The 57,671-nt window shown below is 65.1% G+C and carries 45 protein-coding genes (2 of these 45 cut by a window edge); 25 read left to right on the top strand and 20 right to left on the bottom strand.

Annotated elements, in window-relative coordinates:
* A protein-coding gene (locus AC1RUR_RS19770) for a dioxygenase family protein (RefSeq protein ID WP_492846956.1) crosses the window boundary here: on the bottom strand, nt 1-256 show its start. Its footprint begins 638 nt before the window's first position; 256 of the gene's 894 nt are visible here — the first part of the coding sequence; it begins with the start codon at nt 254-256; its stop codon lies off the left edge, out of view.
* A gap of 55 nt (nt 257-311) precedes the next feature.
* A complete protein-coding gene (gene pcaF, locus AC1RUR_RS19765; protein ID WP_492846954.1) occupies nt 312-1,520 on the bottom strand; it encodes a 3-oxoadipyl-CoA thiolase in 1,209 nt (402 codons plus the stop codon).
* A 216-nt stretch (nt 1,521-1,736) separates the two neighbouring features.
* Between pcaF and mutS the strand changes: the two genes are divergently transcribed.
* Nucleotides 1,737-4,475, top strand: coding sequence for a DNA mismatch repair protein MutS (gene mutS / locus AC1RUR_RS19760; RefSeq protein ID WP_492846952.1), 2,739 nt, complete (start codon nt 1,737-1,739; stop codon nt 4,473-4,475).
* A gap of 148 nt (nt 4,476-4,623) precedes the next feature.
* On the opposite strand, the gene AC1RUR_RS19755 is transcribed toward mutS, so the two are convergent.
* The 6 genes from AC1RUR_RS19755 to AC1RUR_RS19730 all read right to left on the bottom strand — a co-directional run bounded on the left by AC1RUR_RS19755 (nt 4,624) and on the right by AC1RUR_RS19730 (nt 10,957).
* The gene (locus AC1RUR_RS19755; protein ID WP_492846950.1) at nt 4,624-6,300 is read right to left on the bottom strand and encodes a methyl-accepting chemotaxis protein; all 1,677 of its coding nucleotides are present in this window, start codon (nt 6,298-6,300) and stop codon (nt 4,624-4,626) included.
* Nucleotides 6,301-6,690: 390 nt separating this feature from the next.
* Complete coding sequence (locus AC1RUR_RS19750; RefSeq protein ID WP_492846948.1) at nt 6,691-7,518, bottom strand: hypothetical protein; 828 nt, start codon at nt 7,516-7,518, stop codon at nt 6,691-6,693.
* A 176-nt stretch (nt 7,519-7,694) separates the two neighbouring features.
* Nucleotides 7,695-8,204, bottom strand: a complete 510-nt coding sequence (locus AC1RUR_RS19745) for an OsmC family protein (protein WP_027542149.1) — start codon at nt 8,202-8,204, stop codon at nt 7,695-7,697.
* Between the two features lie 55 nt (nt 8,205-8,259).
* Complete coding sequence (locus AC1RUR_RS19740) at nt 8,260-9,045, bottom strand: ABC transporter ATP-binding protein (protein ID WP_492846946.1); 786 nt, start codon at nt 9,043-9,045, stop codon at nt 8,260-8,262.
* Nucleotides 9,046-9,062: 17 nt separating this feature from the next.
* Entirely contained in the window at nt 9,063-9,908 is an 846-nt protein-coding gene (locus AC1RUR_RS19735; protein ID WP_492846944.1) for an ABC transporter permease, read from the bottom strand.
* 77 nt (nt 9,909-9,985) lie between these two features.
* On the bottom strand, nt 9,986-10,957 hold the full coding sequence (locus AC1RUR_RS19730; protein WP_492846942.1) for an aliphatic sulfonate ABC transporter substrate-binding protein: 972 nt from the start codon (nt 10,955-10,957) through the stop codon (nt 9,986-9,988).
* A 188-nt stretch (nt 10,958-11,145) separates the two neighbouring features.
* Here AC1RUR_RS19730 and AC1RUR_RS19725 point away from each other — a divergent pair, with 188 nt between their 5' ends.
* Nucleotides 11,146-13,935: a [protein-PII] uridylyltransferase gene (locus tag AC1RUR_RS19725; protein WP_492846940.1), complete on the top strand. Its 2,790-nt coding sequence runs from the start codon at nt 11,146-11,148 to the stop codon at nt 13,933-13,935.
* Nucleotides 13,936-13,954: 19 nt separating this feature from the next.
* Here the strand turns inward: AC1RUR_RS19725 and AC1RUR_RS19720 are convergent, their stop codons facing one another.
* On the bottom strand, nt 13,955-14,485 hold the full coding sequence (locus AC1RUR_RS19720; RefSeq protein WP_492846938.1) for a methylated-DNA--[protein]-cysteine S-methyltransferase: 531 nt from the start codon (nt 14,483-14,485) through the stop codon (nt 13,955-13,957).
* Nucleotides 14,486-14,526: 41 nt separating this feature from the next.
* Between AC1RUR_RS19720 and AC1RUR_RS19715 the strand changes: the two genes are divergently transcribed.
* The 3 genes from AC1RUR_RS19715 to AC1RUR_RS19705 all read left to right on the top strand — a co-directional run bounded on the left by AC1RUR_RS19715 (nt 14,527) and on the right by AC1RUR_RS19705 (nt 17,558).
* A complete protein-coding gene (locus tag AC1RUR_RS19715; protein ID WP_492846972.1) occupies nt 14,527-14,940 on the top strand; it encodes a DUF1304 domain-containing protein in 414 nt (137 codons plus the stop codon).
* Nucleotides 14,941-15,100: 160 nt separating this feature from the next.
* Nucleotides 15,101-16,327, top strand: coding sequence for an ABC transporter substrate-binding protein (locus AC1RUR_RS19710; protein WP_492846935.1), 1,227 nt, complete (start codon nt 15,101-15,103; stop codon nt 16,325-16,327).
* Nucleotides 16,328-16,409: 82 nt separating this feature from the next.
* Entirely contained in the window at nt 16,410-17,558 is a 1,149-nt protein-coding gene (locus AC1RUR_RS19705; protein WP_492846933.1) for an IS110 family RNA-guided transposase, read from the top strand.
* 441 nt (nt 17,559-17,999) lie between these two features.
* Here the strand turns inward: AC1RUR_RS19705 and AC1RUR_RS19700 are convergent, their stop codons facing one another.
* Nucleotides 18,000-18,425 (bottom strand): DUF1330 domain-containing protein, encoded by a 426-nt coding sequence (locus tag AC1RUR_RS19700; RefSeq protein WP_492846931.1) that lies wholly within the window; start codon nt 18,423-18,425, stop codon nt 18,000-18,002.
* A 168-nt stretch (nt 18,426-18,593) separates the two neighbouring features.
* Between AC1RUR_RS19700 and AC1RUR_RS19695 the strand changes: the two genes are divergently transcribed.
* Both AC1RUR_RS19695 and AC1RUR_RS19690 read left to right on the top strand, forming a co-directional pair.
* Nucleotides 18,594-20,816, top strand: a complete 2,223-nt coding sequence (locus AC1RUR_RS19695) for a transglycosylase domain-containing protein (protein WP_492846929.1) — start codon at nt 18,594-18,596, stop codon at nt 20,814-20,816.
* Nucleotides 20,817-21,286: 470 nt separating this feature from the next.
* Nucleotides 21,287-21,940, top strand: a complete 654-nt coding sequence (locus AC1RUR_RS19690; protein WP_492846927.1) for a hypothetical protein — start codon at nt 21,287-21,289, stop codon at nt 21,938-21,940.
* Between the two features lie 162 nt (nt 21,941-22,102).
* Here the strand turns inward: AC1RUR_RS19690 and AC1RUR_RS19685 are convergent, their stop codons facing one another.
* The 4 genes from AC1RUR_RS19685 to AC1RUR_RS19670 form a co-directional block, all read right to left on the bottom strand.
* Nucleotides 22,103-22,942 (bottom strand): M48 family metallopeptidase, encoded by an 840-nt coding sequence (locus AC1RUR_RS19685; protein ID WP_492846925.1) that lies wholly within the window; start codon nt 22,940-22,942, stop codon nt 22,103-22,105.
* A 217-nt stretch (nt 22,943-23,159) separates the two neighbouring features.
* On the bottom strand, nt 23,160-24,488 hold the full coding sequence (locus AC1RUR_RS19680; protein WP_492846923.1) for a polyhydroxyalkanoate depolymerase: 1,329 nt from the start codon (nt 24,486-24,488) through the stop codon (nt 23,160-23,162).
* A gap of 121 nt (nt 24,489-24,609) precedes the next feature.
* Nucleotides 24,610-25,428: an ABC transporter permease gene (locus tag AC1RUR_RS19675; protein ID WP_492846921.1), complete on the bottom strand. Its 819-nt coding sequence runs from the start codon at nt 25,426-25,428 to the stop codon at nt 24,610-24,612.
* Between the two features lie 298 nt (nt 25,429-25,726).
* Entirely contained in the window at nt 25,727-26,530 is an 804-nt protein-coding gene (locus AC1RUR_RS19670; protein WP_492846919.1) for an ABC transporter ATP-binding protein, read from the bottom strand.
* A 106-nt stretch (nt 26,531-26,636) separates the two neighbouring features.
* On the opposite strand from AC1RUR_RS19670, the gene AC1RUR_RS19665 reads away from it, so the two are divergent.
* Nucleotides 26,637-27,959, top strand: a complete 1,323-nt coding sequence (locus AC1RUR_RS19665; RefSeq protein ID WP_492846917.1) for an ActS/PrrB/RegB family redox-sensitive histidine kinase — start codon at nt 26,637-26,639, stop codon at nt 27,957-27,959.
* A 102-nt stretch (nt 27,960-28,061) separates the two neighbouring features.
* Nucleotides 28,062-28,616 (top strand): ActR/PrrA/RegA family redox response regulator transcription factor, encoded by a 555-nt coding sequence (locus AC1RUR_RS19660; RefSeq protein ID WP_164934823.1) that lies wholly within the window; start codon nt 28,062-28,064, stop codon nt 28,614-28,616.
* Between the two features lie 291 nt (nt 28,617-28,907).
* Here AC1RUR_RS19660 and AC1RUR_RS19655 read toward each other — a convergent pair whose 3' ends face one another.
* Nucleotides 28,908-29,396 (bottom strand): MmcB family DNA repair protein, encoded by a 489-nt coding sequence (locus AC1RUR_RS19655; RefSeq protein WP_492846915.1) that lies wholly within the window; start codon nt 29,394-29,396, stop codon nt 28,908-28,910.
* A 238-nt stretch (nt 29,397-29,634) separates the two neighbouring features.
* The gene (locus AC1RUR_RS19650; protein ID WP_492846913.1) at nt 29,635-31,230 is read right to left on the bottom strand and encodes an alpha-amylase family glycosyl hydrolase; all 1,596 of its coding nucleotides are present in this window, start codon (nt 31,228-31,230) and stop codon (nt 29,635-29,637) included.
* A 174-nt stretch (nt 31,231-31,404) separates the two neighbouring features.
* On the opposite strand from AC1RUR_RS19650, the gene AC1RUR_RS19645 reads away from it, so the two are divergent.
* Nucleotides 31,405-32,085, top strand: a complete 681-nt coding sequence (locus AC1RUR_RS19645) for an MBL fold metallo-hydrolase (protein ID WP_492846911.1) — start codon at nt 31,405-31,407, stop codon at nt 32,083-32,085.
* A gap of 4 nt (nt 32,086-32,089) precedes the next feature.
* On the opposite strand, the gene AC1RUR_RS19640 is transcribed toward AC1RUR_RS19645, so the two are convergent.
* Nucleotides 32,090-32,458 (bottom strand): winged helix-turn-helix transcriptional regulator, encoded by a 369-nt coding sequence (locus AC1RUR_RS19640; protein WP_492846909.1) that lies wholly within the window; start codon nt 32,456-32,458, stop codon nt 32,090-32,092.
* 130 nt (nt 32,459-32,588) lie between these two features.
* On the opposite strand from AC1RUR_RS19640, the gene AC1RUR_RS19635 reads away from it, so the two are divergent.
* A complete protein-coding gene (locus AC1RUR_RS19635) occupies nt 32,589-32,891 on the top strand; it encodes a hypothetical protein (RefSeq protein WP_492846907.1) in 303 nt (100 codons plus the stop codon).
* A gap of 1 nt (nt 32,892) precedes the next feature.
* Here the strand turns inward: AC1RUR_RS19635 and AC1RUR_RS19630 are convergent, their stop codons facing one another.
* Together AC1RUR_RS19630 and AC1RUR_RS19625 are read right to left on the bottom strand one after the other, a co-directional pair.
* Complete coding sequence (locus AC1RUR_RS19630; RefSeq protein ID WP_492846905.1) at nt 32,893-34,065, bottom strand: extracellular catalytic domain type 1 short-chain-length polyhydroxyalkanoate depolymerase; 1,173 nt, start codon at nt 34,063-34,065, stop codon at nt 32,893-32,895.
* A gap of 140 nt (nt 34,066-34,205) precedes the next feature.
* On the bottom strand, nt 34,206-35,618 hold the full coding sequence (locus tag AC1RUR_RS19625) for an MFS transporter (protein ID WP_492846903.1): 1,413 nt from the start codon (nt 35,616-35,618) through the stop codon (nt 34,206-34,208).
* 172 nt (nt 35,619-35,790) lie between these two features.
* On the opposite strand from AC1RUR_RS19625, the gene sthA reads away from it, so the two are divergent.
* From sthA to AC1RUR_RS19610, 3 genes are all read left to right on the top strand, one after another.
* A complete protein-coding gene (sthA, locus tag AC1RUR_RS19620) occupies nt 35,791-37,182 on the top strand; it encodes a Si-specific NAD(P)(+) transhydrogenase (RefSeq protein WP_492846901.1) in 1,392 nt (463 codons plus the stop codon).
* Between the two features lie 245 nt (nt 37,183-37,427).
* Nucleotides 37,428-38,663, top strand: a complete 1,236-nt coding sequence (locus AC1RUR_RS19615; protein ID WP_492846899.1) for an LLM class flavin-dependent oxidoreductase — start codon at nt 37,428-37,430, stop codon at nt 38,661-38,663.
* Nucleotides 38,664-38,766: 103 nt separating this feature from the next.
* The gene (locus AC1RUR_RS19610) at nt 38,767-40,143 is read left to right on the top strand and encodes a cytochrome P450 (protein WP_492846896.1); all 1,377 of its coding nucleotides are present in this window, start codon (nt 38,767-38,769) and stop codon (nt 40,141-40,143) included.
* 116 nt (nt 40,144-40,259) lie between these two features.
* Here the strand turns inward: AC1RUR_RS19610 and AC1RUR_RS19605 are convergent, their stop codons facing one another.
* Nucleotides 40,260-41,099, bottom strand: a complete 840-nt coding sequence (locus AC1RUR_RS19605) for an SDR family NAD(P)-dependent oxidoreductase (protein WP_492846894.1) — start codon at nt 41,097-41,099, stop codon at nt 40,260-40,262.
* A gap of 164 nt (nt 41,100-41,263) precedes the next feature.
* Between AC1RUR_RS19605 and AC1RUR_RS19600 the strand changes: the two genes are divergently transcribed.
* The 11 genes from AC1RUR_RS19600 to AC1RUR_RS19550 all read left to right on the top strand — a co-directional run.
* Nucleotides 41,264-42,229 (top strand): sensor histidine kinase, encoded by a 966-nt coding sequence (locus AC1RUR_RS19600; protein WP_492846892.1) that lies wholly within the window; start codon nt 41,264-41,266, stop codon nt 42,227-42,229.
* Between the two features lie 373 nt (nt 42,230-42,602).
* Entirely contained in the window at nt 42,603-44,339 is a 1,737-nt protein-coding gene (locus AC1RUR_RS19595; protein ID WP_492846890.1) for a putative bifunctional diguanylate cyclase/phosphodiesterase, read from the top strand.
* A gap of 235 nt (nt 44,340-44,574) precedes the next feature.
* Nucleotides 44,575-46,017: a sigma-54 interaction domain-containing protein gene (locus AC1RUR_RS19590; RefSeq protein WP_492846888.1), complete on the top strand. Its 1,443-nt coding sequence runs from the start codon at nt 44,575-44,577 to the stop codon at nt 46,015-46,017.
* A gap of 194 nt (nt 46,018-46,211) precedes the next feature.
* A complete protein-coding gene (locus tag AC1RUR_RS19585; RefSeq protein WP_492846886.1) occupies nt 46,212-47,522 on the top strand; it encodes an MFS transporter in 1,311 nt (436 codons plus the stop codon).
* A 113-nt stretch (nt 47,523-47,635) separates the two neighbouring features.
* Nucleotides 47,636-49,684, top strand: coding sequence for an acyl CoA:acetate/3-ketoacid CoA transferase (locus AC1RUR_RS19580; protein ID WP_492846884.1), 2,049 nt, complete (start codon nt 47,636-47,638; stop codon nt 49,682-49,684).
* Between the two features lie 111 nt (nt 49,685-49,795).
* Nucleotides 49,796-50,980 carry a substrate-binding domain-containing protein gene (locus AC1RUR_RS19575; RefSeq protein WP_492846881.1) on the top strand — a complete coding sequence of 395 codons (1,185 nt, stop codon included), beginning with the start codon at nt 49,796-49,798 and terminating at the stop codon, nt 50,978-50,980.
* A gap of 168 nt (nt 50,981-51,148) precedes the next feature.
* On the top strand, nt 51,149-51,913 hold the full coding sequence (locus tag AC1RUR_RS19570; protein ID WP_492846879.1) for an ABC transporter ATP-binding protein: 765 nt from the start codon (nt 51,149-51,151) through the stop codon (nt 51,911-51,913).
* A complete protein-coding gene (locus AC1RUR_RS19565; RefSeq protein WP_492846877.1) occupies nt 51,910-52,632 on the top strand; it encodes a branched-chain amino acid ABC transporter ATP-binding protein in 723 nt (240 codons plus the stop codon). The genes AC1RUR_RS19570 and AC1RUR_RS19565 overlap by 4 nt, the downstream gene beginning before the upstream one ends.
* Nucleotides 52,629-53,639: a branched-chain amino acid ABC transporter permease gene (locus tag AC1RUR_RS19560; RefSeq protein ID WP_492846875.1), complete on the top strand. Its 1,011-nt coding sequence runs from the start codon at nt 52,629-52,631 to the stop codon at nt 53,637-53,639. The genes AC1RUR_RS19565 and AC1RUR_RS19560 overlap by 4 nt, the downstream gene beginning before the upstream one ends.
* On the top strand, nt 53,636-54,721 hold the full coding sequence (locus AC1RUR_RS19555) for a branched-chain amino acid ABC transporter permease (RefSeq protein ID WP_492846873.1): 1,086 nt from the start codon (nt 53,636-53,638) through the stop codon (nt 54,719-54,721). The genes AC1RUR_RS19560 and AC1RUR_RS19555 overlap by 4 nt, the downstream gene beginning before the upstream one ends.
* A gap of 166 nt (nt 54,722-54,887) precedes the next feature.
* Nucleotides 54,888-57,671: the 5' portion of a bifunctional diguanylate cyclase/phosphodiesterase gene (locus AC1RUR_RS19550; protein WP_492846871.1), read on the top strand. Its footprint extends 339 nt past the window's final position; 2,784 of the gene's 3,123 nt are visible here — the first part of the coding sequence; its start codon is at nt 54,888-54,890; its stop codon lies off the right edge, out of view.

The raw sequence follows: 57,671 nt of genomic DNA, 5'->3' as shown, positions 1-57,671 counted from the left end.
GGCACACCAGCGGCGAGACGCCGAGCGAGCCCGCCATCAGCACGACCTCGTTGTGCGTGTCGGTCGTCAGCTTGCCGAGCTCGGCCACGATCGCGGTGGCGTCGCGGAATTCCTTTTCGGTCAAGCGGACATCGCGGACGAAGGCATGCAGGTGCTTGACCAGGGAGACCATGATCTGGCGCAGCCGCGGATCGGATGTCCGCTCCATCACCGCCAATGCCGCGGCCGTGACGTCCTGCTCGCGCTCGATGATCATGGAACGACCCTTGAAGGCCCTCTCCCCGCGAGCGGGGAGAGGAAGAGGAGAGAGCTCAGTTCAGCTTCTCGATCGCAACGGCGACGCCCTGACCGACGCCGACGCACATGGTGGCGAGCGCGAGCTTGCCACCGCGCTTCTCCATGCCGTGCACGGCGGTGAGCGCGAGGCGCGCACCGCTCATGCCGAGAGGATGGCCGAGCGCGATGGCGCCGCCATGCGGATTGACGAAATCGGCATCGTCGGCGACGCCGAGCTGGCGCATGCAGGCGATGCCCTGCGAGGCGAAGGCCTCATTGAGCTCGATCAGGTCGAAATCGCTGATCTTCTTGCCGAGCCGCTCCATCAGCTTGCGGGTCGCAGGCACCGGGCCGATGCCCATGATGCGCGGCGGCACGCCGGCCGAGGCAAGGCCGAGGATGCGCGCGCGCGGCGTCAGGCCGTGCTTCTTCACGGCGGCTTCAGACGCCAGGATCATCGCGGCGGCGCCGTCGTTGACGCCGGAGGCGTTGCCGGCGGTGACCGTGCCGGGATTGCGCACGATCGGCTTCAGCTTGGCGAGGCCCTCCAGCGTGGTCTCGGGGCGCGGATGCTCGTCCTTGTCGACAATGATGGGGCCGGCCTTGCCGCCGGGAATGGTGATCGGCGTGATTTCTTCGGCGAAATAGCCGGCCGCAATCGCGGCGCCGGCGCGCTGCTGCGAGCGGATCGCGAAGGCATCCTGATCGGCGCGCGAGACCTGGAATTCCTCGGCGACGTTCTCGCCAGTCTCCGGCATCGCGTCGACGCCGTACTGCGCCTTGAGCAGCGGATTGATGAAGCGCCAGCCGATGGTGGTGTCGAAGATCTCGGCCGAGCGGGAGAAGGCTTCCTGCGCCTTGCCCATCACGAAGGGCGCGCGGGTCATGGATTCGACGCCGCCGGCAATGGCGAGCTCGATCTCGCCGGAACGGATGGCGCGGCCCGCGGCACCGACCGCGTCGAGGCCGGACGCGCAGAGCCGGTTCAGCGTCTGGCCGGGAACCGAGTCCGGGAGGCCCGCGAGCAACAGCGCCATGCGCGCGACGTTGCGGTTGTCCTCGCCGGCCTGGTTGGCGCAGCCGAAGAAGACTTCATCCACCTGCGCCCAGTCGAGATTGGGGTGTTTTGCCATCAACGCCTTGATCGGGGCTGCGGCCAGATCGTCGGCACGCACCTTGGCGAGCGCACCGCCAAAACGGCCGATCGGGGTCCGCACGGCATCGCAGATAAAGACGTCACGCATCGTTGTTCTCCCTGAATGCCGCGATCCGGCCCAAATTCTTCAATGTCGGCGGAGTTTTAGGAGGGCGCCCGCGGCAGGTCAATTGACGGTTTCGCGTGCGATTTGCAGAGGCCTGCCGTCCGCCACGCATGCCGCGCTGCGGACAACGTGGAAAACCTCCCCTCGCCGGCCAAAGCGATAGGAGCAAGGGATGAAATTTTGTAGGTTGCGGCGCCCATGACGATGCAACAGCCGATACCCGTACCGCCCCCTGACGAAGCGCCCGCGCCGCAGGCGGAAGCCGCCGCCCGCGTCACGCCGATGATGGAACAGTACCTTGAGATCAAGGCGGCGCATCAGGGCCTGCTGCTGTTCTACCGGATGGGCGACTTTTACGAGCTGTTCTTCGAGGACGCCGAGATCGCCTCCAGGACGCTCGGCATCGTGCTGACCAAGCGCGGCAAGCATCAGGGCGCCGACATCCCGATGTGCGGCGTCCCGGTCGAGCGCTCCGAGGACTATCTCCACCGCCTGATCAGCGCCGGCCACCGAGTGGCCGTGTGCGAGCAGACCGAGGATCCCGCCGCGGCGAAAGCGCGCGGCAACAAGAGCGTGGTGCGGCGCGGCGTGGTGCGGCTGGTCACGCCGGGCACGCTCACCGAGGACACGCTGCTCGATGCGCGCGCCAACAATTATCTGCTGGCGATCGCGCGCGCCCGCTCGTCCGGCGGCGGCGACCGGTTTGGCCTCGCCTGGATCGACATCTCGACTGCCGAATTCACCGTGCTGGAATGCTCCGGCGGCGAGCTTGCGGCGACGCTGGCGCGCATCAACCCGAACGAAGCCATCGTCACCGACGCGCTCTACAGCGACAATGAACTGAGCCAGACCTTGCGCGAACTGCCGGCGGTGACACCGGTGACCCGCGACGTCTTCGACGGTGCCACCGCCGAGAAGCGGCTGTGCGATTATTTCGCGGTCGCGACCATGGACGGGTTGGCGCAGCTGACCCGACTCGAAGCCACCGCTGCGGCCGCCGCCGTCACCTATGTCGACCGCACCCAGGTCGGCAAGCATCCGCCGCTGTCGCCGCCCGCGCGCGAAGCATCGGGCGCGACCATGGCGATCGATCCGGCCACCCGGGCCAATCTCGAGCTGACGCGGACGCTCGCGGGAGAGCGACGTGGCTCGCTGCTCGATGCGATCGACTGCACCGTGACTTCGGCGGGCTCTCGCCTGCTGGCGCAGCGTCTGGCGGCGCCGCTGACGGATGCGCCGGCGATCGCCCGGCGGCTCGACGCGGTCAGCGCCTTCGTTGCCGATTCTGCCGCGCGCGAAGACATCCGCAGCATCCTGCGCGGCGCGCCTGACATGTCGCGCGCTTTGGCCCGTCTCTCAGTCGGCCGTGGCGGACCGCGCGACCTCGCCGGCCTGCGCGACGGCATCATCGCCGCCGACCAGGTGCTGGCGCGGCTCGGCGAGCTCGACCAGCCGCCGCAGGAAATCTCCGCCGTGATGGCGGCGCTGAAGCGTCCGTCGCGCGAGCTCGCTGCCGAGTTCGCGACGGCACTCGACGAGCAATTGCCGCTGATCAAGCGCGACGGTGGATTCGTCCGCCAGGGCTACGAGCCTGCGCTGGACGAAACGCGAAGCCTGCGCGACGCCTCGCGTCTCGTCGTCGCCTCGATGCAGGCCCGCTACGCCGACGACACCGGCGTGAAGGGCCTCAAGATCCGCCACAACAACGTGCTCGGCTATTTCGTCGAGGTCACCGCGCAGCACGGCGACAAGCTGATGTCGGCGCCGCTGAACGCGACCTTCATCCACCGCCAGACGCTGGCGGGCCAGGTGCGCTTCACCACGTCCGAGCTCGGCGAGATCGAAGCCAAGATCGCCAATGCCGGCGACCGCGCGCTCGGACTCGAGCTCGAGATCTTCGAGCGGCTCTGCGCCAGGGCGCTCGAGATCAGCGACGATTTGCGCGGCGCGGCGCAGGGTTTTGCGCTGCTCGATGTTGCGACGTCGCTGGCAGAGCTCGCCGTCGACGAGAACTACGTGCGGCCGGAGGTGGATTCGTCGCTCGGCTTCGCCATCGAGGCAGGCCGTCACCCCGTGGTCGAGCAGGCCTTGAAGCGCAACGGCGAGCCGTTCATTGCGAATGCCTGCGACCTCTCGCCAGGCCCCGCGCAAAAGTCCGGCCAGCTCTGGCTGCTCACCGGCCCCAACATGGCCGGCAAGTCGACCTTCCTGCGCCAGAACGCGCTCATTGCATTGCTGGCTCAAATCGGCAGCTTCGTGCCGGCGACGCGCGCGCGGATCGGCATCATCGACCGCCTGTTCTCGCGCGTCGGCGCTGCCGACGATCTTGCCCGCGGCCGTTCGACGTTCATGGTGGAGATGGTCGAGACTGCGGCGATCCTGAACCAGGCCGGCGAGCGCGCGCTCGTGATCCTCGACGAGATCGGCCGTGGCACGGCCACCTTCGACGGCCTCTCGATCGCCTGGGCCGCGATCGAGCACCTGCATGAAAGCAACCGCTGCCGCACGCTGTTCGCCACGCATTATCACGAGCTCACCGCACTCTCGGCCAAGCTGCCGCGGATGTTCAACGCCACGGTGCGCGTGAAGGAATGGCAGGGCAATGTCGTGTTCCTGCACGAAGTGCTGCCCGGCTCGGCCGACCGCTCCTACGGCATCCAGGTCGCCAAGCTCGCCGGCCTGCCGCCGGCCGTGATCACGCGCGCCAAATCCGTACTCTCCAAGCTGGAGGCGCAAGACCGCGGCCAGACCGCACGGGCGCTGGTCGACGACCTGCCGCTGTTCGCCGTGCCCTCGCGCGCCGCCGCGGAGGCCGCGCCCCCGAGCGAGGCCGAACTGCTGATGGACGCCGTGAAGGCGCTGCACCCCGACGAGATGTCCCCGCGCGAGGCGCTCGATGCGCTGTATGCGTTGAAGGCCAGGCTGCCGAAGCAGTGACGGTCTGCAGGGTGGGCAAAGCGACTTGTCCGCCGTAGCTCGAAGAGCGAAGGCGGAAGCGTGCCCGCCCTGCAACGACAAATTCGCCGATGGATGGTAGGCACGGCGCGCGAGGTGCGCGCGCCTTTGGCCACCCTACGATTCTGCCCTACGCCCTTGCTGCGATCGCCGCCGCTTCCGCGGCCGCGCGCTGCATGCTGTTCGACATCTCGTTCGTCACCGTGCTCTGCTCCTCGACGGCGGCGGCGGTCGATGTCACGTATTCGCTGACGCTGTGGATCGCCTGCTTGATCGAGGCCAGGGCGGTAACGACGTCGCCGGAGATGCCGTTGAGGCTGCCGATCTCCGCACCGATCTTGTCGGTGGCCTGCTTGGCCTGGTTGGCCAGGCTCTTCACTTCGGAGGCGACCACCGCGAAGCCGCGGCCGGCTTCGCCGGCACGGGCGGATTCGATCGTGGCGTTGAGCGCCAGCAAATTGATCTGCCCGGTGATGCTGTTGATCATCTCGACGATGCCGCTCATCGCCTGCGCGGCCTCGGTGAGGCGCTGCGCCTGGGCGTCGGCGGCGGCGACCTGATCCACCGCGCTCATCGCGGTCTCGCGCGATTTGGTCATAGCCTCGGAAATCTCCCGCACCGAGGCATTCAACTCCTCCGAACCGGCAGCGACCGATTCCATCATGCCGCGGACGCGCTCGTTGCCCATGCGGACCAGCACCTGCCTGGTGACGTCGGTCGCATATTTCACGACCTTGAACGGCTTGCCGTTGAGATCGAGGATCGGATTGTAGGAAGCCTGAATGTAGACCTCCTTGCCGCCCTTGCCGATGCGCTTGTATTCGGCCGCCTGATACTGGCCGCGGTTGAGGGCCGCCCAGAACTCGCGATAGGCGGCGCCCTCGCGCTCCGACGGCTCGACGAACATGCTGTGATGATGGCCCTTGATCTCGGCCAGCCCGTAGCCGAGCGCGCCGAGGAAGTTGGCGTTCGCGGTGATGATCGTGCCGTCCATGTTGAACTCGATCACCGCCTGCGCCTTGTCGATCGCCGCGAGCTGGCCGGCGAGATCGGCGTTCTTCAGCTTCTGTGCGGTGATGTCGGTGGCGAACTTGGCAACGCCAAACGGCTTGCCGTTCTCGTCCAGCAGGGGATTATAGGAGGCGAGGATCCAGACCTCGCGGCCGCCCTTGCCGATGCGCTTGTATTCGCCGGCCTGGTATTCGCCGCGGTTGAGCGCGGCCCAGAACTCACGATAGGCCGTGCCGTCACGCTCGGACTGGGCCACGAACAGGCTGTGATGCTTGCCCTCGATCTCGGCCAGCGAATAGCCGAGCGCCTTGCAGAAATTCTCGTTGGCCGTGACGATGGTGCCGTCGAGCTTGAACTCGATCACGGCCTGGGCGCGGCTGATGGCGGCGATCTTGGACGCCTCGGTCATGCCGCGAATCTTCTTCGCGGTGATGTCGGTTGCGATCTTCACGACCTTGACCGGCTTGCCGGCACCGTCGAGCACCGGATTGTAGGACGCCTCGATCCAGACCTCGCGGCCGCCTTTCGCGATCCGCTTGAACTCGGCGGCCTGGGGCTCGCCGCGATTGAGCTGGGCCCAGAATGCCTTGTAGTCGGCACCGTCGCGCTGATCGGCCGGCACGAACATGGCGTGCTTCTTCCCCTTGATCTCGTCGAGGGAGTAGCCGAGCGCCTTCAGGAAGTTTTGGTTGGCCGCCAGAATCGTGCCATCCATCGCAAACTCGATCACGGCCTGCGAACGACCGATGGCGGCGAGCTGTGCGTCCGAGTCACTGCGGGAGTTGCGACCAAACATCAAAGAATCTCCATCTCGAAATAACACCGATGGGAACGCGCCCGTCGGAACAAGGGGATGTGATCGCACAGCAGCATGCCGCATTCCAATCGGCGGTTCCCGCAGGTCCGATCGCTTGGCGTCGGGCCCAAAACTGGGCGCAGACGGTATCGGAAGCGGGTGTGCAATTTAATTCGTAAGGGAAAAGCTCGAACAAAGTTCTAATAGAACTGTCGGAAAACTGCAGCATTCGCGCAATCCTTCCCGGCGTCGAAATTCGTCATTGGCGAGTGCGCGGCTTTAAATGATGCTTCTCATTCAAAGGCTTGAGAAGGCGCGGCGCTCGTCATCGGCCTGAAACGACACCTCGACAGATCTTTTTGCGACGCGATGTCGCGCTCGTCCGTAGTCTCACGGCATTTGGTCTCGCAGCTCCTGCCGTGCCGCCTTGTGCGTCGCACGCCGGCCGATCCCCCACAGCGTCAGGTTCCAGGTGACGCAGGTACCGAGTGCAAGGCTCAAGCCTATGGCGGAACCGAACTGCGTCACCCCGACGTGCATGACGGCAATCGCCATGCCGAATCCGAGCAGGCCCCAGGCGGAATTGGCCAGCAGGGCGGCCGTCGCCGGACCGCCGATGCGCGGATGCAGGATCACCATGATGCTGGAGAACACCACCGGATACAGCGCGATGATGCCGCTGATGCGGGGGCCGACCCAGCCAGAGGTCGAAACCACGATGGCGACGAGCATTGCGACCAGAGCGGCGCGCATCGGCACGTCATACCAGCGGCGCGTCACCAGCGGCATCTTGACGTGGCGATAGCCTGCCAGCAGCGGAATGCAGATGCCGAACGCGACCAAATTGGCGGCAAGCCCTGCGGTGAGCGACCAGTCGAACTGGCGGATGATGGAAGCCATCGCGATCCAGACCGCGAAGGCGCTGCCGCAACTGACCACGAGATTGTGCCGCTGCGACAGCACGACATAGGTGAGGCACATGAAGATGGTCGCGGCATTCACCGGCAGGCTCGCCAGCGTGCCCTGTGCGATGAAGGCGGCGTCATGGTCGAGCGCAAGGAAGGCGTAGGACGGGCCGGCCGACACCGGCAGGGTTGCGATCAGCGCGCCGATCACGGGGCCCGAGCGTTCGGTGATGATCGAGGCCGTCACGACGAACGCCGCCGCGATCGCCATGCGCAAGAGGAGGAAGAGGATGAAGTGCAGGTCGGGGGACATTTTTTCTTCTTACCCTCCCCTGGAGGGGGAGGGTCGGCTCTTATGGAGCGCAGCGAAATATGAGACGGGGTGGGGTGACAGTCTCTCCACGGAAACGCTGCCCGAGTGGAGAGATCACCCCACCCCGCTCGCGCTACGCGCGATCGACCCTCCCCCTCCAGGGGAGGGTAAGAGAGTCACATCCTTTGCATCGACACCGAAACCTTCGGGCCGTTCTTGATGGTCTGGTAGACCACGCAATAGCGCTCGGTGAGCTTGAGCAGGAGATCGAGCTTGTCCTGCGGCGCAGGCGTGTCGACCTCGAAGCGCAGACGGATCTCGGCGAAACCGACCGGGGTCTCCTTGTCGACGCCGAGCGTGCCGCGGAAGTCGAGGTCGCCCTCGGCATAGACGTTGCCGGTCTTGAGCGGCACCTCGATCGCGGTCGCGACCGATTTCAGCGTGACGCCCGCACAGGCGACCAGCGCCTCAAGCAGCATGTCGCCGGAGCAGAGTTCGAGGCCGGAGCCGCCGGTGGCCGGATGCAGGCCGGCAAGCGCGATGGCGCGGCCGGTCTCGACCTTGCAGGCGATGCCGTCGCTGTCGGTCGAGCCCTTCGCCTTCAACGTGATCAGCGCGGTCTTGGGATCGGTCTTGTAGCGTTCCTTGATCGGGGCCTGCATCTGGCGCAGTTGGGCAGCGTCCATCTTCGTTCTCTCCCGGAAAAATCGCCCTTCGATGTACCGGCTTGAGGAGAGATTGTCACCACCACATGGCCTGACCGGGACCCTGGGTTGCGTCACGGTCGGGCACGCTGCGATCGAGCGAACGGTCGAGTGACGTCAGCACACTGCGCTTGAAGTTCTCGAACAGCGGCGAATTGCGGTCGCGCGGCCGGCCGAGGTTGATCTCGATCTGGTCGAACAGCCGGCCGGGCCGCGGCCGCATCACCAGCACGCGGTCGGCCAGCACCACGGCCTCGTCGACGTCATGTGTGACGAGGATCAAGGTCGGGCGCGTGTCGGCCCAGAGATCGAGCAGATGATCCTGAAGGTCGCGGCGGGTGAAAGCATCGAGCGCGGAAAATGGCTCGTCGAGCAGCAGCACTTCGGGCTGCGGCACCAGCGCGCGTGCGATCGCGACGCGCTGCGCCTGCCCGCCGGAGAGCTCGCGCGGCCAGGCCTGTGCCTTGTCGGCGAGGCCGACGCGCGCGAGCGCGCGCGCCACCTTCTCGCACCGCTCGGCGGCGGGCAGATCGGCAAGGCCGAAGCCGATATTGTCGGCGACGCTGAGCCAGGGCAGAAGCCGCGGCTCCTGGAAGATGATGCCGATCTTGGCATGCGGCGAGGCGATCGCCTCGTCGTCGAGCGTCACCGTGCCGGCGCTGGCGCGGTCGAGGCCGGCGATGGCGCGCAGCAGCGTGGACTTGCCGCAGCCGGAGCCGCCGATGATGGCGATGATCTCACCCTGCCTGATCTCGGCCGAGAAACGCGCCAGCGCCTCAACGCCGTTGGGATAGGTCTTGCTGACCCGGTCGAGCGCCAGCATCGCGTTACGCTCCCTCGTCAAGTTTCTTTGGCGCGCCCGAAGGCGTCCTGCCAGCGCAGGAACGGCGCGGCCGCAACCTCGATCAGCCAGTCCGTGAGCTTGCCGAGGACGGCGAAGATCACGATGGCGGCGAGGATCTGCGCGGGCTTGCCGAGTTGCTGGCCGTCGAGCAGGAGATAGCCGAGGCCTTCGGAAGCGCCGATCAGTTCGGCCGCCACCACGAACATCCAGCCGAGACCCAGGCCAACGCGCAAGGAGACGACATAGGCCGGCAGCACCGCGGGCAGCAGGATGCGGCGGATCATCGCCGGGCCGGACAGGCGGAAGGTGCGGCCGACCTCGACGATCTTGCGATCGACGATGAGGATCGCGCCCATCACGCCGAGATAGACCGGGAAGAACACGCCGACCGCGATCAGCGCGATCTTCGACGTCTCGAAGATGCCGAGCCAGAGAATGAACAGCGGCACCCAGGCCAGCGAGGGGATCGCGCGCAGCGCCTGCACGGTCGGATCGAGCAGCCGCCGCGCCAGCGACCAATAGCCGGAGATGGCGCCGAGCAGCGTGCCCGCGACCACTCCGAACGCGAAGCCGAGGCCGACGCGCCATAGCGTCGCGGCGATGTGGCGGACCAGTTCGCCGGAACGGGCGAGATCCGCGATGGTGGCAAAGACCCGCGAAGGTGGCGGCACCAGCCGGCCGTTGGACCAGCCAGACCACACCACGAGCTCCCAGCCGAGCGCGAGGATCAGCGGCAGCAGCACACCCAGCAACGGCCGCGCGTAACACGCGATGCGCGAAGGCGCGGCGGCGACTTCGGCTGGTCCCGAAGATTGTTGCAGGGCTGGCGCGTCGGAGATCATGGCCGGCAGGAAGCGCGTCTTGTGTGAGATTGCAAGGGCACCTCTTACCCTCCCCTGGAGGGGGAGGGTAAGAGACCTTAATTCGTCGGCAGCGGAACCTGGTCGTCGATCAGGGCATCCAGCGTCGCCTTGACGTCGACCTTGGCGTCGACGACACCGGCCTGCTGCAACGCCAGACCGGCGGCGAGGATCGATTCGCGTTGCGGCGCGCCGATGCGGCTGTGGGTGAGCTCGGTGCGCTCCTTGAGCTGCTTGTCGACGACGGCCTCGGGCAGCTTCGTCACGGCAATGAAGGTCTTCTTGAGATCATCGTAATTCGCCAGCGAATATTTGCGCGCCTCCTCATACCCCGCGAGCACGCGGCGGGCCGCGTCCGGATAGTCCTTCAAGAACTGCTCGCGCACATTGAGGATGCCCCAGGTGTTGGCGTCGGCCTTGCGATAGAACAGTCTTGCGCCCTCCTCGACCTCGGCCTGCGCCATCATCGGATCGAGGCCGGCCCAGGCATCGACATCGCCGCGGACCAGCGCGGTCTTGCCGTCGGCATGCTGCAGCAGCACCGGCGTGATGTCCTTCTCAGTCAGGCCGGCACCAAGCAGCGCCCGCACCAGGAAGATGTGCGGATCGGTGCCGCGCGTCACCGCGACGCGCTTGCCCTTGAGGTCGGCAACGCTTGCGATCTTGGAATCCTTGCCCGTGACAAGCGCGGTCCACTCGGGACGCGAATAGACGTAGATCGACTTGATCGGGTTGCCGTTGATCTTCGCCACCAGCGCCGCCGAGCCCGCGGTCGAGCCGAAATCGATCGAGCCGGCATTGAGGAATTCGAGCGCCTTGTTGGAGCCGGCCGATTGCACCCAGGTGATGGTGATGCCGTCCTTGGCGAACTCCTTCTCCAGCAGCCCCTTCTGCTTCAGCACCAGCGACACCGGATTGTAGGTCGCCCAGTCGATGCGGATTTCCTTGAGCGGATCGGCCGCCCGTGCCGCGGGGGTCATGGCGAGCACCATCGCTCCCGCCAACAGAATGCGTCGTGTCATCTTGGTCATGCCCGGCCTCCTCAAAAACTTCATTGTTTTTCAATGAGTTATAACTAGAGGTCAACGAGAAAATCCCACCCTTGAAAGCGGGTCGCCCGAGAACAACTTTGCCCGATGCCGGGCTTTTCAAGCATGGAACGACTATTGCCAGCGAATGGCGGGTGACAGCGCCTGTCACCTCTTATATCCGGTGAGACATGGACAGCGTCACAACCGAGCAGAAGCCACAGGTGGACGATCGCTTCGACACCGCGCGGATCACCGCCGCGGTCGATGCGCTTGCCGAAAAGCACCAGGGACGCGAGGACGCGTTCCGCACGGCCATGGCGCAACTGCTCAAGGCCGAGCTGATCGCCGCGCGCGCCGCAGCGCAGGCAATCCTGCTGAAGGACCGTCACGGGCGGCGCTGCGCCGAGCGGCTGTGCCATGTGCAGGACGAGATCATCCGCATCCTCTATTCGGCGGCGACCCGCCATCTCTACCGCTCGCCGATCCCGAGCGGCGCCGAGCGCATGGCGGTGGTCGCGACCGGTGGCTACGGCCGCGGGCTGATGGCCCCCGAGTCCGACATCGATCTGCTCTTCATCCTGCCCTACAAGCAGACCGCCTGGGGCGAGCAGGTCGCTGAAGCGATCCTCTATTGCCTCTGGGACATGGGGCTGAAGGTCGGCCACGCCACGCGCTCGGTCGACGAATCGATCCGGCAGGCGCGCGGCGACATGACGATCCGAACCGCGATCCTGGAGACGCGCTTCCTCACCGGCGACAAACCGCTCTATGACGAACTGGTCGAACGCTTCGACAAGGAAGTGGTGCAAGGCACCGCCTCCGAATTCGTCACCGCAAAGCTTGCCGAGCGCGAGGAGCGGCACCGCCGCGGCGGCCAGTCGCGCTATCTGGTCGAGCCCAACGTCAAGGACGGCAAGGGCGCCTTGCGCGACCTCCATACGCTGTTCTGGATCGCCAAATACGTCTACCGCGTCCGCGACACCGACGAGCTGGTCGAGCGCGGCGTGTTCGACGCGCAGGAATACCGCACCTTCCGCCGCTGCGCCGACTTCCTCTGGTCGGTGCGCTGCAACCTGCACTTCTACTCCGGACGGCCGGAGGAGCGCCTCTCCTTCGACCTCCAGCGCGAGATCGCGATCCGGCTCGGCTACACCTCGCATCCCGGCATGCAGGACGTCGAGCGCTTCATGAAGCACTACTTCCTGGTTGCCAAGGAGGTCGGCAATCTCACCGCCATCCTCTGCGCCAAGCTCGAGGACCAGCAGGCCAAGCCCGCGCCGGTGCTGAGCCGGATGATGGCGCGGCTACGCCCCACCCCGGTGAAGCGGCGCGTGCCCGACAGCGACGACTTCATCGTCGACAACAACCGAATCAACGTTGCCGCACCCGACATCTTCAAGCACGACCCGGTCAATTTGATCCGCATCTTCCGCCTGGCGCAGAAGAACAACCTCGCTTTCCATCCGGACGCGATGCGCGACGTGACGCGCTCGCTCGGCCTGATCAACGCCCAGCTGCGCGAGAGCCCCGAAGCCAACCGGCTGTTCATGGAGATCCTGACCTCCGACAACGCGGAGATCGTGCTGCGGCGGATGAACGAGACCGGCGTGCTCGGCCATTTCATCCGCGCCTTCGGCAAGATCGTCTCGATGATGCAGTTCAACATGTATCATCACTACACCGTGGACGAGCACCTGATCCGCTGCATCGGCTTCCTCCAGGACATCGAGCGCGGCGGCATCGAGGAGTTCGCGCTGGCCAGCGACCTGATGCGCAAGACCCGGCCCGAGCACCGCTCCGTGATCTACATCGCCACGCTGCTGCACGACGTCGCCAAAGGCCGGCCCGAGGATCATTCGATCGCGGGCGCCAAGGTGGCGCGCCGGCTGTGCCCGCGGCTCGGCTTCAGCCCGGCCGACACCGAGCTCGTGGCGTGGCTGATCGAGGAGCATCTGACCATGTCCACGGTCGCACAGTCGCGCGACCTGTCGGACCGCAAGACGATCGAGAATTTCGCCGCCGTGGTGCAGTCGGTCGAGCAGATGAAGCTGCTGACGATCCTCACCACCGCCGACATCCGCGGCGTCGGTCCCGGCGTATGGAACGGCTGGAAGGCGCAGCTGCTGCGCTCGCTTTATTATGAGACCGAGCCGGTGCTGACCGGCGGCTTTTCGGAGGTCGACCGGGGAAAACGCCTCGTGGCCGCCCACGCCGAATTCCGCATGGCCTTCGCCGAATGGCCGGCGGACGAGCTCGATGCCTATATCGCCCGGCACTATCCGGCCTACTGGCTCAAGGTCGAGCTGCCGCGCAAGATCCGCCACGCCCGCTTCGTCCGCTCCAGCGAGCAGGCCGGCCACAAGCTCGCGATCAATGTCGGCTTCGACGAGGTCCGCGGCGTCACCGAGCTCACGATCTTCGCGGCCGACCATCCCTGGCTGCTGTCGATCATCGCGGGCGCCTGCGCCTCGGCCGGCGCCAACATCGTCGATGCCCAGATCTACACCACGACCGACGGCCGCGCGCTCGACACGATCTCGATCTCAAGGGAATATGACCGCGACGAGGACGAGGGACGGCGCGCCACCCGGATCGGCGAGATGATCGAGGACGTCCTCGAAGGCAAGCTGCGCCTGCCCGAGGTGGTGGCGCGGCGCACCGTGCGCAGCAAGGCGCGGCCTTTCGTGATCGAGCCGGAAGTGACCATCAACAACCAATGGTCCGACCGCTACACCGTGATCGAGGTGTCCGGCCTCGACCGCCCCGGCCTGCTCTACGAACTCACCACCGCGATCTCGAAGCTCAATCTCAACATCGCCTCCGCCCACGTCGCGACCTTCGGCGAGCGCGCCCGCGACGTGTTCTACGTCACCGACCTGCTCGGCGCACAGATCAACGCGCCGACCCGGCAATCCGCGATCAAGAGCGCGCTGACCCATGTAATGGCCGGCGACAAGTCGGTGCAGCCCGCGGCGTGACGGGCGGCGCGTTGCCTCGCTAGACCTCCACCCCCTCATGCCGCAGCAGCCAGCGCTTGCGCGCCAGCCCGCCGCCATACTTCACCAGTGAGCCGTCGGCGCCGATCAGGCGATGGCAGGGCAGCACCACGCTGATCGGGTTGGAGCCGTTGGCATGACCGACGGCACGAATGGCTTTGGGCATGTCGATCCTTGCCGCCAACGCGCCGTAACTCATCGTGGTGCCGGCAGGGATTTTGGCCAGCGCAGTCCAGACCTTCTGCTGGAACGGCGTCCCGGCGATGCGCCACGCGATGGCTGAGAGCTGGCCGAGATCGCCTTCGAAATAGCGCGACAGCGCGGTCCGCATCTCGGTCGGTGCGGGCCGGTCGCTGAGCTCGACCGTGCCGTAATGCAGGCGCAACAGCTCGCGCATGCGGTGCTCATAGTCGTCCCAGTCGAGCGCGCGCAGGGCACCCTCGGCATCGGTGACGAGCAGCGCGGTTCCGATCGGCGTTGTCAGGCGGTCAAGGCCGAAGCTTACAAGCGTCTTGATTGATCGAGCGGGCATTGCGACACCAGGCCATCGAAACACACACCATCGCACTTGCCATGCCGGCCGTGCTACCGTCCACCCGAAAGCTGACGCTGGGGGAGCTCAACTTGAATCTGATCGCCAATGTCCTGGTGGCGCTGGTCGCCGCACTGCACGCCTACTTCCTGATCCTGGAGATGTTTCTCTGGGACAAGCCGCTTGGCTTGAAGACATTCCGCAATACGCCGGAGAAGGCCGCGATCACGAAGGTGCTGGCGGCCAATCAGGGCCTCTATAACGGCTTCCTCGCCGCCGGCCTGATCTGGGGTCTCGTCCACGGCAATCCGGCCTTCGCATTCCAGATCAAGGCGTTCTTCCTGCTTTGCGTGATCGTGGCCGGCGCCTATGGCGCGGCGACCGTCAGCACGCGCATCCTGCTCGTGCAGGCGCTGCCGGCGGCAATCGCGCTGGCGGCATTGTTCCTGGCCTGAGCTCCTTGACCTAGATCCTTGGCCTGAGACGCGACGGCGCAGCACCACAATCCTTGCGCGCCGGCGAACGTTCCTCCACACTCTTCGGCAGCGATGGCGACCGTTGCAAGCAACGGAAAAGACCATCGGCCGAAAATTCCGTCAGGAGGAACAACCCAACATGAGCAATCGCAGAGTCTTCATGGCTGCCACGGCGGCGTTCGCCTTCGCGTTCTCCGCCAGCCAGGCCCTCGCACAGAAGAAATACGACACCGGCGCGAGCGACACCGAGATCAAGATCGGCCAGACCGTGCCGTTCTCCGGCGCCTACTCCGTCTATGCCAATATCGGCAAGACCCAGGCCGCCTACTTCAAGATGATCAACGATCAGGGCGGCATCAACGGCCGCAAGATCAACCTGATCCAGTATGACGACGCCTATTCGCCGCCGAAGACCGTCGAGCAGGTGCGCAAGCTGGTCGAAGGCGACGAGGTGCTCTTCACCTTCCAGCTGATCGGCACCGCGGCAAATGCCGCCGTGCAGAAATATCTCAACGGCAAGAAGGTGCCGCAGTTGCTGGCCTCGACCGGCGCGGCGCGTTTCAACGACCCGCAGAACTATCCCTGGACCATCGCCTACAATCCGAACTACGTGTCCGAGGGACGCATCTACGCAAAGTACATTCTCACCAATCACCCCAACGCCAAGATCGGCGTGCTCTACCAGAACGACGACATGGGCCGCGACTATCTGGCCGGGCTCAAGAGCGGCCTCGGCGACAAGGCCGCCGGCATGATCGTCGGCGAGGTGTCCTACGAAGTCACCGATCCGACCGTGGATTCGCAGGTGGTCAAGCTGAAGTCGATGGGCGCCGACCTGTTCTATGACGCCTCCACGCCGAAATTCGCCGCACAGGCGATCAAGAAGCTTGCCGACCTCGGCTGGAGCCCGGTGCACATCCTCGACATCAATGCGAGCCCGGTGTCGGCGACGCTGAAGCCGGCCGGCCTCGACATCTCCAAGGGCATCATCTCGACCAATTACGGCAAGGACCCCGGCGATCCCCAGTGGAAGGACGATCCGGGCGTGAAGGCCTTCTTCGCTTTCATGGACAAGTATTTCCCCGAAGGCGACAAGCTCAACACCGTCAACACCTATGCCTATTCGGTGGCGGAACTGCTGGTGCAGGTGCTGAAGCAATGCGGCGACGACCTGACGCGCGAGAACGTCATGAAGCAGGTCGCCGGCATCAAGGGCTACACGCCGAGCCTGGCGTTGCCCGGCATCAGGATCAACACCGGGCCGAACGACTACCGCGTCAACAAGCAGATGCAGATGATGAAGTTCAACGGCGAACGCTGGGAGCTGTTCGGACCGATCATCGAGGATGCGGGCCCGGCGGGTTAGTTACTGCGTAGATTCCATGGGGCGGTGAGCGGGCTCTTTCCGATAGGTTTGGGTTTCCACACTCGAACCATCGGAGCGTCTGATGCAAGCATCGACCAAGAGCACGCCCACCGTGGGGCATATTGGCACAATTTTCGTTGCGATCGAACTGAGTCAAAAGACCTGGCTGGTGACGCTGCACAGTCCGGATCGTGACCGGATATCACGCCACAAGATTGAGGGCGGCGATCACGCCGGGCTGCGGGCCTTGCTCGAGAAGATCAAGGCGCGAGCGGCCGAGAAGCTGGGATCACCGCCGCGAGTGGTGAGCTGCTACGAGGCCGGTTATGACGGCTTTTGGCTGCACCGGCTGCTGCAAGCGGCCGGGATCACCAACTTCGTGTTCGATCCGGCCAGCATTGCGGTGGAGCAGCGGTCGCGGCGGGCGAAGACGGACCGGATCGACGGCGAGCTCATGCTGCGGACCCTGATGGCCTATCTGCGGGGCGAGCCACGGGTGGTGCGGATCGTCCGCGTCCCGAGTGTGGCCGAAGAGGATGCCCGGCGCGGGAGCCGGGAGCGCGATCGTCTGGTCAAGGAGCAGACGGCCCATGGCAACCGGATCAAGGCGCTGCTGCGTCTGTTAGGCGTGGCGGTCGGCAACCCGCGCCGACGGGACTGGCTCAGCTTTCTGGAGCAGCAGTGCGATTGGCAGGGGCAGCCGCTGCCTCCCCATCTGTTGGCCGAGGTGAAGCGCGAGCACGCGCGGCTGACCATGGTCCGCGAGCAGCTTGCGGCACTGGAACAGGCCCAGGCTGCGCAGACCTGTCCCATTCCAGCGCCGATGGCGGAGCGGCGATCGAACTTGCAGCGGCTCAAGGCGCTCGGCCCCGCCTTCACCCCAGGGCTGGTGGACGAGATGTTCTACAAGGACTTCCACAATCGGCGCGAGGTCGCCAGCTATTGCGGGTTGGCGCCCAGTCCCTGGAAGAGCGGCGGCATCGATCGCGAGCAGGGCATCAGCAAGGCCGGCAATCGGCGGGCACGCACCAAGGCGATCGAACTGGCCTGGCTGTGGCTTCGCCATCAAGGCGACAGCGCGCTCAGCCAATGGTTCCGCACCCGTATCGCCAACGCCGGCCAGCGGGCCAAGCGCATCGCCATCGTGGCTCTGGCCCGCAAGCTGATCGTGGCGCTGTGGCGCTATCTCACCACGGGCCTCGTTCCTGAGGGGGCAATCATGAAGGCATAAAACAAACCGCCATCACGTGTCGCGGCCTTGCCGCGTCCCGTGCGGGATGGATGATGACCGTGCCACCCTAGGGCTTCAAACGTCGTTTTGTAGATGGGTCTCATCCTCGCCAGGCTTCCTCGCCGCAAGCATGCGGAAGGTGGGTACGGATCAAACGATCCGACCGGATATGAGGTGATGCAGTGAGCTGCATAAATCTTCGGAAGCCGATCCTCGCCCGGAACACGGTCGTCGCGCTGCGCTACGCATGGCTCCGCGCGCCGCCCTCCCACCGCAAGTCCCTTACCCGGACAGATCGAACAGGCTTGACTTACAAATCCCCATATGAGGGTGGGCAAAGACGCGCAAGCGTCGTGCCCACCATCTCTCCACGATCGCGACGAAGGCGTGGGCACACGCCGGGATGCGCATTCGCGCACCCCGGCGCTTTGCCCACCCGAACTAGGAAGGTATCTCGCCGAAGTTCTTCCCCACGGGCAGCACCGCATGCCGGATCAGCCGCGAATCCTCCACGGCCGCCTGCCGGTGCTTCACCGCCTCGCGGTAGACCGGATCACGGATCATCTCGACGAAGGCGGCGACGCTTGGGTATTCGGCGATGAAGCAATGGTCCCAGCGCTCCTCCTGCGGGCCGATCAGCATCAGCTCGAACCTGCCCTGCCAGACGATGCGGCCGCCGAGGCGTTCGAACACCGGGCCACTCTCGCGGCCATAGGCCGCATAGGCCTCCGCACCGCTCGCCTTGCGGCCGTCAGGATAGGCGGCGTCTTTGCGTAAGCGCACCAGATTGAGCATGTGGATCGGGCCCGGGCGGTCTTTGTCCCGGAATTGCGCAAAAATCTCCTTGGTCGGATCGATGTGGCCCATGCGAGTTCCCTCTTGTTATGTGCCGGCGATCCTAGCTTCGCCGTCCGATGAGCGGAACTGCAGCGGGCGAATGCCGCACCTCCTAATCGCGCGTTAACGTCAGGGTAACCGGGCCTTAAACAGCGACCGCTAGCGTGCGGCGGGGCGGGCTGACCGGGCGTTTTGCGTATGGGGTTGGGAAAGAAAAAGGGTGGGCGGAAGGAGCCGTTGTTCGGCTTGCCCGCGGCGCTCGCTGATCTGCGCCTGACGGCGGCGGATCGCATTCCCGGCGGCGACGACGACAAGCCGAAGAAAACAGCGAAATCATCCGCCAAGCGCAAGGGCGACGATGCCGGCGAGGAGCCGCCGCGCGAGCGCAAGGCCTCGGCCGGCCGCAGCGGCGCCAAGCGCCGGTCGAAGTCGCGTATCGGCGCGAGCCTCGGCCGCCTGGTCTATTGGGGCGCGGTGCTGGGCCTGTGGGGCGCGATCGCCGTGATCGGCGTCGTGGTCTGGGTCGGCGCCCACCTGCCGCCGATCCAGTCGCTCGAAATCCCCAAGCGCCCGCCGACGATCCAGATCGTCGGCATCGACGGCAGCATGCTGGCGCAACGCGGCGAGATGGCCGGGGCCAATGTGGCGCTGAAGGATCTGCCGCCGTATCTGCCCAAGGCCTTCATCGCCATCGAGGACCGCCGCTTCTATTCGCATTTCGGCATCGATCCGGTCGGCATCCTGCGCGCCCTCGTCACCAACGTCATGCATCGCGGCGTGTCGCAGGGCGGCTCGACCTTGACGCAGCAGCTCGCGAAGAACCTGTTCCTGACCCAGGAGCGCACCATGCAGCGCAAGCTGCAGGAGGCCGAACTCGCGATCTGGCTGGAGCGCAAGCATTCCAAGAACGAGATCCTGGAGCTCTACCTCAACCGCGTCTATTTCGGCTCGGGTGCCTATGGCGTCGAGGCCGCCGCGCAGCGCTATTTCGGCAAGTCGGCGAAGAACGTCACCGTCGCCGAAGCCGCGATGCTGGCCGGCCTCGTCAAATCGCCCTCGCGGCTGGCGCCGAACCGCAACCCCGAAGGCGCGGAGGCGCGCGCGAAGGTCGTGCTCACCGCGATGGCGGATGCGCAGTTCATCACCGAGGCGCAGGCGCAGGCCTCGATCGGTCATCCCTCCTACAACGTGAAGCCGGTCGGCGCCGGCACCGTCAATTACGTCGCCGACTGGATCGGCGAGGTGCTGGACGACCTGGTCGGCCAGATCGACGAGAGCATCAAGGTCGAAACCACGATCGATCCAAAACTCCAGAGCGTGGCGGAAGCCGCCATCATCGACGAGCTCGCGGCCAAGAGCGTGAAGTTCAACGTCAGCCAGGGCGCGCTGGTGGCGATGACGCCCGACGGCGCCGTGCGTGCCATGGTGGGCGGGCGGAACTATGCCGAGAGCCAGTACAACCGCGCGGTGACCGCCAAGCGCCAGCCGGGCTCCTCGTTCAAGCCGTTCGTCTACCTGACCGCGCTCGAAGCCGGGCTGACGCCGGACACCCTCCGCCAGGACGCGCCGATCGAGGTCAAGGGCTGGAAGCCCGAGAACTACACCCATGAATATTTCGGCGCCGTGACGCTGACGCAGGCGCTGGCGATGTCGCTGAACACGGTCGCCATCCGCCTCGGCCTCGAGGTCGGGCCGAAGAACGTGGTGCGCACCGCGCACCGGCTCGGCATCTCCTCCAAGCTCGAGCCCAATGCCTCGATCGCGCTCGGCACGTCGGAAGTCTCCGTCGTCGAGCTGGTCGGCGCCTATGCGCCGTTCGCCAATGGCGGCTTCGCGGTGACGCCGCACGTCGTCACGCGGATCAAGACGCTCGGCGGCAAGCTGCTCTACATGCGCCAGCCGGACGATCGCAACCAGGTGATCGACCCGCGCTATGCCGGCATGATGAATTCGATGATGCGGGAGACGCTGATATCGGGCACCGCCAAGAAGGCGGAGATCCCCGGCTGGCCGGCGGCCGGCAAGACCGGCACCAGCCAGGATTATCGCGACGCCTGGTTCATCGGCTACACCGCCAATCTCGTCACCGGCGTCTGGCTTGGCAATGACGACAACTCACCGACCAAGAAGGCGACCGGCGGCGGCCTGCCGGTGGAAGTCTGGACGCGCTTCATGAAGACGGCGCATGAGGGCGTGCCCGTGGCGAACTTGCCGAACGCGCAGGCCGGTTGGGGCCTGTCGAACCTCGCACAGGCGGCCTCGCAGGTGTCGCCGCCGACAGCGGCCGCGCCCGGGCCGGCGCCGGCGCCGACGAACAACGGCGGCTATCGCCCACCGCCGACGCGCGCCAATGCACGGCCGGAAGCCGCCGCAGGGCTCGATGGCTGGCTGATGGACCGGCTGTTTGGCGGGAATCGATAGGCTCTGCTTGAGGCCGCAACAGCCTCAAAACAAAAACTGCGAAAACAACCCCATGCACAGTAGCCGGCGATGGCTGGCGCGGTGCACGGTGGATGTCGTGAAGGCTTTGATGCGACGGAGCAAATCGCGTATGCCGCGCAATCGTCGCGAATTGTGGCGAGAATCGCGCTGACGTCGCCTCGCCCTCCGCTGTCATTCCCCGCGAAGGCGGGGAATCCAGTACGCCGCGGCCTCTCGGTTCAATAGCAACCGCCTCTGGAATACTGGATCGCCCGCTCCAGTGCGCAAGTGCGCACAAGGCGGGCGATGACACCCTCGTCGGCAAGTCGTGCCCGGGGCGGCAAGATTTACCGATGCCGCGAATTCCCGAGAGAGAAAACTCCAATCGCTTCAGGCCTTCGCGATCGGCCCAGGATTTGCTCTCCAAGGTTGAGCTCTGAGGAGCCGGGCTTAGTGCGGGAGGGCGTTCGATGATTTCAGGTCTATCCGGTGCGGCGTCGACTTATCTGCGCCCTGCATCGACATCCAATTCAAAGGCGCCTGTTCTATCGGAGGTGCCCGCTGAGACTGGCGCAGCGCCCAGCGGCTTCCGGCTTGACCTCTCCCAGGTCAAGCCGCTGCAGGGGGCAAAGGTCATATCGGCGGCGGATGATCCTGTCCTGCACGACCTGATGGCAACGAACTGGCTGATCACCCACGACGCGGGTACCGCGCAATCGGTCGTCGCGGACAATGCACCGGAGAACACCTACGCGCAGGTGAAGGTCAACGGCAAGGTGGTGGCCACGCTGTACAATGGCGGGGCCTCCGCAATGACCAACGCGGCGGCCGCAAAGGTCGGCAAGCTGGAAGATCCTCCCGGCCTGGGTGGACCTGACTTGGCACAATGGCGGGCCGACAGCTACGCCAAGCTGCTCGGCGGCACGGTTGAAAAGGCTTCCACCGCGATCACGCAATCGCAATGGACACCGCGCGAAAGCAGTTCCACGACCTATAGCCGCGAACAACTCGACGCGGCCTTCCAGGCGATGGTGGCCGAAGGCCAGAAGGCCACCGCGCAACGGCAATCGTCCTATCTGGCGTCACGCACGCTACAGGGGACGAGTGCGGATTTCAGCGCCTGAGTATAGCGCTATCGGGGGCTCGATGCCGTTCCCGTCCTCCGCTGTCATTCCCCGCGAAGGCGGGGAGTTCACAAGCTCTCACCTACCCTGGGTGTCGTCCCGGCCTAGTGCGCAATTGCGCACGAGGCCGGGACGACGGGAGCGTTAGGCGAGAGCAAGGCTCTAATCCTCGACCCCATACCGGTGCAGATCATTGCCGTACGTATCGAGCCACTTCTTGGCGCGCTCCATCGAGGGGCAGACCTTGCCGCAGACGCGCCAGAATCGCGCCGAGTGGTTCATCTCGACGAGATGGGCGACCTCGTGGGCGGCGAGATAGTCGAGCACGAAGGGCGGCGCGAGGATCAGGCGCCAGGAGAACGACAGCGAGCCGGCCGAGGTGCAGGAACCCCAGCGGCTGGACTGGTCGCGGATCGACAGCCGCTTGACCCTGACACCGAGTTCGGCGGCATAGGCTTCGGCCGAACGCTGCAGATCGTGGCGCGCCTCGCGCTTGAGGAAATCGCTGACGCGGCGGTCGACATGTTCGACGCCGCCGGCGACGCAGAGAATGCGTTCACCGCTGTCGCGAACTTCCGTCCACACCGTGCCGCGCGTGCCGGCGCGATGAACGATGCGATGGGGAACGCCGCGAAGCGGTATCACTGTGCCAGGCTGGAACGGCGCGGCCTTCGGCAAACGCCCGAGACGTGCCGCAATCCATGCACCGTGACGCTGCGCGAAGTCCTTGGCTTCCGCGAGCGTGCCGCGCGGCGGCATGGTGAGGATGGCTTCGCGATCGCTCGGATGAATTCTGAGCGTGTAGCGGCGCGCACGCCTGTGCCGGCGCAGCCGAATCGCAAAGAATTGCGATCCGTGGGTGATGACGAGGGTCTTTGGTTCGTGGGGCCGCCGATAGAGGAGTGCGCGAGTGGCCATGTCTGTCAGTCCGGGGAGCAGGAGTTCGCCCGGATTCTGCCATAACCGCCGCCAGGGAAAGCGCTCGGCGCAAAAACAAATCATTTGCCCAATATACAGGGGTCTGACGTCCGGGAGACCCTACAGACTGGGGTTGGAACCGGCTTTTTTCGCCCCCGCTGGACGCATGCGACACCCCCAAGGGGTGAGGGGCGACTCACTCCTATGGCGCTACCTAAATACCGCGAATCTGGAGGGAACCTGTCCCTGCCGGAGGCTCCGACAGGGGTGGAAATTTCGACGGGAAAGCCGAAATCCGCGTCTATTCGGCGGCAAGAGCCTGCAACGAGCTCGGATTCGCAGCCGAAACCATGAAGTCGTGAATTCGCGGCACGATTTCCGACTTGAAGCGCGAGCCGTTGAACACGCCGTAATGCCCCACGCCCTTCTGGACGTAATGAACGCGGCGATGATCGGGGATCGAGCTGCACAATGTGTGCGTTGCTTCGGTCTGGCCGAGACCGGAGATGTCGTCGTTCTCGCCTTCGACCGTCATCAACGCGACGCGTGTGACCTTGGAGGGATCGACGCGTGTTCCACGATGGGTCATCTCGCCCTTGGGCAGCGAGTGCTTCACGAACACGGTGTCGACCGTCTGCAGGTAATACTCGGCGGAGAGGTCCATCACCGCGAGATATTCGTCGTAGAACTCGCGATGCTTGTCGACGAGGTCGCCGTCGCCCTTCACCAGATGGGCGAAGAGCTGCTTGTGGGCGTCCATGTGACGGTCGAGATTCATGCTGATGAAGCCGTTGAGCTGCAGGAATCCCGGATAGACGTCGCGCATCATGCCCGGATGCGGGAACGGCACCTTGGTGATGACGTGGTTGCGGAACCAGTCGATGCCGCGCTCCTGGGCGAGGTTGTTCACCGCGGTCGGGTTGCGGCGGGTGTCGATCGGGCCGCCCATCAGCGTCATCGAGGTCGGCACGAACGGATCGCGCCGCGCTTCCATGATCGAGACCGCAGCGACGACGGGCACGGAGGGCTGGCACACCGCCATGACATGGGTGTTGCCGCCGAGGACGTGCAGCATCTCGATGATGTAGTCGATGTAATCGTCGAGATCGAAGCGGCCGTCGCTGAGCGGCACCATACGGGCGTCGGCCCAGTCGGTGATGTAGACCTCATGCGCCGGCAGGAACGCCTCGACTGTGCCGCGCAGCAGCGTTGCATAATGGCCGGACATCGGCGCCACGATCAGCACGCGCGGCTGCGGGCTGCGCAGCGGACGGGTGAACTTGCGATCGAAATAGAGCAACCGGCAGAACGGCTTTTCCCAGACCGAACGGATCTCGATCGGGACGCGGATGCCGTTGACCTCGGTGTCGTTGAGACCCCATTCCGGCTTGCCGTAGCGGCGCGTGGTGCGCTCGAACAATTCGCAGGCCGCGGCGACCGACTTGCCGACCTCGGTGCGCGCCCAGGGATTGAGCGGATTCTGAAACAGGAACTTGGTCGCGTCAGTGACCGCACGTGCCGGATTGAGAGAGGCGTGAGCCATCTCGTACATCCAGTACATCGGCGTCGTCAGGACCGGACTGCCTTCAGCCGCCAGGGGCGGCGCGCCGCCAAACTCACCAATAGGCATCGCTATATCCTTCTTCGCATCGCAGCATACTGCCGAATGCGTAATATTGCGTCAATGCATGGTTCCGTACATCTACGTGGCAGATACGGCCAAACCAGCCTGAATCCACGAGAAAGTGACATTATTCGCCGCCTGACAGCAGCGAGCCGTTCTTCCGGGCGCTGCGCAAAAGAGCAAGGAATGCCCCAAAAGATGCAACCAAAAGCACTGTGTTGATGGCTAACGCATCCAGCATCAGGTCGATCCGGAAGGTGTTTTCGATCAGCAGCGCCCGCATTCCCTCGAACACATAGGTCGGCGGCAGCGTCCAGGCGACAATCTGCAGCCAGCCCGGCAGCACGCTGACGGGATAGTAGATGCAGGCGAGCGGCATGATCGCGAACATCAACGTCCAGACGATGCTCTCGGCGCCAAGGCCGTTTCGCAGCACGAGCCCCGAGACGAAGATGCCGACCGACCAGCTGGTGAAGATCAGATTGCAGAAGAACGCGATCAGCGGCAGGCCGAGGCCGTAGACGTTGAAGTGAAACAGGAACAGCGCGAGCAGCGTCATCGGGATCACGCCGATCGCGAGCCGGATCAGGCTCATCACCATCAGTGACAGCAGAAACTCGATCGGCTTCAACGGGCTCATCATGAGATTGCCGAGGTTGCGCGCCCACATCTCCTCCAGGAAGGAGATGGAAAAGCCGAGCTGGCCGCGGAACAGGATGTCCCAGAGGATGACGGCGCCGATCAGCGTGCCGCCGGCGCGCGCGAAGAAATTGGCGTTTTGCGCGATGTAGAGCTGGAGGAAGCCCCAGGTGATGACCTGGAGCGCCGGCCAGTACAAAAGCTCGAGCAGCCGCGGCCAGGACGACATCAACAGATACCAGTAGCGCAGGATCATCGCGCCGATGCGGTGGATGGAGATGCCGCGGTGGAGGGAGATCTCGGTCATGGTCGCTGCCCGTAGCCCGGATGGAGCGAAGCGCAATCCGGGGCGCGGCGCCAGCCACAAACACCGGCGTCATCCTGAGGTACAAGCCTTGCGATGCGCACCGCATCGCAAGGCTTGCCTCGAAGGATGGGCCACATACGCTTGCAATTCATCCTTCGAGGCGCGCGAAGGGCGCGCACCTCAGGATGACGGCTGTACGCGAGGATAGAAAAATCAAGGCTCGCATGCGCGAAGCGGCGTGCCGCAATCGGCGGTCCCGGATTACGCTTCGCTCCATCCGGGCTACGGCTCCTCATGCTCACCTTGCCGCCTCCTTCGCACCGTTGGCCCGGCCGCGCGCGACGTCCAGGAACACCTCCTCCAGCGTGGTGCGGTTGTAGCGGGCCATGATGGAATCGGGCGCGTCGTCGTCCTCGATGCGGCCGCGCTTCATGATGATGACGCGGTCGCAGAGACGCTCGACCTCGAGCATGTTGTGCGAGGCGAGCAGGATGGTGGCGTTGTTCTCCTTGCGGTAGCGCTCCAGATGGCCCCGCACCCAATCGGCGGTGTCGGGATCGAGCGAGGCGGTCGGCTCGTCCAGCAGCAGCAGCTCTGGCTGGTTGATCAGCGCTTTCGCCAGCGCGACACGGGTCTTCTGGCCGGCAGACAGCTTGCCGTTGGCACGGTCGATGAAATCGGTGAGGTCCAGATCGTCGGCGAGCCTGGCGATGCGATCGGCGAGGTTCTTCACCGCATAGAGCTTGCCGAAGATGGTGAGGTTCTGGCGTACCGTGAGCCGCATCGGCATGTCGACATAGGGGCTCTCGAAATTCATCCGCCCCAGCACGGAAGCGCTCTCTTCGGGCATCGGATGCCCGAGCACCTGCACGCGGCCGGAGGTCGGCAGCACCAGGCCCATGATCATCGCGATGGTCGTGGTCTTGCCGGCGCCGTTGCCGCCCAGCAGTCCGGTGATGCTGCCGCGCGGCAGCGAAAAGGAGATGTCGTCGACGGCGCGGGTCTGCTTGTAGACCTTGACGAGGTGATCGACCGCAATCGCCGCAGAGGAGCCGCGCTCCGCGACAGTCGGCGGACTTGAAGCTTTGTCGTTCCCGGTCATGCTGGGCCGTTCTTCTGCTATTGCAGCGGAGAGCGCAAGGCTTGTAATCCGGGTGGTTCCACCAGCCGCGCGTTTGTGACCTGAAGGCACCGCCACATTGGCCGATATGACCGAAATTGCCGCTTCCGACTTTCGACCCGCGCAGCGGCATATCCGCCTGGACACCATCCTGCGGCTGCGCTGGCTCGCGGTGCTGGGCCAGCTCGCCGCGATCTTCATCGTGGCGCAGGGGCTCGAGTTCAACGTCGAGATCGTCCCCTGCGTCAGCATCATCGCGCTGTCGGCCGCGCTCAATCTGGCGCTCCAGACAGCGGCCAATCCGATGCAGCGGCTGGAGCCGATGCAGGCGGCCGGCCTGCTCGCGCTGAACATCGTGGAGCTGGCCGGCCTCCTGTTCTTCACCGGCGGCCTGCAGAACCCGTTCTCGTTCCTGTTCCTCGCGCCGGTGCTGATCTCGGCGACCGCGCTGCCGGCCCGCTTCACCTTCGGGCTTGGCGTGCTGGCAGTCGCCTGCGCCTCGATCCTGTTCTTCTTCCATCTGCCGCTGCCCTGGGACTCCGACGATCCGCTGGTGCTGCCGCCGATCTATCTCGTCGGCGTCTGGCTCTCGATCGTGCTCGCGATCGGCGTCACCAGCCTCTACTCGTTCCAGGTGACCGAGGAGGCGCGCAAGCTTGCGGATGCGCTGGCCGCGACCGAGCTGGTGCTGACGCGCGAGCAGCATCTGACCCAGCTCGACGGCCTCGCCGCCGCCGCCGCGCACGAGCTCGGCACGCCGCTGGCGACGATCTTCCTGATCTCGCGCGAGCTGGAAAAGACGGTGAAGGATCCGAGCTTTGCCGCCGATCTGAAAACCCTGCGCGAGCAGACCCAGCGCTGCCGCGACATCCTCAGCAAGATCACCCAGCTCTCCTCCACCGGCGCACCGTTCGACCGCATGAAGCTGTCGGAGCTGATCGAGGAGGTGGTGGCTCCGCACCGCGATTTCGGCGTCGACATCAAGGTGCGGATCGCGGTGGCCGCCTTCGCCGAGCCGGTCGGCTCGCGCAATCCGGCGATCCTCTACGGCGTCGGCAACATCATCGAGAACGCGGTCGATTTCGCCCACACCACCGTCGAGGTGAACGCCTGGTGGAACAAGGACACGATCGAGCTCCTGATCTCCGACGACGGCCCCGGCATTCCGCCCGATATCCTCAACCGGATCGGCGAGCCCTATCTGTCGCGGCGGCGCACCCAGGATGATTCCGGCGGCGAGCGGCGCGGGCTCGGATTGGGCGTGTTCATCGCGCGTACATTGCTTGAACGCACCGGCGCCAAGGTCTCGTTTACCAACCGGATCTTTCCGGAACACGGAGCGGTGGTCCAAATCACATGGCCGCGGCAGCGTTTTGAGGCTATCGAGACGCTCGAAGAAACAATAGGATAGACCGCGACGTTGCGTCGCACGGACCGCCCGATCGACTATTGGCGGCCTTGGCGTCGATCGATTGCGACGCCATATGTGCATGTGCAGAGAGAGGACAACACCTTGAACGCCATCGCCGAACTGAACGAACAGACCGACCGCTCGCTTCTCATCGTGGAGGACGACAAGCCGTTTCTGGAGCGCTTGTCGCGCGCCATGGAAACGCGCGGCTTCGCGGTGACGTCGTGCGACACCGTCTCGGACGGGCTCGCGCAGATCGGCAAGTCGGCACCGGCATTCGCCGTGGTCGATCTCAGGCTCGGCGACGGCAACGGCCTCGACGTGGTCTCGGCGCTGAAGAAGAAGCGCCCCGACGCACGCGCGATCGTGCTGACCGGCTATGGCAACATCGCCACCGCGGTAACCGCGGTGAAGATGGGCGCGATCGATTATCTTTCCAAGCCCGCGGATGCCGACGACGTCGTCGCGGCGCTGCTGTCGACCAGCGCGGAGAAATCCGAACTGCCGACCAACCCGATGTCGGCCGACCGCGTGCGCTGGGAACACATCCAGCGCATCTACGAGATGTGCAACCGCAACGTCTCGGAAACGGCGCGGCGGCTCAACATGCACCGCCGCACCTTGCAGCGGATCTTGGCCAAGCGCGCGCCGCGGTAATTTCGGCCATCACGACTCTCTCCCCGTCATCCTGAGGTGCTCGCCTCTTCGGCGAGCCTCGAAGGGCGACGGCCCAGCGGCATCGCGGCCGTACATCCTTCGAGGCGCGCAAGAGCGTGCACCTCAGGATGACGGGACACGGGTCCCGTAGGGTAGGCAAAGGCGCGAAGCGCCGTGCCCACGACCTGTTTCGATTGGATAGAGGTGGTGGGCACGCTTCCGCCTTCGCTCTGTGAGCGACGGCGGACAAGTCGCTTTGCCCACCCTACGGCATCTGCATTCGCGGCGCCGCTATTCCCAGAATTCCGCGTGGCCCTGCGGATCGACCAGCCGGTTGATCCGCAGCGCCGCCGCCATCGCGAAACGCACGGTCATCTGCTTGCGCGTGGCAGCCGCGAGCTTGTGCTCGGGCGCGTCGCACTGCATGTGCGCGCCATAGGCGTCGGCGATGATCAGGCCGGTGTCCTGCGGAAAGATCTCGCATGGCAGGTCCTGCGTGAAGGCGAAGAACAGCCGGTCGCAATGGGCGCGGTATTCGTGCCATTTCTGATCAGCGCGCAGATCCTCGACCGACGACTTGATCTCGACGATCCAGATCTCGCCGCGCTCGTTCAGCGCCACCAGGTCGGCGCGCCGGCCCGAGGGCAACGGCAATTCGCTGATGCAGGTGAAGCCGAGCGACCGCAGCAGCCGCGCGGTGCCGCGCGCGATCGCCAGCGCCGTCTCGGATTGACGGCGGTCTGGCGGTGGCACGAGGGCGACGTTGCGGGCGGGGTCCATGAGTGGAGTTTAGCCGATTCCGTCGGAAGCGGACACTGCTCGAGAGTGGTCGAACAGCTGCCTATTTCTCAATGTCGTCCTGGCGAAAGCCAGGACCCATTACCCCAACAGGTCGTTGTAGCGCGAGCTGGTAACCACCAGTCTTCGTCAAATACCTTCCTGTGGGAATGGGTCCTGGATCTGCGCTTCGCTTGTCCAGGACGACGTTGGAGAATGACGCCGTCGCTTCCCCTGCCTTCTATGGCGGCGCCACGATCACCCCCTCATTCCCTCGCAGATCCAGCATCCCTTCCAGCCGCTCCCCCCCACGATCCAGAAACGTCGACAGCAATATCTCGCTGCCGAAGCGGATTGCGCTGGTGGTGACGGCGATCGGGTCGGGGCCGAGATTGAGCGCCACGATCACCGCCCTGCCCTCGGCCTCGCGGCGGTAGATCAGGAGATCGCCCTGCGCCGCAATCGGATGATAGCTGCCGGCGACCAGAGGCGGGCTGTGCTTTCGCAGCGTGATCAGCCGCTTGTACAGGCTGAGGATCGAGCGCGAATCGGCTTCGAGATTGACGACGTTCTCGCGGACATGATCCTCGGGCAACGGCAGCCAGGGCCTGACGTCCGAGAAGCCGGCAAACTCCGACATATCCCACTGCATCGGCGTGCGGCAGCCGTCGCGTCCCACACCGATGCCGGGCACGTTCTTCTCGAAGGGATCGCGGACATCCTCGGGCGAGATCGCGAGCTGATGCATGCCGATCTCGTCGCCGTAATAGAGCGTCGGCGTGCCCCGCAACGTCAGCAGCAGCATGGCGGCGACGCGGGCCTGCTCGGGCCCGACACGGCTCGCGACGCGCGGCCGGTCGTGATTGCCGAGCACCCAGTTCGGCCAGGCGCCTCTCGGCAGCGCCTTCTCGTAATCGTCGATGATTGTCTCGATCGAGCGCGCGCTCCAGAACGTCGAGAGCAGCGCGAAGTTGAACGGCATTTGCGCGCCGGTGAGATCGTTGCCGTAATAGGCCATCAGCCGGTGCAGCGGCAGATAGATCTCGCCGATCAGCACGCGGGCGCGATAAGCATCGGTGACGCGGCGCATCTCGGCGATGACGTCGTGCACCTCCGGCTGGTCGGTGGAATATTGCGTCATGATCTTTTCGTGCGCCGGCCGGCCCTCGACGTAATGCGGGTTTGGCGGATTGTCGCGAAACCCGGCGTCCTTGATCAGGTGCCAGATCACGTCGACGCGAAAACCGTCGACGCCCTTCTCGAGCCAGAACCGCATCACGTCGTAGATCGCGGCGCGGACGTCCGGGTTGCGCCAGTTGAGGTCCGGCTGCCGGGTGAGGAAGGCGTGATAGTAATATTGACCTGTCGTCTCGTCGAAAGCCCACGCGCTGCCGCCGAACTCCGACAGCCAGTTGTTCGGAGCGCCGCCATCGGGCGCCGGGTCGCGCCAGATGTACCAGTCGCGTTTGGGATTGTCGCGCGAGGACCGGCTCTCGACGAACCAGGGATGCTGGTCGGAGGTGTGGTTCGGCACGAGATCGAGGATCAGCTTGAGGCCACCGTCATGGACGGCTGCGAGCAGCGCATCGAAATCCGCCATCGTGCCGAACAACGGATCGATGCCGGTATAGTCGGAGATGTCGTAGCCGAAATCGGCCATCGGCGAGGAGAAGATCGGCGACAGCCAGATCGCGTCGACGCCGAGCGACTTCACATAGGGCAGCCGCCGCAGGATGCCCGCGAGATCGCCGACGCCGTCACCGTCCGAGTCCTGAAACGAGCGCGGATAGACCTGATAGAAGATGCCGTCGCGCCACCAATTCTCGCCCTGAGCCATGTCGAAGAATCCATCCGAAAATCCGCGTTCTCGCGCGAGAGAACGCGGAAGCAACGCCCCGGTTCAAACCAGCAGGCGAATTGGGACGGCCGTGTGACGGCCGAGGCCGCTGTTCCGGGGCTGGCCCACGAATCTTTTGCTTGGCGGCATGGCAAAAATCGGCATTGTGGCGCCATGACCGAGCAAAACGACACTCAAGAATCCCCGCAAGCCAAGGCCGGCGCGATCATCGTCCCGGTGACGCTGTTCGAGCAGAACTGCACCATCATCTGGGACGAGCCGACCAAGAAGGCCGTGGTGATCGACCCCGGCGGCGACGTGCCGAAGATCCTGGAGGCGATCAAGCAGACCGGCGTTACCGTGGAGAAGATCTGGCTGACCCACGGCCATATCGACCATGTCGGCGGCGCGGCTGACTTGCGCGATGCGCTGAAGGTGCCGATCGAGGGCCCGCATGCCGCCGACAAATTCCTGCTCGACAACGTGGTCGAGAGCGGCGCGCGCTTCGGCATGACCGGGGTGCGCAATTTCGCCCCCGACCGCTGGCTGGAGGAGGGCGACACCGTGTCGATCGGCGGCCTGTCGTTCGACATTTATCACTGCCCCGGGCATTCGCCCGGCAGCGTGGTGTTCTTCAACAAGGACTTGCGCTTTGCCCATGTCGGCGACGTGCTGTTCGCAGGCTCGGTGGGCCGCACCGACCTGCCCGGCGGCAGTCACGCCACGCTGATCAACTCGATTCTGACCAAGCTGCTGCCGCTCGGCGACGATGTCGGCTTCATCTGCGGCCACGGCGCCGGCTCGAGCATCGGCCAGGAGCGGATGACCAATCCGTTCATCACCGGCGAGATGTGAGCGCCTATTCCGCGGCGTCTGCGAGCGCCGCGGGCTGGTTCAGGTTGCGCTCGCCCCATTCGCGGATCGCAGCGACGACGGGCACGAAACTCTTGCCCTTGCGGGTCAGGCGGTACTCGACCTTCGGCGGCACCTCGCCAAAATCCTTGCGGTCGATCAGGCCGCTCGCTGCCAGCGCCTTCAATTCGCGGCTGAGCACACGCGGGGTGATCTCGGCGCTGCCTTCCGTGCCGCGCAACAGGCCGCTCCTGATCTCACCATAGCGGCGCGGGCCGTCCTTGAGATCCCAGACGATGCGCAGCTTGTACTTGCCGCTGATCATTTTCTGAAAGGCCGCGACCGGGCAGCTGCGTGCGGGGGCCATCTTCGCCATGTCGTTTCCTCCATGTGAAGGGGAGGATAGGAGCAACGGCGAAAAAGTCCATACTATCAATTTTGTCCATACTTGCAGGATCGCGTCCAGCGCGCAGATGATGACGCACAACGCGAACAGGGAGCGTCACATGAAGCACTTCATGATCAGGTACGAATTCAGGAACGGTACGACGGACGCCTGGCACCAGGAGATCGGCCGCTTCGTCAAGGCGATCGACGGCGATCCGGAGCTGAAAGGGCGGATCGGCTATCGCGTCCTGAAGAACCGCGACGACGGCAGCTATTTCCACCTTGCCAGCGCCGCGGACGATGCCGCGCAAAAGACGCTGCAATCGCGCGACTTCTTCAAGGCCTATCAGGAGATGACGCGGAAGGTCGCCGGCGGCGAGGTGACGGTGACGCCGATCGAGGTGATCGACGCGACGGCGTAGACTACTTCATCAATCCCGCGGCGGTCAGCGCGCGGGTGATGATCTGGCCGAGATCGAAGCCGCGGGCCTCCTCGCGCTTCGGCTCGGCAGGCTCTTCGGCCACTGCGGCGCGAATCGAGCGGGCGAGATGCGGCGCGGGCGTCAGCGCCGGCTTCGACGGGGGCTTGGCCTCCGCCTTCTTCGCCGCGTCCGCAATCCATCCGGTCAGGCCGAAGAATTTTGCGATGTGATAGGACGAGGAGATGCCGGCCTCGATCAGGAAGGCGCCTTCGATGCCATAGCGCTGGTCGTTGTCGGCCAGCCCGAGCGGCGTGCCGTGCGCCATGTCGGTGATGGCGTAGGACTCGACCAGCGTCTCGCCGTCCTTGTTCCACCAGGCCTGGCGCGGATAGCCGTCGACATTGGTCTCGGCCATCGGCATGTCGGGCAGGTCATGCAGGTCGAGCCACTGCTTGACGATCTCGTTGGCATTGCCGGGATTGACGGTGCGGTCGGCGCTGCCGTGCCACACCGACATCTTCGGCCACGGGCCGCGATAATCGGAGGCGTTGCGCACGAGATCGCCGAGCTCGCGCGCGGGACGCGCCGGCGAATGAAACATGCCGTCGAGCGCCTCGCGCAAATTCGAGGCGATGCCATAGGGCAGGCCGGCGATCACCGCGCCGCCGGCGAAGACTTCCGGATAGGTCGCGAGCATCACCGAGGTCATGCCGCCGCCGGCGGACAGGCCGGTGATGAAGACGCGCCTGGGATCGACACGGTGCGTCTCGGCCATATGCGTGATCATCTCGCGGATCGAGCGCGCTTCGCCGCCGTCACGTGCGGTGTCTTCGGGATTGAACCAGTTGAAGCAGGTGTTGCCGTTGTTGACGCGCTGCTGCTCGGGCATCAGCAGCGCGAATCCGTAATGCTCCGCCAGCGTCGACCAGCCCGCGCCGAGATCGTAGCTTGCCGCGGTCTGCCCGCAGCCATGCAGCACGACGACGAGCGCGCGCGGCTTCTGGAGCTGCTCCGGCACGAACGCGAACATGCGAAGATTGCCGGGATTGTCGCCGAAGTCCGCGACTTCCTCCAATGGACTGGACACGTCCGCGCCACGACCGAAGTCGGCAAAGCGCAGACCGTCCAGCTTTGGCAGACGTCTCAAGAAATCGACATTTCTGGCGAGGGACACGGCAACTCCTGGCAGGCGACTTTCAACGTTCAGCCAAACCAGATAGTTGCTGCGCTGCAAAATAAAAAGACCGTGCGCTGTCAATCTCTGCGAAATCACCGTAAATCCCGCAGAAATCCGCATGTATTAACCGCATTGCCTCAACTTCGTGCAGCGGCGCGGCGCATCCACGCCAGAAATGCGGCGCAGATCATGATTAATGTCACAAACAGCACGAGCGAGACGAGGAAAGCTGCGCGCGCTGATTGCAGCGCTTCGAGTGCGAAGAACACCGCGCCGATTGCGGCCACTCCGGCCGCATTTCCGATCTGCGCCGTGGTGCCGTATAGGCCGGAGGCCGAGCCTGCCGCGACGGGCTTTACCGTCGAGAGAACTGCACCGGACAGCGGCGCCATCACCAGGCCCTGGCCGTAGCCGAAGACGGTCATGGTGAGCGCAAGCGCGATCGGTGTCGGCGCATCGAGACAGAATGCAACGAGCGCGAGCGCGGCGAGGCCCGCGATCTGGAGCGCGCAGCCTTCGATCAACACCTTGGTGCCGCGATGCCGTGCCCGCGCGCCGCTATGACGCGAGGCCACGACGAAGGCGAGCGCAAGCGGAATGAAGGCCATGCCGGCCGCGAGCGGCGGGATCTTCAGGCCGCGCTGCATGAACAGCGTCATGACCAGATAGAACGAGAGATTGGCAAAGAAGAAAAAGAACGCGGCGCCGAGACCGCGCAGGAAGGCGGCGTCGGTCAGCAGCGTCAGATCGATCAGCGGCATGCCGCCGGCGCGCCCGACCGCGTGTTCGAGCTTCAGGAACACCGCGAGGATCGCGCCGCCGCCTCCCATCACCGCCCACAGCCATGGTGCCCAGCCGACATCGTGGCCGAACAGCAGCGGACCGATCAGGCACAACAGCCCGGCGAACAGCACCATGCTGCCCTTGATATCGAGCTTTGTGCCGGCCTGGCGCGGCACCGAAGGCATGATGCGCCAGGCGGCGGCCGCGATGACGAGGCCGCTGGGAACGTTGACGAAGAACACCGAACGCCAGCCGGTGCCGGCGAGATCGAGCGTGACGAGGAGACCGCCGAGCAGGAAGCCCGCGGCGCCCGCGAGTCCAAGCACGATGCCGTAGACGGCAAAAGCGCGGCCACGCGACTCGTCGGTGAAGAGCAGATGCAGCGTCGCCAGCACCTGCGGCACCATCAGCGCCGCGGTGGCGCCCTGCGCCAACCGTGCGATGATCAGCTCCATGCCGGACTGTGCGAGCCCGCACCACAGCGAGGTCAGGGTGAAGCCGAGCACGCCGGCCAGGAACACGTTCCTGGTCCCGTGGATGTCGCCGAGGCGGCCGCCGGTGACGACGAGCGTGGCATAGGCGATCAGATAGATCGCGATCACCGATTCGATCTGTGCCGGCGTCGCGTGCAGGTCGATTGCGATGGTCGGAATGGCGACGTTCACCACGAAGGCGTCGACGCCGAACATGAACTGGGCAGCGACGACGATGGCGAGCACCCACCAGCGACGGGTCGAATCGATCTGCTTTGTGACGGTTTGATGCATTTGCGCGCGGACCTTGCGGATTTTATTTGCGCGCGATGCTCCCAGATCGGCGTCGTCTGCGCGATTACCTCCGAGGTAGGAGTTGTCGCCCTCTTGCTCCCCTGACTGCGTCCTTGGCCCGATTGCTGCATGTCGGTTCCCGCTGGTCTCGTGGGGGTTCGGAAGTCTTCCGATGTACGACTACGACATGGTGGTGATCGGCTCGGGCCCGTCGGGGCGCCGGGCCGCGGTGCAATGTGCCAAGCTCGGCAAGGCCGTGCTGGTGGTGGAGAAAGGCCGGCGGGTCGGCGGCGTGTCCGTCCACACCGGCACCATTCCCTCAAAAACCCTGCGCGAGACCGTGCTCAATCTGTCCGGCTGGCGCGAGCGCGGCTTCTACGGCCGCTCCTACCGGGTGAAGCAGGACATCGCGGCGAGCGACCTGATGACCCGGCTGCAGAAGACCCTCGACCACGAGGTCGAGGTCCTGGAGCACCAGTTCAGCCGCAACCTGGTGCGCACCGCCAATGGCGAGGCGCGGCTGGTCTCGCCGCACGAGGTCGAGATCACCAGCGCGATCGGCGAGGTCAAGGTGGTGTCGGCCGCCTTCATCCTGATCGCCTGCGGCACGCGCCCGTTCCGGCCCGACTACGTGCCGTTCGACGGCACGAGCGTGCTCGACAGCGACGAGATCATCGAGCTGCCGAAACTGCCGCGCAGCCTGGCGGTGATCGGTGCCGGCGTGATCGGCGTCGAATATGCCACCATCTTCAGCGCGCTCGACGTGCCCGTGACGCTGATCGAGCCGCGGCCGACCTTCCTTGATTTCATCGACAAGGAACTGATCGACGAGTTCATGCACGAGCTGCGCGACCGCAACGTCGCGCTGCGGCTTGGCGCCAAGGTCAACTCGATCGAGAAGAATGCCCAGGGCAGCATCGTCACGCATTTGTCGGACGGGCGGCACGTCACCACGGAAATGCTGCTGTTCGCGGCGGGGCGCGTCGGCGCCACCGACCGGCTCAACCTCGAGGCCGCCGGCATCGCCGTCGACCATCGCGGCCGCATCGCGGTCGACCCCGTGACCTTGCAGACCAGCGTGCCGCACATCTACGCTGCCGGCGACGTGATCGGCTTTCCGAGCCTGGCCTCGACCTCGATGGAGCAGGGCCGCGTCGCCGCCTGCCACGCGCTCGGCATGGAGCCGATGGCGCCGCCGGAATTCTTTCCCTACGGCATCTACTCGGTGCCGGAGATCTCGACCGCCGGCCTCACCGAAGAAGAGGTGCGCACGCGCGGCATCCCCTACGAGGTCGGCATCGCCCGCTTCCGCGAGACCTCGCGCGGCCACATCATGGGGCTGAACAGCGGCATGATGAAGATGATCTTCTCCACCAAGACGCGCCGGCTGCTCGGCGTGCACATCCTCGGCGAAGGCGCCACCGAGCTGATCCACATCGGCCAGGCGGTGCTGAACCTCAAAGGCACGATCGACTATTTCATCCAGAACACGTTCAACTATCCGACGCTGGCGGAGGCGTACAAGATCGCCGGGCTGGATGCGTGGAACAGGATGACAAGGTGAGGATGCCTCCTCTGCGTCATGGCCGGACTTGTCCCGGCCATCCACGTTCTTCCCGCGCACGATAGAGCAGGACGTGGATGCCCGGGACAAGCCCGGGCATGACGAGTCTGCGGAACGGCCTTCGCTCCAAACCAAGCACGCATGCCTGCATTCCGCAGCACGGGACATCGCGCGATTGCGTTCGCTTGTTTCAGCACGTAGCCTCTCGGTCTCAACAAACAGAAAATTCAGCCGGAGAGAACGCCATGGCGCGCCTGAAGTTCGGAGCCTTTCTTGCCCCGCATCACCCGATCGGGGAGCATCCGATGCTCCAGTTCCGGCGCGATCTCGACCTGGTCGAGCAGCTCGATGCGCTCGGCTATGACGAGTTCTGGTGCGGCGAGCATCATTCGTCCGGCTGGGAGATGATCGCCTCGCCCGAGATGTTCCTGGCCGCCGCCGGCGAGCGCACCAAGCGGATCAAGCTCGGCACCGGCGTGGTGTCGCTGCCCTATCACCATCCCTACAACGTCGCGCAGCGCATGGTGCAGCTCGATCACATGACCGGCGGGCGCGCCATCTTCGGCTCCGGACCGGGCGCGCTTGCCTCGGACGCGCACACGCTCGGCATCGACCCGATGACGCAGCGCGACCGCCAGGACGAGGCGATCGGCGTGATCCGCCGCCTGTTCAGCGGCGAGCGCGTCACGGCGAAGAGCGACTGGTTCACCATGAACGACGCCGCGCTCCAGATCCTGCCGTTGCAGGAGGAGATGCCGTTCGTGGTGGCCTCGCAGATCTCGCCCTCCGGCATGACGCTCGCCGGCAAATACGGCATCGGCATCATCTCGCTGGGCTCGATGACGACGCAGGGCCTGATGTCGCTGCAACAGCAATGGCAGTTCGCCGAGGATGCCGCGAAGAAGCACGGCACGACGGTCGACCGCGCCGACTGGCGCGTGCTCTTGACCTTTCATATCGCCGAGACCCGCGAACAGGCCCGCAAGGAGGCCGGCGCCGGGCTGATGCGCTGGCACAACGAATATAATGTCGGCACGCTGCAGCGGCCGGGCCTCACCGCATTCGCCTCGCCCGACGAGGCCGTGGACAAGACCGCCTTCGTCGAGGGCGCGGCGTCCACCATCGGCACGCCCGACGATCTCGTCAAAACCATTGAGAACGTGATGCAGGTGTCCGGCGGTGTCGGCGCCGTCATCGGCTTCGTGCACGACTGGGCCAATCCGGAAGCCACGCGCCGCAGCTGGGACATGGTCGCGCGCTATGTCGTGCCTGAAATCAACGGCTATACCGACGGCCTGCGCCGGTCGCAAAAATTCGTGATCGAGAACCGCGCGATCTTCGAACGTGCGGGCCAGGCCGTGATGGCCAAGATCATGGAGAACGAGAAGGCTGCCGAGGCGCTGAAGGTGACCGGCCCCGGCCGTGTCGCGATTCCCGCCGTCAATGCGCCGGATTTGCAGAAGGAAGCCGCCAAGCGGTAGGCCGCGGAACTATCTCCACACTGGCAATGATGCGGGCTGAGCCTACCGCATCGCAGCGCCCGAAACGTGCTATATTGGCAGCAAGCCAATCGGAGCAAGCGTCATGTCGATGCAGAATGTGGCCGCCTCTGCGCTTCAGTTCACCGCGCCCAAGCGCAACGAGCTGACGCATATTCCCGGCGACGAGGGCTGGCCGATCATCGGCAAGACGTTTCAGGTTCTGGCTGACCCCAAGGGCCACATCGAGGCGAACGGTGCCAAATATGGCCCGGTCTACCGCACGCATTTCTTCGGCGAGACCAACGTCGTGCTGCTCGGGCCCGAAGCCAACGAGCTCGTGCTGTTCGACCAGCAAAAGCTGTTCTCCTCGACGCACGGCTGGAACAAGGTGCTTGGGCTGCTGTTTCCACGCGGATTGATGCTGCTCGATTTCGACGAGCACCGGCTGCATCGCAAGGCGCTGTCGGTTGCGTTCAAGTCCGGGCCGATGAAATCCTATCTGTCCGATCTCGACCGCGGTATTTCCGCGCGCGTGGCGCAGTGGAAAGCCAAGCCCGGCGAGATGCAGCTCTATCCGGCGATGAAGCAGCTCACGCTCGATCTGGCTGCGGCGTCCTTCCTCGGCGCCGACATCGGGCCGGAGGTCGACGAGATCAACCGCGCCTTCGTCGACATGGTCGCAGCCTCCGTCACACCGATCCGCCGCCCCCTGCCCGGCACCCAGATGGCGCGCGGCGTGAAGGGCCGCAAGCGCATCGTCGCCTATTTCCGCCAGCAGATTCCGCTCCGACGCGGCAATCACGGCGGCGATGATCTGTTCTCGCAGCTCTGCCGCGCCACCCATGAGAACGGCGCACTGCTCTCCGAGCAGGACATCATCGACCACATGAGCTTCCTGATGATGGCGGCGCACGACACGCTGACGTCGTCGCTGACCTCCTTCATCGGCGAGCTCGCCGCCAATCCGGACTGGCAGGACAGGCTGCGCGCCGAGGTTCTTGCGCTCGGGCTGCCTCCCGGTTCGCCCAGCAGCTTCGACGATCTCGAAAAGATGCCGCTGTCGGAGATGGCGTTCAAGGAGGCGCTGCGCATCAAGCCGCCGGTGCCGTCGATGCCGCGCCGCGCGATGCGCGATTTCACCTTCAAGGGCTTTACCATTCCCGCCGGCACCGCGATCGGCGTCAATCCGCTCTATACGCATCACATGAAGGACATCTGGCCCGAACCGGATCGCTTCGATCCCTTGCGTTTCACCGAGGAGGCCCAGCGCAACCGCCATCGCTTCGCCTTCGTGCCGTTCGGCGGCGGCGCGCATATGTGCCTCGGCCTGCACTTCGCCTACATGCAGGCCAAATGCTTCGCGCGGCACTTCCTCCAGAACATCGAGGTGTCGCTGGAGCCGGGCTACAAGCCGGACTGGCAGATGTGGCCGATCCCGAAGCCAAGGGACGGGTTGCGGGTGCGGGTGAAGGCGGTGTGAATTCGTAGGTGGGTTAGTTAGCCGAAGGCGTAACCCACCTCTTTAATCTCCGCGACGACAGAAGTGGTGGGTTACGCTTCGCTAACCCACCCCTACGGCTTCGGCTTCCGCGGCTGCTACACCCCCTGATCGAACGCCTTGCGCAGGGCGATGTAGCCCTGCTGCTGTTGGCTCCAATTGCGGCCGCCGGTCATGGCGCCGTCGATGACGAGGTCGTGGCCGTTGATGAAGCTGGATTCGTCGCTCGCCAGGAAAACCGCCGCATGGGCGATGTCGTCGGGGATGCCGGCGCGCGGGATCGGCTGCGCGGTCTTGTAGACCTCGCGCATCACTGCCGGCGTCTTCTCCGCGGCATCGGTCGCCAGCCCGAGCGCCTTGCCGAAAATGCCGGTCGCGATCGCGCCGGGCGAGATCGAGTTGACGCGGACGTTGGATTCGCCGAGCTCCATCGCCACGCATTTGGTGAGATGGATCACCGCCGCCTTGGCCGCGCCGTAGACCATGGACGAGGAATAGCCGGCGAGACGGCCGGCGATGCTGCCATTGTTGATGATGCTGCCGGACCCCTGCTTCTTCATATGGGGCGCGGCGTGCTTCATGCCGAGCATGACGCTGCGCACCAGCGTCGCCATCGCCGCGTCGAAGCGCTCGACCTCGAGGCCCTCGATGCCGCCGGTCTGCGCCGGACCGCCGGCATTGTTGAACAGGCAGTCGATGCGGCCGAATTTGTCCACGGCGAGCGCGATCAGCGCCTGCATCTGCGCTTCGACCGTCACATCGGCCTGGCGGAAGACGCAGTTGGCTCCAAGCTGCTTCGCCAGCGCCTCGCCTTCCGGTATACGCCGTCCCGCGATCACAATTTTGGCACCTTCGGCAACGAAGACTTCCGCAGTCCGCAATCCGATCCCGCTGGTCGCGCCCGTGATCACCGCCACCTTGCCGTCCAACCTGCCCATGGAATGCCCCTGTTTCTAGACCATTTGACGCCAAATGGCGGACACCGATCGATGGCGGCGCCACGACGGTCACTATTCCTGCCGGCCCCCGACAAGGCAAGCTTTGCTTGCGCTCGCCAGATGCGTAACATTCGTGACGAACGCAGATCGCAACCGGGCGGCGCATGGAGAAGCTGATCGACGAATTCCGCAAGGGCTGGCAGGGTGCGGCACCGCCATCGCTCGCTCTGAGCATTGCCTTTGCGGTCGCCTGTCTGCTGGTTGCGACGCTGGCGCGCTGGGGCCTCGCGCATGTGCGGCCTGACGTCTACTTCACCCCGTATTTTCCGGCCGTGTTCTTTGCCGCCGCATTCGGCGGCTTCCGGATCGGCGTCGTGACGGCGGTCATCGGGGGCGTGCTCGGCGTCGTCGTGAATTTCGGCGGTGCCCTTGCCGATCACGCGCGCTTTGCCCTGCTGGCACTCTACTGGGCCGTCTGCGCGCTCACCATCTGGGGCGTCGAGCACTATCGCTCGCTTCTGATCGAGCAGCGCCGGATCTCCAGACGCCTGATCGAGGAAGAAGACTATCGCAAGCTGCTGGTCGACGAGCTCCAGCACCGGCTGAAGAACAAGCTGTCGACGGTGCACGCCGTGATCCACCAGGTGCTGCACGACCAGCCGCAGGTCTGGGCCCGGATCGATCCGCGGCTGCGCTCGCTGGCCACCACCGACGATCTGATCTCGCGGATCGACAAGGCGGGCTGCGACATCCGCGATCTCCTGATCGCGGAGCTCGGGCCTTACGGCCATGTCCGCTTCACCCTCAACGGCGACCGGCTGTTCCTGCCGCCAAAGCTCGCGGTCACGCTGTCCCTGATGTTTCACGAGCTCGCCACCAACGCCGGCAAATACGGTGCGTTCTCCGCGCCGCGCGGATTGTTGCAGGTGTCATGGACCGTCAGCGGCGACCGCCTGACCGTCACCTGGGACGAGACCGAGGGCCCGAGCATCGGCCAAGTGTCGGCGCCCGGCTTCGGCACCAAGCTGCTGAAGTCGGCGCTGTCCGCCTTCGACGGCAAGACCGAGGTCTCGTATCTGGAGACCGGCCTGCATTGCATCATGCAATGCCGCATCCCCAAGAGCGGATAGTCTGGATAGCAAGACTTGGTCGATCGGGTCGCCGAGGCTTCCACACCGTCATGGCCGGGCTTGTCCCGGCCATCCACGATCTTTGTTGGCAACAGCCAAGAACGTGGATGCCCGGGACAAGCCCGGGCATGACGACATCTCATCGCGCAACACGACTCGAAACAAGAGAAAGCTGTCCGCGCGCTCCGCTCGCGATTTCGCTAGCGCCATTGACGTCCTGTTAATGACGATCCGCGGCGCGCGTCGCATCGTCGCAAGTTTCGTCGAAAACACCCCCGTATTTCTCCGGAGCCCTTAACCAAACTTAAGAGGGAACCGCGCAAGATCGCGTCCATTGCAAAGGCGCGCTGAAACAACAAGATTCATGACTTCTATGAACGACAACAGATATTCCGGCGCGAGCGAAGCCGAACTCGGATTTCTCAAGGAAATCGTTAGAATGCTGCCGGCCGGCCTGACCGTGCAGGACGCCCATGGCGAGCTTCTGCTCGTGAACGATGCCGCGGCGGCGCAGCTCGGCATGGACGGCAGCCGTCCCTCAGCCGATCTGGCGACGCGCCGCGAAGCCTGCCGCCAGGCGCTGAGCGCCGGCCAGGCCGTCGTCACCGAGGAAGCCCTGCATGACGGCCCGGCCCGCCAGGTGCTGCTCACGACCCATCGTCCCGTTCGTCTCGCCGGACGCGAGCTCCTGATCTCGGCCTCCTCCGACATCACCGAGCAGAAGAATTTCGAGGACCAGCTGTTCCGCTCGGCCTATTTCGACGAGCTGACCGGCCTGCCCTCGCGTCGCGTGATCGAGCATCGCGCCAACACCCTGCTGGCGCGCGATCGCGGCGGCGAGCGTTTCGCGCTCGCCTTCCTCGACGTCGACAATTTCAAGCACATCAACGACTATTATGGCCACGCCGTCGGCGACGCGCTGCTGGTCGAGCTGTCGAAGCGGCTCGGACGCGATTTGCGCGACTCCGACATGCTGTCGCGCATCTCCGGCGACGAATTCTTGCTGCTGCTCTCCCCGATCCAGAGCCAGGAGGAAGTTGCCGAATTCATCCAAGCGACGCTGGAGCGGTTGACCGCGCCGTTCTTCATCGACAATTCGGAGGTCTTCGCCTCCACCTCGGTCGGCATCAGCCTCTATCCCGATCACGGCGGCAGCTTCGAGACGCTGCGCCAGAACGCCGACATCGCGATGTACCGCATCAAGAACGACGGCAAGGGACTGGCCGCCTTCTTCGACGCCAGCATGGAACGCGAGGCGCAAGCGCGGACCAAGATCGAGCAGTCGCTGCGGCTCGCGATCCTCGAAAAGCGTTTCTGCTGCGCGTTCCAGTCCAAGGTCGACATCCGCACGCAGGCCGTGAAGGGCATCGAGGCATTGGTGCGCCTGCGCGACGACGAAGGCGTGATCCAGGCGCCGGGCTCGTTCATCAACCTTGCCGGCGAGCTCGGACTGATCGACGAGCTGACCCATCTCGTGCTCGCCGAGATCGTCAAGTCGATCGACCTGATCAACGACACCTTCGGCGCGGAAGCCTCCATCAGCATCAACGTCGCCGCCAAGCAGGCCGGCAATCCCGAGTTCATGCGCAGCTTCGCGCAGGCGCTCGACGACACCGGCTTTCCCCAGCGCTTCATGATCGAGGTGACGGAAGACGCCTTCGTCGCCAAGAGCCATTTCCAGTCGGAAATCCTGCCGATGTTCCGCAAGCTCGGCGTCGGCATCTCGATCGACGACTTCGGCACCGGCTATTCCTCGCTCTCGGCGCTCGCCGACATCACCGCCGACGAGATCAAGATCGACCGCTCCTTCATCACGGACATCCATAAGCGCCCGCGCAGCCAGGGCATCCTGCGCGCGATCGAATCCTTGAGCGAAGCGCTCGGCATGACCGTGATTGCCGAGGGCCTCGAATCCTACGAGGAGCTCGCCTACCTCCAGGCCGCGACCAAGATCCGCTACGCCCAGGGCTATTATTTCTCGCGGCCGATCTTCCTGGAGGAGCTGAAGCTCGCAACACCCGCCTCCAGCGAGTCCCGCGCCAGCGTGGCCACCCGCCCGATGCAGCAGAACCGGCAGGGCTATTCGCGCGCGAACGGGTATCGGCGGTAGGCCCCAGTGTCGTCCTGGCGAAAGCCAGGACCCATTACCCCAGGGAGCAGTTGTGGCCCGTACAGGTCACCACGAGTCTTCGCCAAACACCTTCCTGGGGTAATGGGTCCTGGATCTGCGCTTCGCTTGTCCAGGACGACGACCGAGAATGAGCCGCGCCACAAGCCGCCAATTCTCCCCTTTGAAATTGCTGCCCTTTTGGTAATAAACAGGCGGGCTTCCCGCGAGGCACGCCATGTCCGGTCCCTCTTCCGTCGTCAGCGATCCCAGCTATATCCGCGCACGCGCCATGGAGACGCTGTTCGAGCGGCTGGAGCATCTGTGCGAGGGCGCCATCGCAATCGATCGCGGCGGACGCGTGGTCTATGTCAACGAAAAATACGTCACCGCGATCGGCCTCTCGCATGCATCCGAGGCGCTCGGCCGCCCGATCGAGGAGGTCATCCCCAACAGCCTGATGCGACGGGTCGTGGAAACCGGGGAACCGATCATCCTCGACATCATGGAGCTCGGCGGCGAGCAGCTCGTCGTGACCCGCATGCCGATCGAGGATGAGAGGGGGAACGTCATCGGCGCGATCGGCTTCGTGCTTTACGACCGCCTCGAGGGCTTGAAGCCGCTGCTCGGTCGCGTTGCCCAGCTCGAAAACGACTTGCGGCTGGCGCGGCGGCAATTGTCGCAGGCGCGCGCCGCCCGGTTCACGTTCGACGACTATGTCGGTGCAACCACCGGCATCGCACAGGCCAAGGAGCTTGCAGCGCGTGCCGCGCGGCAGAGCGTCACCGTCCTGCTCACCGGGGAGACCGGCACCGGCAAGGAAATGCTGGCGCAGGCCATCCACAACGCCTCCGCCCGCGCCGAAAAGCCGTTCGTCAGCGTCAACGTCGCGGCGATCCCGGATACGCTGATCGAATCCGAGTTCTTCGGCGCCGCGCCGGGCGCCTACACCGGCGCGGACCGCAAGGGTCGTGACGGAAAATTCCGGATCGCCGACGGCGGCACGCTGTTTCTCGACGAGATCGGCGAGATGCCGCTGCAATTGCAGGCCAAGCTGCTGCGCGTGCTCCAGGAGCGCGAGATCGAGCCGCTCGGCTCCGACAAGGTCACCAAGGTCGATTTGCGCGTGATTGCGGCCACCAATGTCGACCTGCACAAGCGGGTCAGCGAGGGCACGTTCCGGGCGGATCTCTACTACCGGCTCAACGTGCTCTCGATCGTGCTGCCGCCGCTGCGCCACTGCCTGGACGACTTGCCCGAGATCTGTGGGCGGCTGCTCGAAGACATCAGCGCCTCCGGGGATTACCTCAATGCCAGGATCACGCCGAGCGGCCTGGCTGCGCTTGCGCGCTATGGCTGGCCCGGCAATGTCCGCGAGCTGCGCAACATCCTCGAACGCGCGCTGATCCTGAGCGATTCGGGACGCCTCACCGGCGACGACTTCGATCGCATTCTTCCCGTTGGCGCGGAGACGGTGCCCACGGCACCATTGCGGCCGGCCGGCCTCGTCCTGCCCTATGCGGAAGCCGAGGCCGAGTTCGAGAAGCACACGCTGGAACAGGCTCTCGCCGCCAGCAACGGCCAGATCTCGGAAGCGGCCAAGATGCTCCAGATCTCGCGCGCGACCTTCTACAAGAAGCTCGCCAAGTTCGGCCTCGCCTCGGGAGCCGCATCCGTCTGAGTTGCGAGACAGCGCGTGTCCGGAGTCTCGGATTCCTGACACGCGGCGTGGCCGTTCTGTCCCGAAGTCCGCGCTGAAACTGCTGGGTTTTCAGCCTTCTTGCGCAAACCTGTGGCATCTGGCGCGGAGCTTGCTCTTCGCTTTGCACAATGACGCATGCTGCACATGCGCATTCGCAACCAGGGAGGACGCAGATGAGTGAAGCGATCTCGGTCCATCGGCTCGAGGCGAGACAGCCCTCGCACGTGACGGTCGCCACCGCGAGCCTGATCGGCACCGCCATCGAGTGGTACGATTTCTTCCTCTACGGCACCGCCGCGGCGCTGATCTTCAACAAGCTGTTCTTCCCGACCTTCGACCCCATGATGGGAACGCTGCTGGCGTTCGCGACCTACGCGCTCGGCTTCATCGCGCGCCCGCTCGGCGGCGTCGTGTTCGGTCACTACGGCGACAAGATCGGCCGCAAGACGATGCTGTATCTCACCCTGCTGATCATGGGCGCCGCGACCGCCGCGATCGGCTTCCTGCCGACCTACGAGACCGCCGGCATCTGGGCCGCGGTCCTGCTGGTGACCTGCCGGCTGATCCAGGGTTTCGGCCTCGGCGGCGAATGGGGCGGCGCGGTGCTGATGGCGGTCGAGCATGCGCCTGCGGACAAGAAGGGCTTTTACGGCAGTTGGCCGCAGCTCGGCGCGCCGCTCGGCCTCGTGCTCGGCACGCTGGTGTTCTCGGTGGTATCCGCGATGCTGACGGACGCGCAGCTTCTGTCCTGGGGCTGGCGCATCCCGTTCCTGTTCTCGATCGCGCTGGTGCTGGTGGGCCTGTGGATCCGCTTCACCATCGCGGAATCGCCGGAGTTCCAGAAGGTCAAGGACACCAAGCAGGACGTGAAGATGCCGATCGTCGAGGCGATCCGCATGTATCCCAAGAACATCCTGCTCGCGATGGGCGCGCGCTTTGCCGAAAACGGCTTCTTCTACATCTACGCGACCTTCGTGCTCGCCTATGCCACGCAATCGCTCGGCATGAACAAGCAGGACATGCTCAACGGCGTGCTGATCGGCGCGGCGATCGAGACCTTCACCATTCCCGCCTTCGGCGCGCTCTCCGACCGCCTCGGGCGGCGGCCGATCTACATCTTCGGCGCGGTGTTCTCGGCGCTGATGTCGTTCCCGCTGTTCATGCTGCTGGCGACGAAGAATCCGCAATATGCCTGGATCGCGATCGTGCTCGGCCTCGCCATCGGTCACGCCGCGATGTACGGGCCGCAGGCGAGCTTCCTGTCGGAGCTGTTCGGCACCAAGGTGCGCTATAGCGGCGTCTCGCTCGGCTACAACCTCGCCTCGATCTTCGCCGGCGCGTTGTCGCCGTTGATCGCGACGGGATTGATGACGGCGTATGCGCCGGCGACCTGGCCGATCTCGCTCTACATGATCGCGCTGGCGCTCATCACGATCGTGTCGGTCTACTTCGCCACCGAAACACGCAAGATAGTTCAGTCCTGAATGTCCCGACGATGCCTCTTGTGGCGGGGAGCAACCTGTTCCGGGCCTGCTTCCCGCGCTAAGATCGACGCACCATAACGACGGCATACGGTCCAGGGATCGGGAGGAACGCCGTGAGCCATCATCCAGCTCTGCCCTATTTGCGCAATTCCGAGAAAGGCAAGGTCGTCACGGCGGCCGAAGCCGTCATGCTGATCCGCGACGGCGACACGGTGGCGACCGGCGGCTTCGTCGGCATCGGCTTTGCCGAGGAGATCGCGATCGCGCTGGAGGAGCTCTATCTGTCGCACGAGGGCGATGCGCCCTACACCCAGGGCAAGCCGCGCAATCTGACGCTGGTCTATGCGGCCGGCCAGGGCGACGGCAAGCAGCGCGGCCTCAATCATTTCGCGCATGAAGGCCTGGTCCGGCGCGTGATCGGCGGGCATTGGGGCCTTGCCCCCAAGCTCCAGCAACTCGCGATCGCCAACCAGATCGAGGCGTATAATTTGCCGCAGGGCGTCATCACGCATCTGTTCCGTGACATCGCGGCGCACCGGCCCGGCCACATCACCCGCGTCGGCATGGGCACCTTCGTCGATCCCCGCAATGGCGGCGGCAAGCTGAACGCGCGCACCACCGAGGATATGGTGGAGCTGATCAAGATCCGCGGCGAGGAGTGCCTGCTCTACAGGACCTTCCCGATCGATGTCGGGATCATCCGCGCCACGACGGGCGATCCCGACGGCAACCTCACCATGGAGAAGGAGGCGCTGACGCTGGAAGCGCTCGCCATCGCCATGGCGGCGCATAATTCGGGCGGGATCGTCATCGCCCAGGTCGAGCGCGTTGCCGAGAGCGGCAGCCTCAATCCGCGCCAGGTCAAGATTCCCGGCATCCTCGTCGACTGCGTCGTCGTGGCGAAGCCGGAGAACCACTGGCAGACTTTCGGCACGCCCTACAATGCGGCCTTCTCGAGCGAGATCCGCGTCCGCGCCGCCTCGCTGCCGGTGATGCCGGCCAGCGAGCGCAAGATCATCGCCCGGCGCGCCGCCCTCGAGCTCAAGGCCAACAGCGTGGTCAATCTCGGCATCGGCATGCCGGAAGGAATCGCCTCGGTCGCCAACGAAGAGCGGATCATCGACCTCATCACGCTGACGGCCGAGCCGGGCGTGATCGGCGGCATCCCGGCGAGCGGCATCGATTTCGGCGCGGCGATCAACACCCAGGCGGTGATCGACCAGCCCTATCAATTCGACTTCTACGACGGCGGCGGTCTCGACGCCGCCTTCCTCGGGCTCGCCCAGGTCGATCGCGCCGGCAACCTCAATGTCAGCAAGTTCGGGCCGAAGCTCGCGGGCGCCGGCGGCTTCATCAACATCAGCCAGAACGCCAAGGAGGTCGTCTTCGTCGGCACGTTCGGCGCCGGCAAGCAGCGTATCGCGGTGAACGAGGGGAAACTCGTCATCCTCGACGAGGCGAGGTCGCGCAAATTCGTCGACAGCGTCGAGCACGTCACCTTCAGCGGCCCGTTCGCGGCGGCACGCGGCCAGCGCGTGCTCTATGTCACCGAGCGCTGCGTCTTCGCATTGCGGCCGGGCGGACTCGAACTCATGGAAATCGCGCCCGGCATCGAGATCGAACGCGACATCCTGCGCCTGATGGACTTCAAGCCATTGATCCCGCGCGACCCCGTCTTGATGGACGCCCGCATCTTCCGCGACGGTCCCATGGACCTGCGCGAGCGGCTGCTCACCATTCCGCTCGACCAGCGCTTCACGCTCGACGAGCAGCAGAACCTGTTCTTCGTCAACCTCGAGCGCTATCCGCTGCGCAGCAAGACCGAGATCGATGCGATCGCGGCCATCGTCGAGGCGCGGCTCGCCCCGCTCGGCCGCCGGGTCTACGCCATCGTCAATTACGACAACTTCTCGATCCTGCCGGAGCTGATGGACGACTATTCCGCCATGGTGCGCAGCCTGGTCGACCGCTTCTATTCCGGCGTCTCGCGCTACACGACATCGGGTTTCCTGCGCATCAAGCTCGGCGAAGCCCTCGAGAGGCGCGGCGTCGCGCCGCACATCTTCGAGAGCGCGGAAGAAGCGCAGTCGGACTGGCGACAGATCGAGTCCGGCGGCAGGCCCGCCGCCTCGGGCGACACGCACATGACACGGCAGGCCTAAAAATGATGCATGCTCGTGGGCCGGCGCCGTCCGCCGGAAGGTTGAATTGCAATGTTCGTAACGTTGTGCAAATCGCTGTTATCGAGAAACTTTGAATCAGGAGGGACCATCGTGCGTCGATCACTCATCATAACAACAACCATCCTCGCCTTCGCCGCGGGCACCTCCGCACGGGCCGACGACCTCAAGATCGGACTGATCTACGGCAAGACCGGCCCGCTGGAGGCCTATGCCAAGCAGACCGAGACCGGCCTGCAAATGGGTTTTGAATACGCCACCAAGGGCACCATGACGCTCGACGGTCGCAAGATCGTCATCATCACCAAGGACGACCAGGGCAAGCCCGATCTCGCCAAGGCCGCGCTCGCCGAAGCCTATCAGGACGACAAGGTCGACATCGCGATCGGCACGACATCGTCGGCCGCAGCGCTCGCCATTCTCCCCGTCGCCGAGGAGAACAAGAAGATCCTGATCGTCGAGCCCGCGGTCGCGGACCAGATTACCGGCGAGAAGTGGAATCGCTACATCTTCCGTACCGCGCGCAACTCCTCGCAGGACGCGATCTCGAACGCGGTCGCGATCGGCAAGCAGGGTGTGACCGTTGCAACGCTGGCGCAGGACTACGCCTTCGGCCGCGACGGCGTCGCCGCCTTCAAGGAGGCGCTGGCCAAGACCGGCGCGACGCTGGGTGCGGAGGAATACGCACCGACCTCGACCACCGACTTCACCGCAGTCGGCCAGCGCCTGTTCGACGCGCTGAAGGACAAGCCCGGCCGCAAGGTGATCTGGGTGATCTGGGCCGGCGCCGGCAATCCGCTGGCAAAACTCCAGGACATGGACCCGAAGCGCTACGGCATCGAGCTCTCCACCGGCGGCAACATCCTGCCGGCGCTCGCGGGCTATAAGGGCCTGCCCGGCATGGAAGGCGCCACCTATTATTTCTACGAGATCCCGAAGAACCCGGTGAACGACTGGCTGGTCGCCGAACATCAGAAGCGCTTCAAGGCCCCGCCGGACTTCTTCACCGCGGGCGGTTTCGCCGCCGCGATGTCCGTCGTCGCCGCCGTCACCAAGGCGAAGTCGACCGACACCGAGAAGCTGATCACGGCGATGGAAGGCCTGGAGTTCGACACGCCGAAGGGCAAGATGGTATTCCGGAAAGAAGACCATCAGGCGCTCCAGAGCATGTATCACTTCAAGGTCAAGGTCGACCCGAACGTCGCCTGGGCCGTGCTCGAGCCGGTGCGCGAGCTGAAGATCGAGGACATGGACGTTCCGGTCAAGAACAAGCGGTAGGTGCTTCTTCACCTCTCCCGCTTGCGGGAGAGGCCGGGAGAGGGCTCTCTCCTCTCCGGGGGTTCTCGATTGCGGAAACACCCCTCTCCCCTACCCTCCCCCGCAAGCGGGGGAGGGAGTGCAGCACACGCCGCTGATGTATCTCGTTTCATCAAGTGCAGACTGTCAATGACGCTCTCTCTCGAAACCCGCGACCTCACCATCCGCTTTGGCGGCCACGTCGCGGTCAACAACGTCTCCTGCACGTTTCGCCCGGGCGAGCTCACCGCCATCGTCGGGCCGAACGGTGCGGGCAAGACCACCTATTTCAATTTGATCTCGGGCCAGCTGCGCGCCTCGAGCGGCAGCATCCTGTTCGACGGCACCGACATCACCCAGCACTCCGCGCCGCTGCGCACCCGTGCGGGTCTCGGACGCGCCTTCCAGCTGACGAACCTGTTTCCGAACCTCACCGTGGAAGAGAACGTCCGCCTCGCCGTGCAGGCCGCGAACGGCACCCATTACGACATGCTGCGGCCGTGGATGGTCCGCCGCGACCTGATCGCGCGCGCAGATGCCATCCTCGACCAGGTCGCGCTCGGTAGCCGCCGCGGCGCGACCGCGACCGCGCTGTCGCATGGCGACCAGCGCAAGCTCGAGGTGGCACTGATGATCGCGCTGGAGCCGAAAGTATTCATGTTCGACGAACCGACCGCCGGCATGAGCATCGACGAGGTGCCCGTGGTTCTCAACCTGATCGCACAGCTCAAGCAGGACAGGAGCAAGATCATTCTCCTCGTCGAGCACAAGATGGACGTGGTGCGCTCGCTCGCCGACCGCATCATCGTGCTGCACAACGGACAACTTGTTGCGGATGGCCCGCCGGCCGAAGTCATCGCCTCGCCGATCGTGCAGGAGGCCTATCTCGGCATCGCTCCGAAGAGTGCAGCATGACCGAGCTCCTCAAACTCTCCGGCGTGCACACCCATATCGGCCGCTACCACATTCTCCAGGGCATCGACCTGACGGTCCCGCAGGGACAGACCACGATGCTGCTCGGTCGCAACGGCGCCGGCAAGACAACGACGCTGCGCACCATCATGGGCCTCTGGCAGGCCTCGAAGGGCGAGATCAGCCTCGGCGGGATGCGCATCGAGAGCCGCGCCACGCCCGACATCGCCCGGCTCGGCGTCGGCTACGTGCCCGAGAGCATGGCGGTGTTCTCCGATCTCACGGTGAAGGAGAACCTGGTGCTGGCGGCGCGCGACGGGCCGCTCGACGACACGCAGCTCGACTGGATTTTCGGCTTCTTCCCGGCGCTGCGCCGGTTCTGGCTGTCGCGCGCGGGAAGCCTCTCCGGCGGGCAGAAGCAGATGTTGTCGATCGCCCGCGCCATCATCGAGCCGCGCAAGCTGCTGCTGATCGACGAGCCGACCAAGGGGCTGGCGCCCGCCATCGTCATGGCGCTGATCGAATGCCTGAAGGAGATCAAGCGCAAGGGCGCGACGATCCTCCTGGTCGAACAGAACTTCTTTGCCGCCCGCGAGCTCGGCGACAACGTGCTGGTCATGGACAACGGCACCATCGTCCATCGCGGCGAGATGGCGGCGCTCGCCGCCGACGTGCCGCTGCAGGAGCGGCTGCTCGGCCTGAGCCTGGAGGCGCATCAGTGACGGAACTTGCCGCAAACGATCCGCTGCCGAAGCCGAAGCGCGACATCGCGCCGATCCTGCTGCCGGTCGCGCTCGCCCTCGTGGTGATCCCGCTGGTCGGCTCGCCCAGTACCTGGCTGACGCTGACCGCCGCGAGCCTCGCGATGGGCATGATGATCTTCATCATGGCCTCAGGCCTCACGCTGGTGTTCGGCCTGATGGACGTGCTCAATTTCGGCCACGGCGCCTTCATCGCCGTCGGCGCCTATGTCGCGACCCTGGTGCTGGCGCCGTTCGCGGCGTCCATCCAGGCCGATTCGCTCTGGATGAACCTCGCGGTGCTCGCGCCGGCCGCACTGCTCTCGATGGCGGTGTCCGGCGCGCTCGGCCTGGTCGTCGAGCGCGTGCTGATCCTTCCTGTGTACGGCCAGCATCTGAAGCAGATCCTGATGACGACCGGCGGCCTGATCGTCGCCGAGCAGACGCTCTATGCGCTGTGGGGACCGCAGATCGTCCCGATGCCGCTGCCCACCTCGCTGCGCGGCTCGTTCATCATCGGCGACGTGGCGATCGCCAAATACCGCGTGCTGGCAACGCTGATCGGGCTTGCCGTCTTCATCGCGATCCAGCTCGTGCTCAACCGCACCAAGCTCGGCCTGCTGATCCGCGCCGGCGTCGAGAACCGCGAGATGGTCGAGGCGCTCGGCTATCGCATCCGCCGCCTGTTCCTCGGCGTGTTCATGACCGGCTCGGCGCTCGCCGGCCTCGGCGGCGTGATGTGGGCGCTCTACCGCGAGCAGGTGCACGCCTCCATGAGCGACGACCTCACCGTCCTGATCTTCATCGTCGTCATCATCGGCGGCCTCGGGTCGATCGGCGGCTGCTTCATCGGCGCGATCCTGGTCGCGATGGTCGCCAATTACGGCGGCTTCCTGGTGCCGAAGCTCGCCCTCGTCTCCAACATCCTGCTGATGGTCGCCATTCTGATGTGGCGGCCGCGCGGCCTCTATGCGGTGACCAGCCGATGATGATCCTTTCGGGCGATCCGCCCCGCAGCCGCGTCCTTACGCTCGTCCTCGTCGTCATCATCCTGGCGCTGGCGGCGACGCCGTTCCTGTTCCCCGGCGCGAAAGCGCTGAACGTCGCGGCCAAGATCTGCGTCTTCGCCGCGCTGGTCGCTTCCTACGACCTCTTGCTCGGCTATACCGGCTCGGTGTCGTTCGCCCATACCATGTTCTACGGCATCGGCAGCTACGCGATCGCCATCGCGCTGTACGGGATGGGCCCGAACTGGGCCGCGGTCGCGACCGGCATCGTCATCGGCCTGCCGCTTGCGGCCCTGCTGGCGCTCGCGATCGGACTGTTCTCGCTGCGCGTCGCGGCGATCTTCTTCGCCATGATCACGCTGGCGGTCGCCTCCGCCTTCCAGGTGCTGGCCTCGCAGCTGTCCTGGCTGACCGGCGGCGAGGACGGGCGCAGTTTTCAATTGCCCGAGCTGCTGCGCCCCGGCACGGTGCTGATCTCCAAGACCCTGCTCGGCTTCGAGGTCAACGGGCGAATCCTGACCTACTACCTGGTATTCGCCGTCTCGGCCCTGATGATCCTCGCGCTGCTCCGCGTGGTGAACTCGCCGTTCGGGCGCGTGCTCCAGGCGATCCGCGAGAACCGTTTCCGCGCCGAGGCGCTCGGCTTCCGCACCGTGTTCCACCTGACCTACGCCAACTGCCTCGCGGCCCTCGTCGCCGCCGGCGCCGGTATCCTGAATGCGCTGTGGCTGCGCTATGCCGGCCCCGACACCTCGCTCAGCTTCTCGATCATGCTGGACATCCTGCTGATGGTGGTGATCGGCGGCATGGGCACGATCTACGGCGCAATCATCGGCGCCACCATCTTCATCCTCGCGCAGAACTATCTGCAGTCGCTGATGGGCGTCGCCTCCAAGGCGGCGTCGGAGGCCGGGCTGCCGCTGCTGCCGGGACTGCTGCATCCCGACCGCTGGCTGCTGTGGCTCGGGCTGCTGTTCATCGCCAGCGTGTACTTCTTCCCGACCGGCGTGGTCGGACGGCTGCGCAGTGGCGGCGGCGACAAGAGCGCGGACACCTCGCATTAAGCTGCCATTAACGATGCAGCGCAGCGAACGTTGCGCGCATCGCGACGCGATTCCCGCCCGGCTGAATGCGGCCAGGATCACGCAAGCGCATTAATGCTTAGGTAACTGGCTTTCCTAAGGTTTGCGCCATTTGTGCGGTGTATTCCTGTCCCTCCAGGGAGGGGGAATGCGCCAGGTCTTTTCCACGGTGGCAGCCGGAATGTCTCTAGCCGCGAAAAACGGCTGGGCGGCCTTGGCGCGACGTGGTCCTGTCCTGTGGCTGACCCTGTGCGGTATGTTGCTCGTCGCTGGGATCTTTGCCGTGACCGCCATGGCGGTCGGCGAATTTCGCGAGCGCACCCTCGCCAACCGCGAGCGCGAGCTGGAAAACACCGTGCAGCTGATCGCGCGGCATTTCGATCAGCAGTTCGAGGACTCCGATGTCGTCGCCGCCGATCTGATCGGGCAGATGCACCTGCCGGAGATCAGCTCGCCCGCGATGTTCCGCGATCGCATGTCGGGTCCCGATGCGAACCAGATGCTGCGCAGCAAGATCAGCTCCGTCTCCTATCTCGGCGACATCGCAATCTATGATGTCGACGGCGAACTGATCAACTGGTCGCGGGCCCAGCCGCTGCCCAAGATCAGCGTCGCCTCGCGCGCCTATTTCCAGACCTTCAAATCGAACCCGATGGCCGAACCGGTGCTGCTGGAATCGGTCCGCAGCTTCATCATCGGCAAATGGACCACGATCGTCGCACGCCGCCTGAGCCTGCCGGACGGCACCTTCGTCGGCGCGATGGTCCGACGGATCGATCCTGACAGCTACCAGAACTATTTCGCATCCGTCGCGCTTGCCGAAGGCACGGCGATCTCGCTGTTCGATCGCGAAGGCAAGATGCTGGCGCGCTATCCGCACGCCGAGGAGCTGATCGGCAAGAGCTACAAGGATGCGCCGCTGATGCAGAAGGTGCTGGCCAAGGGCGGCCAGCACACGCTTCGCGTCAGGAGTCCGGTCGACGGCGAGGAGCGGCTCGGCTCGGCCACCTCGCTGAAGCATTTCCCGCTGGTCATCGTTGCCACCAACATCACGGCGTCGGCGCTTGCCGACTGGCGGCAGCAGACCGGCTTCATGGTCACGACCGCCGCGCTATCGGCCGTGGTGATCACGCTGATCCTCTTTCTGATCATCCGCCAGATCAACCGGCAGAACCGCGAAGCCCAGCAGCGGATCGAATCGGACCGGCAGCGGCTCGACACGGCCCTGAACAACATGTCGCAGGGGCTGATCCTGTACGACGCCGCCGGATACATCGTCACCTGCAACCGCCGCTACGCCGACATGTTCGGCCTCTCACACGACGTCATCAAGCCGGGCTGTCACATCCGCGAGGCGATGTACCATCGCAAGGAACGTGACGCGTTTGACGGCGATGTCGAGGAATTCTGCGCCGACGTCATGAGGGTCGTCGCCGAAGGCACGGTCTCCACCAGAATTCATCAGTTGGCCAACGGCCGCGCCTTCCAGGTCATCAACACGCCGCTTGCGCAGGGCGGCTGGGTCGCCACGATCGAGGACATCACCGAGCGCCGCCACCTGGAGCAGGAGCGCGATCGCAACCACACCTTCCTGCGCGAGATCATCGACCATATTCCCTCGCGCATCACCGTGAAGGACGCCCGGACGCGGCGCTACCTTCTGGCCAACCACGTGGCCGAGGAACAACTCGGCGCATCCCCCGAGACGATCGTCGGCAAGACCGCGTTCGACCTTTACCCGACGGACGCCGCCGAGATCATCACCCGGGACGACGACAAGCTGCTGCAATCGCCGGACGGACTGTTTCTGGATGAGCACATCTGGACGACCCCGACCATCGGACGGCGCTACATCACCTCGACCCGGATCGGCATTCGCGACAAGTCCGGCGACCCGCGCTACATCATCAACGTCGTCGAGGACGTCACCGAGCGGCGGCGCGCCCACGAGAAGATCGCGCATATGGCGCACTACGATGCGTTGACCGACCTGCCGAACCGCACGTTGTTCCGCGAGCAGATCGAACGCGAGCTGGCGAAGGTCGCCGACGGCGGGCAGTTCGCGCTGCTCTACATCGACGTCGACGAATTCAAGGGCATCAACGATTCGCTCGGCCATCACGTCGGCGACGAGCTGTTGAAGGCCATCGCCACCCGCCTCCGCGGCTGCCTCAAGAAGAGCGACCTGATCGCGCGGCTCGGCGGCGACGAGTTCGCGGTGATCCAGACCGGGATCCAGTCCCGCGCCGACGTGCTGTCGTTCGTGACGCGGATCTACGAGGCGATCCGGCAGCCCTACCACTGCCTCGGCCACCAGCTCTCCACCGACGCGAGCATCGGCATCGCGCTGGCGCCGCAGGACGGCAGCGATCTCGACCAGCTGATCAAGAACGCCGACCTTGCGATGTACGGCGCCAAGGCCGAGGGACGCCGTACCCACCGCTTCTTCGAGCCGGAAATGGACGCCTGCGCCAAGGCGCGCCTGACCATGGAGCAGGACTTGCGCCAGGCCCTGGCGAACGGCGGCTTCGAGATCCACTATCAGCCGCTGGTCGATCTGCGCTCGGGCGAGGTCACCGGCTGCGAGGCGCTGCTGCGCTGGCGCCATCCCGACCGCGGCATGGTGTCGCCGGCGGAGTTCATTCCGATCGCCGAGGATACCGGCCTGATCAACGAGCTCGGCGACTGGGTGCTGCGCATGGCCTGCAACGAAGCCGCGACCTGGCCCGCGCCCATACGGGTTGCGGTCAACGTCTCGCCGGTGCAGCTCAAATGCGACACGCTGGCGCTCAGGATCGCCGGCGCGCTCGCCGCCTCCGGGCTCGATCCGCGCCGGCTCGAGCTCGAGATCACCGAGGCCGTGCTGATCCGCGACGACGAGGCCGCACTCTCGATCCTCCACCAGCTTCGCGCGATCGGCGTGCGCATCGCG

This window comes from Bradyrhizobium sp. GW821-FHT12B03 (assembly GCF_058807535.1).
The sequence above is the reverse complement of the archived record's forward strand: the minus strand, read 5'-3'. Positions and strand labels throughout refer to the sequence as shown.

Coding starts and splice junctions, on each gene's coding strand:
- AC1RUR_RS19670 (WP_492846919.1), bottom strand. CDS start 26,530: ATGACCGGGAACGACAAAGCTTCAAGTCCGCCGACTGTCGCGGAGCGC.
- AC1RUR_RS19755 (WP_492846950.1), bottom strand. CDS start 6,300: ATGTTTGGTCGCAACTCCCGCAGTGACTCGGACGCACAGCTCGCCGCC.
- AC1RUR_RS19690 (WP_492846927.1), top strand. CDS start 21,287: ATGATTTCAGGTCTATCCGGTGCGGCGTCGACTTATCTGCGCCCTGCA.
- AC1RUR_RS19700 (WP_492846931.1), bottom strand. CDS start 18,425: ATGGGCCACATCGATCCGACCAAGGAGATTTTTGCGCAATTCCGGGAC.
- AC1RUR_RS19655 (WP_492846915.1), bottom strand. CDS start 29,396: ATGGACCCCGCCCGCAACGTCGCCCTCGTGCCACCGCCAGACCGCCGT.
- AC1RUR_RS19590 (WP_492846888.1), top strand. CDS start 44,575: ATGTCCGGTCCCTCTTCCGTCGTCAGCGATCCCAGCTATATCCGCGCA.
- AC1RUR_RS19685 (WP_492846925.1), bottom strand. CDS start 22,942: ATGATTTGTTTTTGCGCCGAGCGCTTTCCCTGGCGGCGGTTATGGCAG.
- AC1RUR_RS19710 (WP_492846935.1), top strand. CDS start 15,101: ATGAGCAATCGCAGAGTCTTCATGGCTGCCACGGCGGCGTTCGCCTTC.
- AC1RUR_RS19725 (WP_492846940.1), top strand. CDS start 11,146: ATGGACAGCGTCACAACCGAGCAGAAGCCACAGGTGGACGATCGCTTC.
- AC1RUR_RS19555 (WP_492846873.1), top strand. CDS start 53,636: ATGATGATCCTTTCGGGCGATCCGCCCCGCAGCCGCGTCCTTACGCTC.
- AC1RUR_RS19595 (WP_492846890.1), top strand. CDS start 42,603: ATGAACGACAACAGATATTCCGGCGCGAGCGAAGCCGAACTCGGATTT.
- AC1RUR_RS19715 (WP_492846972.1), top strand. CDS start 14,527: ATGCCGGCCGTGCTACCGTCCACCCGAAAGCTGACGCTGGGGGAGCTC.
- mutS (WP_492846952.1), top strand. CDS start 1,737: ATGACGATGCAACAGCCGATACCCGTACCGCCCCCTGACGAAGCGCCC.
- AC1RUR_RS19600 (WP_492846892.1), top strand. CDS start 41,264: ATGGAGAAGCTGATCGACGAATTCCGCAAGGGCTGGCAGGGTGCGGCA.
- AC1RUR_RS19750 (WP_492846948.1), bottom strand. CDS start 7,518: ATGTCCCCCGACCTGCACTTCATCCTCTTCCTCCTCTTGCGCATGGCG.
- AC1RUR_RS19740 (WP_492846946.1), bottom strand. CDS start 9,045: ATGCTGGCGCTCGACCGGGTCAGCAAGACCTATCCCAACGGCGTTGAG.
- pcaF (WP_492846954.1), bottom strand. CDS start 1,520: ATGCGTGACGTCTTTATCTGCGATGCCGTGCGGACCCCGATCGGCCGT.
- AC1RUR_RS19665 (WP_492846917.1), top strand. CDS start 26,637: ATGACCGAAATTGCCGCTTCCGACTTTCGACCCGCGCAGCGGCATATC.
- AC1RUR_RS19720 (WP_492846938.1), bottom strand. CDS start 14,485: ATGCCCGCTCGATCAATCAAGACGCTTGTAAGCTTCGGCCTTGACCGC.
- AC1RUR_RS19615 (WP_492846899.1), top strand. CDS start 37,428: ATGGCGCGCCTGAAGTTCGGAGCCTTTCTTGCCCCGCATCACCCGATC.
- sthA (WP_492846901.1), top strand. CDS start 35,791: ATGTACGACTACGACATGGTGGTGATCGGCTCGGGCCCGTCGGGGCGC.
- AC1RUR_RS19705 (WP_492846933.1), top strand. CDS start 16,410: ATGCAAGCATCGACCAAGAGCACGCCCACCGTGGGGCATATTGGCACA.
- AC1RUR_RS19570 (WP_492846879.1), top strand. CDS start 51,149: ATGACGCTCTCTCTCGAAACCCGCGACCTCACCATCCGCTTTGGCGGC.
- AC1RUR_RS19730 (WP_492846942.1), bottom strand. CDS start 10,957: ATGACCAAGATGACACGACGCATTCTGTTGGCGGGAGCGATGGTGCTC.
- AC1RUR_RS19645 (WP_492846911.1), top strand. CDS start 31,405: ATGACCGAGCAAAACGACACTCAAGAATCCCCGCAAGCCAAGGCCGGC.
- AC1RUR_RS19635 (WP_492846907.1), top strand. CDS start 32,589: ATGAAGCACTTCATGATCAGGTACGAATTCAGGAACGGTACGACGGAC.
- AC1RUR_RS19695 (WP_492846929.1), top strand. CDS start 18,594: ATGGGGTTGGGAAAGAAAAAGGGTGGGCGGAAGGAGCCGTTGTTCGGC.
- AC1RUR_RS19745 (WP_027542149.1), bottom strand. CDS start 8,204: ATGGACGCTGCCCAACTGCGCCAGATGCAGGCCCCGATCAAGGAACGC.
- AC1RUR_RS19650 (WP_492846913.1), bottom strand. CDS start 31,230: ATGGCTCAGGGCGAGAATTGGTGGCGCGACGGCATCTTCTATCAGGTC.
- AC1RUR_RS19675 (WP_492846921.1), bottom strand. CDS start 25,428: ATGACCGAGATCTCCCTCCACCGCGGCATCTCCATCCACCGCATCGGC.
- AC1RUR_RS19625 (WP_492846903.1), bottom strand. CDS start 35,618: ATGCATCAAACCGTCACAAAGCAGATCGATTCGACCCGTCGCTGGTGG.
- AC1RUR_RS19565 (WP_492846877.1), top strand. CDS start 51,910: ATGACCGAGCTCCTCAAACTCTCCGGCGTGCACACCCATATCGGCCGC.
- AC1RUR_RS19735 (WP_492846944.1), bottom strand. CDS start 9,908: ATGATCTCCGACGCGCCAGCCCTGCAACAATCTTCGGGACCAGCCGAA.
- AC1RUR_RS19640 (WP_492846909.1), bottom strand. CDS start 32,458: ATGGCGAAGATGGCCCCCGCACGCAGCTGCCCGGTCGCGGCCTTTCAG.
- AC1RUR_RS19610 (WP_492846896.1), top strand. CDS start 38,767: ATGTCGATGCAGAATGTGGCCGCCTCTGCGCTTCAGTTCACCGCGCCC.
- AC1RUR_RS19585 (WP_492846886.1), top strand. CDS start 46,212: ATGAGTGAAGCGATCTCGGTCCATCGGCTCGAGGCGAGACAGCCCTCG.
- AC1RUR_RS19605 (WP_492846894.1), bottom strand. CDS start 41,099: ATGGGCAGGTTGGACGGCAAGGTGGCGGTGATCACGGGCGCGACCAGC.
- AC1RUR_RS19680 (WP_492846923.1), bottom strand. CDS start 24,488: ATGCCTATTGGTGAGTTTGGCGGCGCGCCGCCCCTGGCGGCTGAAGGC.